This window comes from Aliidongia dinghuensis, from assembly GCF_014643535.1.
In the GTDB taxonomy this organism is placed as follows: Bacteria; Pseudomonadota; Alphaproteobacteria; order ATCC43930; family CGMCC-115725; genus Aliidongia; species Aliidongia dinghuensis.
This window is the reverse complement of sequence record NZ_BMJQ01000010.1, coordinates 168,052-221,781: the sequence shown is the minus strand read 5'-3', so window position 1 is coordinate 221,781 and position 53,730 is coordinate 168,052. Positions and strand designations below refer to the sequence as shown.

Here is a 53,730-nt window from a genome sequence, read left to right as displayed (position 1 = left end):
CAAATACGTCGATGGCGAGCCCGTCATCAAGGAGATCAGCCGCGTGTCGAAGCCCGGCCGCCGGATCTACTCCAAGATTGCGGAGCTGCCGAAGGTCTACAACGGCCTCGGCATCGCCATCCTGTCGACGCCGCGGGGCGTGATGTCGGACAACGAGGCCCGCGCTGCCAATGTCGGCGGCGAAGTCCTCTGCCGCGTGTTCTGAGGAAGCATCATGTCGCGCATCGGCAAATATCCGGTTCCCGTGCCGGCAGGTGTTCAGGTCACGATTGCTGACCAGATCCTGACGGCGAAGGGCAAGCTCGGCACCTTGACGCTCCCGATCGCGGAGGAGATCTCCGCGACGCTCGAGGACGGCAAGGTCGTCGTCAAGCCCGTCAACGACTCCAAGCGTGCGTTCACGCTCTGGGGCACGACGCGGGCGCTCATCAACAACCTGGTGACGGGCGTTTCGAATGGCTTCAGCGTCAACCTCGAGATCAACGGCGTCGGCTACCGCGCCGCGGTCAACGGCAAGGTGCTGAACCTGCAGCTCGGCTACAGCCACGACATCGACTTTCCGATCCCGGACGACGTCAAGATCTCCTGCGAGAAGCCGACGTCGATCACCGTGACCGGCGCTGACAAGCAGCGCGTGGGCGCGGTCGCCGCGAAGATCCGGTCGTTCCGCAAGCCTGAGCCGTACAAGGGCAAGGGCGTCAAGTACGCGACCGAGACTATCCGCCGCAAGGAAGGCAAGAAGAAGTAAGGATTGGCGCCATGCTGAACTCGAAATCCCTATTTCTGCGCCGCAAGCAGCGGGTGCGGAATCGTTTGCGGGCAGCGGCGGCCGGTCGGCTGCGGCTCTCCGTGTTCCGTTCGTCCAAGCACATCTATGCGCAGGTGATCGACGACGCCGAGGGCAAGACCCTCGTCGCCGCGTCGAGCATCGACAAGACGCTCAAGGACGGGCTCAAGACCGGCGCGGACATCGCGGCGGCGCAGGCGGTCGGCAAGCTGCTGGCCACCCGGGCCGCCGAGAAGGGCATCACCCAGGTGGTGTTCGACCGCGGCGGTTATCTGTTCCATGGCAGGGTGAAGGCCCTCGCCGATGCGGCCCGCGAAGGCGGGCTGGCGTTCTAAAGAAGGGCCGGGACGAACAAAATGGCACGTACTCCAGGTGAAGGCCGCTCGGGCGGCCGGGGCCGTAATGAGGCGGATCGGCAACCGCGCGATCGCGAGGAAAGCGAGCTCGTCGAAAAGCTGGTCGGCATCAATCGCGTCGCCAAGGTCGTGAAGGGCGGCCGGCGCTTCGGTTTCGCGGCGATCGTGGTCGTCGGCGATTCGAAGGGCCGCGTCGGTCACGGCACGGGCAAGGCGCGTGAGGTGCCGGAGGCGATCCGCAAGGCGACCGAGGCCGCGCGCAAGTCGATGGTCCGCGTTCCGCTGCGCGAAGGCCGCACGCTGCATCATGACATGACCGGCCATTACGGCGCCGGCCGCGTCGTGGTGCGCGCCGCACCGCAGGGCACCGGCATCATCGCCGGTGGTCCGATGCGCGCGATCTTCGAGGCGCTGGGCGTTCAGGACGTCGTCGCGAAGTCGGTCGGCACCTCGAACCCGCACAACATGATCAAGGCGGCCTTCGACGCGCTTTCCGGGGCGACCAACCCCCGCGCGGTCGCGGCCCGTCGTGGCAAGAAGGTTTCGGATCTGGTCGGCGGCGGCCGCGGCCAGGCCGAAGCTGCGGCTCGGGAGTGATCTCGATGAGCGAGAAGAAGACCGTGATCGTGACGCAGATCGGCTCGCCGATCGGCCGCACGAAGGACCAGGAGGCCACCTTGAAGGGCCTCGGTCTCAACAAGCTCAACCGGACCCGTGTGCTCGAGGATACCCCCTCGGTGCGCGGCATGCTGACGAAAGTGCACCACCTGGTGCGCGTCGAAGCCGGCGAGTAAGGTAAGAAATTATGACCAAGCTCAATGAGATCTCGGATAATCCGGGAGCCCACTACAAGTTCAAGCGTGTCGGTCGCGGCATCGGCTCGGGCAAGGGCAAGACCTCGGGCCGTGGCGGCAAGGGCCAGACGGCGCGCTCCGGCGTCGCCATCAACGGCTTCGAAGGCGGCCAGACCCCGCTGCATCGTCGTCTGCCGAAGCGCGGCTTCAACAACATTCATCGCCTGAACTACCAGGTGATCAATGTCGGCCGGCTGCAGAAGGCCGTCGAGGCGGGCAAGCTCGCGAAGGGCGACACCGTCACGCCGGAAAGCCTGATCAAGCTCGGCATCCTGGCCAAGCTCGAGGACGGCGTGCGGCTCCTTGCCAAGGGCACGCTCTCGACCGCGCTCACCATCGAGTGCGCGGGTGCGTCCGAGGCGGCGGTCAAGGCGGTGGAAGCCGCCGGCGGCAAGGTCATCGTCAAGGCCGTAGCCAAGGCGGCTGCGACCGAAGCGACGGCTGGCTAAAAAAAGTCCATGCGACGGCGCAGGCGAATATCGCCTGCGCCGTCATCATGTTTATACTGTCGCTCGTCCTCCCCGACGATTCCTGTCCCAAGGAACCGCTTGAATGGCGTCTGCCGCCGAACAACTCGCCGCGAACATCAATTTTGGAGCCTTCGCCAAGGCGACCGAACTGAAGCAGCGGATCTGGTTCACGCTGCTGGCCCTCCTGGTCTATCGACTGGGCACCTACATTCCCATCCCGGGTATCGATCCCCAGGCGCTCTCGCAGATCTTCCAGCAGAGCGCCGGCGGCATCCTCGGCATCTTCGACATGTTCTCGGGCGGCGCGCTCGGCCGCATGTCGATCCTGGCGCTCAACATCACGCCCTATATCTCCGCCTCCATCATCGTCCAGTTGCTGACCGCCGTGTCGCCGACGCTGGAGGCGTTGAAGAAGGAAGGCGAGTCGGGCCGCAAGAAGCTCAACCAGTACACCCGCTATGGCACGGTGGCGCTCGCCATCGTCCAGGCCTACGGCATCGCCGTCGGGCTTGAGAGCATGCGCTCGGGCGCCGTCACCGCCGTCATGGAGCCGGGCATGGCGTTCCGCTTCGTCACCATGACGACGCTGGTCGGCGGCACCGTGTTCCTGATGTGGCTGGGCGAGCAGATCACGGCGCGCGGCGTCGGCAACGGCACGTCGCTCATCATCTTCGCCGGCATCGTCGCGAACCTGCCGCACGCGATCGCCGCCACGCTCGAGCTCGGCCGGACCGGCGCCATCTCGACGCCGATCATCCTCCTGTTCATCGTCATGGCGATCGCGGTCATCGCGTTCATCGTGTTCATGGAGCGCGCCCAGCGCCGCATCCTGGTGCAGTACCCGAAGCGCCAGATGGGCACGAAGATGTTCGGGGGCGAATCCTCGCACCTGCCGCTCAAGATCAACACCTCGGGCGTGATCCCGCCGATCTTCGCCTCGTCGCTCCTGCTGCTGCCGGCCACGGTCGCGGGCTTCCAGGCCCAGTCGGGTGCGACCGGCTGGCTCGCCACGATCGCGGGCTACGTCGGCCACGGCAAGCCCGCCTACATGATCCTCTATGTGGCGCTGATCGTCTTCTTCTCGTTCTTCTACACGGCCGTGGTGTTCAACCCGTCCGAGACGGCGGACAATCTGAAGAAGTATGGCGGCTTCATCCCGGGCATCCGTCCGGGCAAGAACACGGGCGACTATCTCGACTACGTGCTGACGCGATTGACCGTGCTGGGTGCCGCCTATCTCTCGATCGTGTGCATCCTGCCCGAGATCCTGATCTCCGAATATTCGGTTCCGTTCTACTTCGGTGGCACGAGCCTGCTCATCGTGGTCAGCGTGACCATGGACACGGTGGCCCAGATTCATTCGCATCTGCTGGCGCACCAGTACGAGGGACTCATCAAGAGGTCCAAGCTGCGCGGGAGACGCGGATGAACATCATCCTCCTGGGGCCGCCCGGGGCTGGGAAAGGGACGCAAGCCGAACGCCTGGTCGAGTCGCATGGCCTGATTCAGCTATCGACCGGCGACATGCTGCGCGAGGTCGCCAAGACCGACACGGAGTTAGGTCATCACGTCAAACATGTCATGGAGTTGGGCCACTACGTGTCCGACGACGTGATGGTGGAAATGATCCATCAGCGTATCGTCCAGCCTGACTGCGCTAACGGCTTCATTCTGGATGGCTTCCCCCGCACGGTCGTACAGGCCGAGGCGCTGGACGCGATGCTGAAGAAGGAAGGGCTGGAGCTCGATCTCGTGATCGAGATGGCGGTCGATGAAGCTGCACTTGTTGAGCGCATCGTCGGTCGCTTTGCTTGCGCCAAATGCAAGCATGGTTATCACGACAAGTTCCTGCCGACGAAAGTGCCGGGCGTCTGCGACGTGTGTGGTTCCACGGAATTCACGCGCCGCAAGGACGACAAGGCCGAGACGGTACACAAGCGACTGGAAGCCTATCGGGCCCAGACCATGCCGATTCTGCCGTACTACGAGGGCCACGGCGTTCTGAGGCGCGTTGACGGCATGGCTGATATCGACGCTGTGACTCAAGAAATTGAGGCAGAGCTTAGGAAAGTCTGACGAGGCAGACCGCTAACGCGGTTGACTTGTCAATCAAAATTCATACACTGCGCGGCCTCAGTCGATCTGCCTTGGCCGATTGACCGCACAGTATTCTATCTTCGAGGAGTCGACGGCGTGGCACGTATTGCTGGCGTCAACATACCGAACCAAAAGCGTGTGGCCATCGGCCTTACCTACATCCATGGTATCGGTCGGGTAACGGCGGAACAGATTTGCAGCAAGATCGGCATTCCGGCCGAGCGTCGCGTGCACGAACTCACCGACGACGAAGTGCTGCGCATCCGCGAGCTCATCGACCGGGAATACACGGTCGAGGGTGATCTGCGCCGCGTCGTGTCGATGAACATCAAGCGTCTGATGGACCTGGGCTGCTACCGCGGCCTGCGCCATCGCAAGGGGCTGCCCGTCCGCGGTCAGCGCACCCATACCAATGCCCGTACCCGCAAGGGTCCTGCCCGGCCGATCGCCGGCAAGAAGAAGTAAGCGGGTCGGAAGGACATCATGGCCAAAGCTGCAGCCGGCGCTCCGCGCCTTCGTCGTCGCGAACGCAAGAACATCACCTCCGGCGTCGCGCATGTGAACGCGTCGTTCAACAACACGGTGGTCACGATCACCGACGCGCAGGGCAACACGATCGCCTGGTCGTCGTCGGGCGCCCAGGGCTTCAAGGGCTCGCGCAAGTCGACGCCGTACGCCGCCCAGATGGCTGCCGAAGATGCCGGCCGCAAGGCGATGGAGCACGGCATGCGCACGCTCGAAGTCGAGGTGAAGGGGCCAGGTTCGGGCCGCGAGTCGGCGCTGCGCGCGCTGCAGGCGGTGGGCTTTGCCGTGACCTCGATTCGCGACGTCACGTCGATCCCGCACAACGGCTGCCGGCCGCCGAAGCGCCGCCGGGTCTGAGCATCAGGTCGGCCGGCGGCCGGAGCTTGCGAGCTTCGGTTGCGGCCGTGGAAGTTCGGTCGATGGACCGCCGGCGGCGTCAAGCCGCGGCGGTCCGTCCCTTTCAATCGTCCGCCTGCCGATATCCAGGAATTCCGATATCGATCGGGCGGGCTGTTCGGCATGAGGTTTCACTCGTGATTCAGAAAAACTGGCAGACCCTGATCAAGCCGAAGCAGCTCCAAGTCGAGCCGGGTGACGATGCCGCCCGGGTTGCGACCGTGGTCGCGGAACCCCTGGAGCGCGGCTTCGGCCTGACGCTCGGGAACGCGCTGCGCCGGGTCTTGCTGTCGTCGCTGCAGGGTGCCGCCGTCACCTCGGTGCAGATCGAAGGTGTGCTGCACGAGTTCTCGTCGATCCCCGGCGTGCTCGAAGACGTCACCGACATCGTGCTGAACATCAAGGGCCTGGGCCTGCGCATGGGCGGCGACGGCCCGAAGCGCATGCGGCTCCGGGCCACCGGCCCCGGCGAAGTGCGCGCGAGCCAGATCGAGACCGGCCATGACATCGAGGTCATGAACCCGGACCTCGTGATCTGCACGCTCGACCAGGGCGCCAAGATCGTCATGGAGTTCACGGTCGAGACCGGCAAGGGCTACGTCGCGGCGACGCAGAACCGGCCCGAGGACGCGCCGATCGGCCTCATCCCGGTCGACGCCCTGTTCAGCCCGGTGCGCAAGGTCAGCTACAAGGTCGAGAACACCCGCGTCGGCCAGGTGACCGACTATGACCGGCTCGCCATGCTGGTCGAGACCAACGGCGCGGTCACGCCCGAGGACGCGGTGGCGCTCGCCGCCCGCATCCTGCAGGACCAGCTGCAGCTGTTCATCAATTTCGACGAGCCGCGGCTCGCGACCGAGGAGAGCCGGCCGGCCGAGCTGCCGTTCAACAAGAACCTGCTCCGCAAGGTCGACGAGCTCGAGCTGTCGGTCCGTTCGGCCAACTGCCTCAAGAACGACAACATCGTCTACATCGGCGATCTCGTTCAGAAGACCGAGGCGGAGATGCTGCGCACGCCGAATTTCGGCCGCAAGTCGCTGAACGAGATCAAGGAAGTGCTGAGCCACATGGGCCTCCATCTGGGCATGGAGATCCCGAACTGGCCGCCGGAAAATATCGAAGAGTTGGCCAAGCGGCTCGAGGAGCCGTACTGAGGAAGGACGGCCCGCTAGGCCGCGAGGGAGTTAGGAATGCGTCACGGATTGAGCGGCCGGAAGTTCAGCCGCACCTCGTCGCATCGCAAGGCGATGTTCGAGAATATGGCTGCCGCGCTCTTGAAGCACGAGCAGATCACCACGACCCTGCCGAAGGCGAAGGACCTGCGTCCGATCGTCGAGAAGCTGATTACGCTCGGCAAGCGGGGCGGCCTGCATTGCCGGCGCCAGGCCCTGTCGATGCTGCAGGACACGACGGTCACCGAGAAGCTCTTCTCGACGATCGCCGAGCGCTACAAGGAGCGCCAGGGCGGCTACGTCCGCATCGTCAAGGCGGGCTTCCGCTATGGCGACAGTGCGGCGATGGCCGTGATCGAGCTGGTCGATCGCGATCCGGAAGCCAAGGGCAAGGATTCGGGCCCGGTTGCCGAGACCGAGGCCGAAGCCGCCTGATGATGCTCTGACGGGCGATCCCGCCCGTCGAGATCGATAGTCCGACAGGCCCGGGTGCGAAAGCGCCCGGGCCTGTCGTCGTTCATATCGGCTCGCTTCTCCCACCTTGCGGGGATCTATCGCCCGCCGTCGGCCGGCGGCTGATAGCTCGCAGCTTGCTCCAGGACCGTTTCCCCGGCGAGCCAGCGCCGTTCCGCATCCGGATCGGCCCAGGCGGCGACGAGGGCGGCGGTCAGTTCCAGCGACTGGCGCGGGGCGCCGGCATCCTCGAACGCATAGCTGCGCGTGTGCGACACCACGTTGGTCAGCATGTTGGCGGCGGTCGGCTGCGGCACGTCGAGGCCGGTGCCGTCGTGCACCGCCTGGCAACGCTTGACGTCGAGCGACAGATAGCCTTGGCACGGCGTCGGTCGCGCTGCATGGCCGAGGCACTCCATCGTCGCCGGGTCCTGGACCGGGCAGGCGATCTTGAGCCGGTGGCGGGCGAGCGGCTCCATACCGTGGCCGCGGGTGTCGGCCGCAAGCGCGCGCGCCTTGATCGCGGTGACCGTTTCCGCCGGTTGCGTGCGCTCCAGATGCTCGATGAGCGCGAAGGCCTCGTCCGGCGTCACGTCGATGGTGAGCGTGCAGCACACGCCGCAGCCCCTGGCGCAATCGACGTGGCTGCCGGCCTGCTCCAGCGCCGGGAAGATCGGCGCCATCTCCTCGTCGAGCACGGCGAGGCGCTCGACCGCCATAGCGGCCGAGACGCCCGGGCGCATGCCATGGCGCTCGATGACCGCTTCGAGCCGCGCCTTGGCGCGCTCGTAGACGCCAAGCAGGAATTGGCGTGCTTCCTCCGGCAGATCGACAGTCTTGGGCGTTCCGGTCACGAAGCAAGTCTCCCTGGGTTCATCACGCCGGCCACAGTCGGGCTGGTTGCGGCCAAGTATGGCCGAAATCGCGGGTGGAGCGCACTGGAAGATCCGGCCTCGCTACCGGCAAGCCTGGACTTCGAAATGTTACCTTGGTACATATATCACATCATGACAACGATCGAACGTGTCCAGACGGGCGTCCGGCTCGAACGCCGCATGCTCAAGGTGTTGAAGGGGCTGGCCGAGTATCTCGACCTGTCCTTAGGCGATCTGCTCGAGGGCATCGTGCTGCACAGTTTCGAGGGCAAGCCGCCGTTTTCGGACGAGACGCTGCGCCAGATCGCGGCGCTCAAGGCGGTCTATGGCCTGGATCTCTCGGCGGCGGACGCGCACCGGCTGGTGGAAGCATCCGGGGGCGGCGATGCTGCCTGACGACGGCGACGCAGCCATCGCCGCATTCCTCGGCGGCGGAATCGATCCGGCCGGGTTTCGTCATCGCGACCATGTCCGCGTCGCGTTCGAAATGCTGCGCCGGGCCCCGTTTCTCGAGGTGGCGCCGGCCTATGCCGCGGCGCTGCGCGCCCTCGCGGTCAAGGCCGGTAGGCCCGGAGCCTATCACGAGACGATCACTGTCGGTTTCCTGGCGCTGGTCGGCGAACGGCTACTGGCCGGCGACGAGAGCTTTGCCCGTTTCGAGCGCGACAATCCCGATCTCTTCGACAAGGCGGTGCTGCAGCGCTGGTACAGTGCCGAGCGTCTCAGCTCCGCCGCGGCCCGGCGGACCTTCCTGCTGCCGGAGCCGCGATGACTCCCGGCCTCGCAGCCGCTACGCGGATCTACCGGGGCCTGTTCGTGGCTTTCCTGCTGTTCGCAAGCGGCCGCACCGTGCTTTCCGCCGCCACGCAGCAGGCGGGCCATCCGCCGATGATCGTGTTGTCGTTGCCCGGCGGCACATAAGCAACAGTTGGCGGTTGCCGTCGGGCTCGGGGCGGTACTGTGCTGGCGCCGCGCCCGCACTTTGCCTAGATTGGGCGCCAGCCATGATCCGCCCGTCGCTTGTCCTCGTCCTCATCCTCGTCCTGCCGATCGCAGCCCGAGCGGCGGATACCCGCGTCGTGCCGGTGACGGTCCAGCAAGTGCAGCTGTCGTACGCGCCGGTCGTGCGCAAGGCGGCGCCGGCGGTCGTCAATGTCTATACGCGGGCGCTGAGCGATGTCGGCGCCTCGGCCGCGGTCCGGCGCGACCCGGCCTACCGGCGCTTCTTCGCGCCGGGCGAGGACCGGCTTGGCCATTCGCTTGGCTCGGGCGTGCTCGTCGATCCGAACGGCACGATCGTGACCAACCAGCATGTGATCCAGGACGCGGGCTCGATCGTGATCGTGCTGTCCGACCGCCGCGAGTTCGACGCGGACCTGGTGCGCAGCGACGAGCGGACCGACCTGGCCGTGCTCAAGATCAATGCCGGCGGCGAGGCGCTGCCCTATCTGCCGCTCAAGGACTCGGACGATCTCGAGGTCGGCGACATCGTGCTCGCGATCGGCAATCCGTTCGGCGTCGGCCAGACCGTGACCTCGGGCATCGTCTCGGCGCTCGGCCGCGCGGTCGACGGCATCAACGACTATCGCTCCTTCATCCAGACCGACGCGGCGATCAATCCGGGCAATTCCGGCGGCGCGCTCGTGAGCCTCGACGGCAAGCTCGCCGGCATCAATACGGCGCTCTATTCCGAGGGTGGCGGATCGGTCGGCATCGGCTTCGCCATTCCGAGCGATCTCGTGCACTCGGTGCTGGCGCCGAGCGAGGGCTCCGGTCATCGCATCCTCCGCCCATGGCTCGGCGCCAGCGGCCATACGGTCACGGCCGGGGCGGCGCGCAAGCTGGGCTTGAGCCGGCCTTCGGGCATGCTGATCGATGATGTGGTGCGGTCCGGGCCGGCAGCGGAGGCAGGGCTCGTGCCGGGTGACGTCATCCTGTCGATCGACCACAAGCCGGTCGCCGACGAGGACGGCGTGCGCTATCGCTTCGCGACGTTGCCGGTAGGCGCCACCGCCAAGCTTGGCATCTGGCGCGCGGGCGAGGAGCGGGACCTCGACATCCACCTGATCGCGCCGCCCGAGACGCCGCCGCGCAAGGTGACGCAGATCCGCACGACCGGGCCGTTCCTGGGCGTCACCGTCGCGAACCTGTCGCCGGCGCTCGCCGACGAACTGCATACCGACGAGGTCACGGGCGTGATCGTGCTCGATGTGCCGCGCGGCGGCACGCACTTGCGGCTTCTGGCCGGCGACGAGCTGCTCAACCTGAACGGCCAGCCGATCGCAGACGTGGGCCAGCTCCAGACGCTGCTGCCGCGCCTGGCACCGCCCTGGCGGGCGACGATCCGACGCGACGGCCGGACGCTGCGTCTGGCGGGCAACTGAGCGATGTCGCCCAGCCTGTTTGAGGCCCAGGCGCCGCGGCCGCTGGCGGATCGCCTGCGGCCGCAGACGCTCGCCGACGTGGTGGGCCAGGACCATATCCTGGCGCCGACCGCGCCGATCGGCCGGATGGTGGCGGCCCACCGGCTCGCGTCCATGGTGCTGTGGGGGCCGCCCGGCTGCGGCAAGACCACAATTGCGCGGTTGCTCGCCGATCAGACCGATCTCGAGTTCGAGCCGCTGTCGGCCGTGTTCTCGGGTGTCGCCGATCTCCGGAAAGTGTTCGAGACGGCGAAGGCGCGGCGCCGGGCCGGGCGCGGCACGCTTTTGTTCATCGACGAGATCCACCGCTTCAACCGGGCCCAGCAGGACAGTTTCCTGCCCTATGTCGAGGACGGCACCGTCGTGCTCATCGGCGCCACGACCGAGAATCCGTCGTTCGAACTGAACGGGGCGCTCCTGTCGCGTGCCCAGGTCTTCATTCTGAAGCGGCTCGACGAGCAGGCGCTCAGCATCCTGGTCGCCCGGGCCGAGGCGCTTCTGGGCCATGCGCTGCCGCTCGACGACGACGCGCGCCAGAGCCTGCTCGCCATGGCCGATGGCGACGGCCGCTATCTCCTGAACCTGGTCGAGGAGGTGGCGCTGCTGCCGGCGGACACGCCGCCGCTCGATCCGAAGCGGCTCGCGGCCCAGGTCCAGCATCGCGCCCCGCTCTACGACAAGGCGCAGGAAAGCCACTACAACCTGATCTCGGCGCTGCACAAGTCGCTGCGCGGCTCCGATCCCGATGCGGCGCTCTATTGGCTGGCGCGCATCCTGGTGGGCGGTGAGGACCCGCTCTACGTCGTCCGCCGCCTCGTACGCTTCGCGAGCGAGGACATCGGCATGGCAGATCCGAACGCGCTCGTGCAGGCGATGATGGCCTGGGATGCGTATGAGCGCCTCGGTTCGCCCGAGGGCGAGCTGGCAATTGCCCAAGCCGTCGTGTATCTCGGCACCGCGCCGAAGTCGGTCGGCATCTATCGCGCGTTCGGTGCGGCGATGCGCGCGGCCAAGCAGACCGGCTCGCTGATGCCGCCGATGCATATCCTGAACGCGCCGACCAAGATGATGCGCGAGCACGGCTACGGCGCCGGCTACAACTATGACCCGGACACGGCCGACGGCTTTTCCGGGCAGAATTATTTCCCCGACGGCATGGCCCGCGAGGAATTCTATCAACCGGTCGATCGCGGCTTCGAGCGGGAAATCCGCAAGCGGCTCGACTATTGGGACAAGCTGCGCCGGCGTCTCGCCGCGGGCGGTCCCGTGAAGGGAGATGACGAGCGATGAGCGGTGTCCGCCTCATCCAGGTGTCCGAGGACGATGCCGACATCCGGCTCGACCGCTGGTTCAAGCGGCAATATCCGGGCCTGAGCCATATCCGGCTCGAGAAGCTCTTGCGCACGGGCCAGGTCCGCGTCGATGGCGGCCGGGTCAAGGCGGCGACCCGGCTTGCCGCCGGGGCGACCATCCGCGTGCCGCCGTTGGACGAATGGGCGGAGGCGCCGCTGCCGCCGGACGATCGGCCGAAGGCGGCGCCGAAGCCGCCCTCGGAGGCGGAGCAGGAGACGCTTAGGCAACTCGTGCTCTATCGCGACAAGGACGTGATCGCGATCAACAAGCCGCACGGGCTCGCGGTCCAGGGCGGGACCAATACGTCGAAGCATCTCGACGGCATGCTGGACGCGCTCAAGTTCGACGCGGCGGAGCGGCCGCGCCTGGTTCACCGGCTCGACAAGGACACGAGCGGCGTGCTGCTGCTCGCCCGCTCGGCCAAGGCCGCTGCCTGGCTGGCGCAGGCCTTCCGCGAGAAGAGTGCGCGCAAGACCTATTGGGCGGTCGTCGCGGGCGTGCCCCGGCCCCATCGCGGCAAGATCGACCTGCCGGTCGGCAAGGGTGCCGACGGTGGGCGCGAGAAGATGATGGCCGACGAGGACGAGGGCCGTTGGGCGGTCACGTACTATGCCGTCGTCGAGCAGGCGGCGCAGAAGGTCGCCTGGCTCGCCATGATGCCGATCACCGGCCGCACCCACCAGCTGCGCGTCCATTGCGCCGAGATCGGCACGCCGATCCTGGGCGACGGCAAGTACGGCGGCGGCAAGGCGGTGCTCGACGGCATCGATCATGCGCGCAAGCTGCACCTGCATGCCCGCTCGATCCGGCTCGACCGGCCGGATGGCAGCGTGCTCGAGGTGACGGCGCCCTTGCCGGCGCATATGCAGGCGACCTGGAAATTCTTCGGCTTCGAGCCGAAGCCGGAGAGCGATCCGTTCGAAGACCTTGAGCTCGAGTGAACGGGCTCATGGTGGGTGAACCTTGCCTGGTCGTGTTCGACTGCGACGGGACATTGGTCGATGCCCAGGCCGGCATCATCCAGGCGATCCACGAGGCCTTTGCGGCCGCGGGCCTGCCGGCGCCCGGCGCCGAGGCGATCCGGCGCGGCGTCGGCCTGTCCCTTGAAGTCGCGATCCGGCGCCTGGCACCCGAGGCCGGGCCCGACCTGGTGCTGCGGCTCGCCGATCTCTATCGCGAGGCGTTCGTGGCGCTGCGCCAGCGTCCGGAATATACCGAGCCGCTCTATCCCGGCGCGCGTGAGGCGCTGGACCAGCTCAACGCCTGGGGTGTCGTGCTGGGTGTCGCGACCGGCAAGGGCCGGCGCGGGCTCGGCCTGTCGCTCGAGCGCCACGGGCTCGTCGACCGCTTCACCGTGCTGCAGACGGCGGACGATGCCGCGGGCAAGCCGGCACCGGACATGCTCATCAATGCCATGGCTGAGACCGGCATCGGCCGGGAGCGAACGCTCATGATCGGCGACACGACCTTCGATATGCTGATGGCGCAGGCGGCGCGCGTTGCCGCGGTCGGCGTCTCGTGGGGCTATCACGCGCCCGGCGAGCTCATCGCGGCCGGAGCCGCCCGCGTGCTCGACCGGTTCGCCGACCTGCCGCCCCATGTGGCGGCACTCTTCGCGCTCGAGGGTTAGATGAAGCGTTTCTACAAGCAGGTCGCGGCCGCCCCGGTCGACGGCGGCTTCGGCGTGGAGCTGGACGGCAAGGCGCTCCGGACGCCGGCCAAGGCGCCGCTCTTGCTGCCGACCGCGCCGCTCGCCGCCGCCGTCGCCGACGAATGGGCGGCCCAGGACGAGACGGTCAAGCCCGACACGATGCGCCTCATGCAGCTCGCCTCGACCGCGATCGACCGGGTGGCGCGTCACCGCCTGGCTGTGGTCGACGAGGCGGCCGGCTACGCCGCGAGCGACCTCCTGTGCTATCGCGCCGAGGCGCCCGACAGCCTGATCGCGCGCGAGGCGGCGCTGTGGCAGCCGCTGCTCGACTGGGCCATGGTGCGGTTCGACGCGCCGCTCGCCGTCACGCGCGGCATCGTCCATGTCGACCAGCCCGAGGCGAGCCTCAAGGCGCTCAAAGCCATACTGCTCGATCTCGACGTGCTGACGCTGACCGCGGTCGCCGACCTGACTGCCGCCACCGGTTCGCTCGTGATCGCGCTCGCGGTCTGGGACGGGCATCTCGACGCGGCCGGTGCCGCAGAGGCGACGCTCATCGACGAGACCGTGCAGAACGAGCGATGGGGCGAGGATGCCGAGGCCAAGGCGCGGCGCGACCGCCTCGTCGCCGACATCCACGCGGCGGCGCGGTTCCTCCAGCTGCTCAAGGCCTGAAAGAAAGAAAAGCCCGCCGGCGCCTTGCGGCGCGGGCGGGCCCAGTTCCAAGGATGATGAGAGGGGATTGACCCGCTCATTGGGAAAACCCGGCGGAGGCCGCCGGGTTCCCTCGTCTCGGAATTTACTGCAGGACGATCTCGGCGCGGCGGTTCTGCGGCTCGCGCACGCTGTCGGCGGTCGGGACCAGCAGGTTCGACTTGCCGACGCCGCTCGTCGAGATCTCGCTGTCCGGCACGCCGTCGGCGATGAGCTGGGCCTTGACCGCGGCGGCGCGCTTCTCGGAGAGCGCCTGGTTGTACTTGGCCGAGCCCACCGTGTCGGTATGGCCGGTCACGTTGATCCGCGTCAGGTTGCCGGCCCTCACGCTGTCCGACGCCTGCTGGATCACCTTGGAGGCGGCAGCGCTGATGTCCGACTTGTTGAAGTCGAAGAACACCTGGAACGCGCGCTGCACCTCCGGCGCCTTGGCCGGCGGGGCGGGCGGCGGCGGGGCAACGGCCGGCAGCGGTGCCTGCGCCACCTGCGGTGCCCAGAACTCGTAGCGGATGCCGAGCGTCACGGTCTGGTCGCCGATCGAGGTCTTCGTCGGGCTGCCGATGCCGGAGAGGCCCGGCGAGCTCGCGAACGTGCCGCTCTGCGTGCCGAAATAACGATAATCGAGATCGACCTTGATCTGCGGCGCGACGGCATAGGACACGCCGGCGATGCCCTGGTAGGCCAGCACGTCGTCCTTACCGCTCACGACATTGCCGTTATAGACATGCGCATTGTCGAAGCGCGGGCGGGCCCAGCCCACGCCGACGCCGACATGGGGCATGAAGCCGTAGGACTCGATGCCGAACAACGCGGTCGGATCGATGTCGTAGAGGCCGTTCACCATGACCGCCGTGGTGCCGAGCGCGCCGCCATTCGGGGCACCGGCCGAGCCGCGCACGCTGCGCACGTCGTTGCGGCGATAGCTACCCTCGAGCTCGGCGCGGAAGCCGTTGCCGAAGCCCCAGCCGACGGTGCCGAGGCCGACCCAGCCATTGTCGAACTCGCTCTTCGTGTCGGCGCCGCCGCCGTTCGGGCTGATGTCGTTCAGAAAGCTGCCGCCGCCGGCCGCGCCAACATAGGGGCCGTAGGTGTAATTCGGGTTCACCACAGTCTGCGCCTGGGCAGCGCCGACGCCATAGCCGGCCAAGACCGCGGCAGTGCCAAGCAGCATGGCAAGAGTACGTTGCTTCGTCATTACAGTCTCCAAAACTAACGGTGCGATGTAGCCGCGTTCACGCTCCAGTCAACTCCATACGGCCTCGACTGTTGCGTGTCATTAGCGTCATTGTTTCGATGTGTTGCGCAGAAAACACGCGACGATATGGCTCATCGCCCACGAACGTGGACTAGGGGCGGGGAGCACAATTTGGGAAGTGTCTCTGTTCGAACAAGGGCAATATTGCGGCGAATATGTGGCATGTCTCGCTTAGATGGAACGCTACCCTCCGTTGAGGCGGCTGCCCGGGCGGTATCGAAGCTACGCAAGCCCGGTTACGATATGGCCATCGTCTTAGGCGCCGCGATCTGCTAGGTTCTCGGCAAGAGCGCACAAGCGCTCGCCGCGTGCCGCGACCACGCGGTATGCGGGAGGCGAGCACGAGGGCTGCGCCGGCGATTATTGCGTCCAATCGCCGCATCCTGCACAAAATTTATGCAATCATGGGGTGGCCGGCGATGCGGCGCGCGGTGTTTTCTCTACTGGGTGTAGCAATTTTTCTGGCCGGTGGTGCGGCGTTCTGGCGCACCTACTATGCCGGGAACCTTTCGGCCCATGCGGTGTCCGCCCCGCCGGCGCCGACGGTGCATGTCGCCACGGTGGTCCAGCGCGACGTGCCGATCTACGTGCGCGGCATCGGCCAGGCGCAGCCGTTCAACATCATTCAGTTGAAGAGCCGGGTCGACGGCCAGATCGAGCGGATCCTGTTCACGGAGGGCCAGCAGGTGAATGCGGGCGATCCGTTGATCGAGATCGACCCGCGTCCCTATCAGGCCGCGGTCGGCCAGGCGGAGGGCGCGCTCGCCAAGGACCAGGCGCAGCTCGCCTCGGCCAAGGCAGACCTCGAGCGCTCGACGAGCCTGCTGCAGCACGGCTATGCGTCGCGCCAGGTGTTCGACCAGCAGTCGGCCGCGGTGGGCCAGCTCACGGCCGCCATCAAGATTGACCAGGCGACGCTCGATGCCGCCCGGCTCAATCTGCAATTCTCGATGATTCGCGCGCCGATCTCGGGCCGCATCGGCAAGCGGCTGGTCGATGCCGGCAACGTCATCCACACCGCCGACGATACAGATCTCGCGGAAATCGTGCAGACGAAGCCGATCACGGTGCTGTTCACCGTGCCGCAGGACGCGCTGCCCGACATCCAGGCCGGCCAGCGCACGGGGCCGCTCGTCGTCGAGGCGCGTTCCGGCAACGACCAGAAGCGAATCGCCGAGGGGCATCTGACACTGATCGGCAACCAGATCGATCCGCAGACCGGCACGATCGAGCTCAAGGCCCAGTTCGAGAATCCGGACGAGGCGCTCTGGCCGGGGCAGTTCCTGAACGCCCGAGTCGTGATCGGCACGCGCAAGGACGCGGTGACCGTGCCGATGGAGGCCGTCCAGACCGGCCTCAAGGGCAAGTTCGTCTATGTGGTCGAGCCTACTGCCTCGACCGTGGCGCCGCGTGACGTCGGCGTGCTGCAAAGCGTGCATGGGCTCGCCGTCGTCGAAGGGCTGAAGCCGGGTGAGGTGGTCGTCGTCGACAACCACGACCAGCTGGCCCCGGGCATGACGGTCAGGATCGACTCGACGACGGCTGACCCGGTGGCGCTCCGCACCCGGGCCGAGGCGACAGCGTCATGAGCGCCGAAAGCACGCGTGCAGAGGGCTTCGACACCCGGGAGCTCAATGCCGGGGGCCTCAATCCCTGCCGCCCCTTCATCCTCCGGCCGGTGGCGACCATGCTGCTGGCGCTCGGCGTCATGATTTTCGGCATCGCCGCCTGGGCCATGCTGCCGGTCGCAGCCCTGCCGCAGGTCGAATATCCGGTCATGAACGTGCTCGCGACCTATCCGGGTGCCAGTGCCGAGACCATGGCGACCTCGATCGCAGCGCCGCTCGAGCGCCAGTTCGCCTTCGTGAGCGGCATCGTCTCGATCAATTCGACCTCTTCGCTCGGCCAGACCTTCGTGCGCCTGCAGTTCGATCTGGGCCGTAGCGTCGACCTGGCAGCGATCGACGTGCAGTCGGCGATCTCGAACGCGGCGGGCGACCTGCCGAGCGACATGCCGAACCCACCGTTCTTCTTCAAGGAGAACCCGGCCGAGCGCGCCATGGTCGTGATGGCCTTCACGTCGGACCTGATGCCGCTCACCAAAGTCGATCGCTTCGCCGACACGGCGGTCGTGCGCCGCATCTCGAACCTGCCGGGCATCTCGCGCGCCTTCATCGCCGACGAGCAGAAATTCGCCATCCGGGTCCGCATCAACCCGGCCTCGCTCGCGGCGCGCGGGCTCTCGCCCGAGGATGTGCGCAACGCCGTGCAGCGCGCAACGGTCAACCGGCCGAAGGGCCGGCTCGAAGGCGGCGACTTGGTGACGACGGTCGAATCGAACGACCAGATCTTCGATGCCGACGGCCTGCGCGATGTCGTCGTCGCCTACCGCAACGGCGCGCCCGTCCGGCTCTCGGACGTGGCGTCGATCACCGACAGCGTCGAGAACGACAAGGCGACCGGCTGGTACAACGGCCATCCGGCCATCGTCATCGCCGTGCAGAAGCGGCCGGGCGCCAACACGGTGCAGGCGGTCGATGGCTTGCGGGCCTCGCTCGCGAGCCTGCGCGCCTCGCTGCCGCCGTCGATCAGCCTCAACATCGTGACCGATCGGGCGGAGACGATCCGCGCTTCGCTCGCCGACGTCGAGGTGACGCTTGCGATCACCATCGCGCTCGTCATCCTCGTGATCTTCCTGTTCCTCCGGCACTTCTGGGCGACAGTGATCCCGTCGATCACGATCCCGCTGTCGCTGCTGGCGACCTTGATCCTGATGTACGGCCTGGGCTTCACGCTCGACAACCTGTCGCTGATGGCGCTCACCATCGCCGTCGGCTTCGTCGTCGACGACGCGATCGTCGTGATCGAGAATATCGTGCGCCACATGGAGGAGGGCGAGGGGCCGATCGAGGCGGCGATCAAGGGCGGCGGCCAGGTCGCCTTCACCATCATCTCGATCACGCTGTCGCTGGTGGCGGTGTTCATCCCGGTCTTCTTCATGGGCGGTATCGTCGGCCGGCTGTTCCTTGAGTTCGCGGCGACCGTGTCGGTTGCGATCCTGGCTTCCGCCGTGATCTCGCTCACCCTTTCGCCCATGCTGTGCTCGCGGCTGTTGAAGCCGGCCAAACACGCGGCCAAGGCGGCGCCGACCGCGTTCCAGCGCTGGGTTGCCCATGCCAACGACGCGGTAATCGAGGCCTATCACCGGAGCCTCCTCTGGGTGCTGCATCACCGCAAGCTCACCATGCTCAGCTTCGCGCTGACCCTGGGGCTCACCGGCTATCTCTATGCGGTCGTGCCCAAGGGCTTCTTCCCGCCGCAGGACAATGGCCGCATCTTCGGCTTCGCCGAGGCGCCGACCGGCACGCCGTTCGTGCAGACATCGCACCTGGTTGAGCAGATGACGGCGGTCATCCGGTCCGATCCGGATGTGTTTTCGGTCACGAGCTACGTCGGCGGCGACGGCGACGAGAACACCGGCGAGTTCGTCATCAACCTGAAGCCGCGCGAGGAGCGCGCGAACGACGTCTATCAGGTGCTGGGCCATCTGCGCGAGCGCGCGGCGAAGCTCCAGGGCTTGCGCTTCTTCATGCAGCCGGAGCCGGAGATCGTTACCGGCACCGACGTCGGGCGGACCGAGTACCAATACACGCTGATCGACGCCGACCGGGACGAGCTCGAGAAATGGACGCCGATCGTGCTCGATCACCTGAAGAAGGTGCCCGGCCTGCTCGACGTGTCGAAGGATCTCAACACCGCGTCCAGCGTGCGCGTCGTGGTCAACCGCGATCTCGCGGCCCGCATGGGCGTCGATCCCAAGGCGATCGACGACACGCTCTATGATTCCTTCGGTGCCCGGCGGGTGGCGGAGATCTTCACCGACGCGAACCAGTACTACATCCTGCTCGAGGTCGATCCCGCGTTCCAGGCGGATCCGGCGGCGCTGCAGCTCATCCATGTCGCCTCGGCCACGGGCAAGCAGATCCCGCTCTCGACCTTCGCCTCGTTCGAGAGCTCGGTGGCGCCGATCACCATCAACCATCGCGGCCAGTTCCCGGACGAGAGCCTGACCTTCAACCTGGCGCCCGGCGTGTCGATCGGCGAGGCGGTCGACCGCATCCACCGCATGGAGGCGGAGCTCGGCAAGCCCATTACGCTGCAGACCACCTTCGAGGGTGCCGCGCAGGAGTTCGAGAAGTCGCTCGCGAGCCAGCCCTGGCTCATCGCCGCGGCGACGCTCGTCGTCTATATCGTGCTGGGCGTGCTCTACGAGAGCTTCGTCCATCCGCTGACGATCCTGTCGTCGCTGCCCTCGGCCGGCGTCGGCGCGCTCCTGGCGCTGATCGCCTGCGGCTACAATCTCGACGTCATGGGGCTGATCGGCATCATCCTCTTGATCGGCATCGTCAAGAAGAACGCCATCATGATGATCGACTTCGCGATCCAGGCGGAGAAGGAGGGGCTGGGGCCGGAAGAGGCGATCGTGCAGGCCTGCTACGTGCGTTTCCGCCCGATCATGATGACGACGATCGCCGCGATCTTCGGCTCGCTGCCGCTGGCCTTGGGCCAGGGCGCCGGCTCCGAGCTCCGGCGGCCGCTCGGCATCGCCATCGTCGGCGGGCTTATGGTCTCGCAGCTGCTGACGCTCTATACGACGCCAGTTATCCATCTGGCGCTCCGGACGATCTCGCTCAAGCTGCAGGCGCTCTGGCGGCAGGTCCGACGTCACCGGCCGGCGCCCGCGCCCGCGGAGTAGACCCCATGACCGAACCGCAGCCGATCCAGGCGATCGAGAGCTATCACGCGCACATCTATTTCGACGGGCCCGAGGCGCGCGAGCGGGCGGCGCAACTCCGCGAACAGATCGCGGCGCGCTTCCGCGTGCAGATGGGCCGCTGGCGCGACCAACCGGTGGGTCCCCATCCGCTGCCGATGTACCAGGTCGCGTTCGAGGTGGCGCTGTTCCCCGCGATCGTGCCCTGGCTCATGCTGAACCGGCAGGGCCTGACCGTCGTCGTCCATCCCAACACCGATCGGCCGCGCGACGATCATCTGATCCATGCGCTCTGGCTCGGCCAAGTCCTGCCGCTCGACGGCAGCGGGCTCGAGGAATCGCTCTCAGCCCTGGGCCGCACGCAGGACCCGGTCGTGCCGAATACCGAGCCGTCGGTGTGATCCTCGTTCGTCGTCCCCGCGCAGGCGGGGACCCAGGGCGAGCGAAGGCCATCTCCTCAGACATATTGCGTGGGCCACCCTGGATTCCTGCCTCTCGCGGAATGACGGGGAGGGGCGGCGCTGGCGTCGCCCGATCGTTGGTGCTATGCGAAATGACGCGCCCGCTCGGGACGTCCTTCGAGGCAGCAGCACGGGAACCATGCAGGAAATCTTCCGCCGGCTACAGGAGAAGCGCGACGCTGCCCGCATCGGCGGTGGTGTGAAGCGCATCGAGGCCCAGCACAAGAAGGGCAAGCTCACCGCGCGCGAACGGCTGGACGTGCTGCTCGACGAGGGCTCGTTCGAGGAATGGGGCATGTTCGTCGAGCACCGCTCGACCGACTTCGGCATGGACGAGCAAAAGATCCCGGGCGACGGCGTCGTCACCGGCTACGGCACGATCAACGGCCGCCTCGTCTTCGTGTTCAGCCAGGATTTCACCGTGTTCGGCGGCTCGCTCTCCGAGGCGCATGCCGAGAAGATCTGCCGGATCATGGACCAGGCCATGAAGGTCGGCGCCCCGGTCATCGGTCTCAATGATTCGGGCGGCGCCCGCATCCAGGAGGGTGTGGCGAGCCTCGGCGGCTATGCCGAGGTGTTCCAGCGCAACGTGACCGCGTCCGGCGTCATCCCGCAGATCTCGCTCATCATGGGCCCGTGCGCCGGCGGGGCGGTCTATTCGCCGGCCATGACCGACTTCATCTTCATGGTGAAGGACTCGTCATACATGTTCGTGACCGGTCCGGACGTGGTGAAGACCGTGACCCACGAGAGCGTCACCCAGGAGGAACTGGGCGGCGCCGTCACGCACACGACCAAGTCCGGCGTCGCCGACCTGGCGTTCGAGGATGATCTCGAGGCACTGCTGGAGCTCCGGCGCTTCATGGGCTTCCTGCCGTCGTCGAACCGCGAGCGGGCACCACGCTACGACACGACCGATCCGATCGACCGGGTCGAGCTGTCGCTCGACACGCTGATCCCGGCCAATCCGAACAAGCCCTACGACATGATGGAGCTCATCCTGAAGGTCGTGGACGAGGGCGACTTCTTCGAGATCCAGCCGGGCTTCGCCCGGAACATCATCACGGGCTTCGGGCGCTTGGACGGCCAGACCGTAGGTTTCGTCGCCAACCAGCCGATGGTGCTGGCCGGCTGCCTCGACATCGAATCGTCGAAGAAGGCGGCGCGCTTCGTGCGCTTCTGCGACTGTTTCGAGATCCCGATCGTGACCTTCGTCGACGTGCCGGGCTTCCTGCCGGGCACGGCGCAGGAATTCGGCGGCATCATCAAGCACGGTGCGAAGCTGCTCTATGCCTATGCCGAGGCGACGGTGCCGAAGGTGACCGTCATCACGCGCAAGGCCTATGGCGGCGCCTATGACGTCATGGCGTCCAAGCATTTGAGGGGCGACGTCAACTATGCCTGGCCCACGGCCGAGATCGCGGTCATGGGCCCGAAGGGCGCCGTCGAGATCATCTTCCGCGCGGACATGGACGATCCGGCGAAGATCGAGGCGCGCACGGAGGAATATCGCGAGAAGTTCGCGAACCCGTTCGTGGCGGCCTCGCGCGGCTATATCGACGAGGTGATCCAGCCGCGCTCGACCCGCCGCCGCATCATCCGCTCGCTCGCCATGCTGAAGGACAAGCAGCTCGTGAACCCGCCGAAGAAGCACGACAACATTCCGCTGTGAGCGACCCACTGTGAACGATGAGGAGGGACGCCGGCGGCTCAAGCGCTTCCTCATCCACCTCGGCATCTATTTCGCCGCGACGGTGCTTCTGGTGTTCGTCAATCTGTGGGTCATGCCCCGGGACCTGGCGGTGATCTGGCCGCTGCTGTTCTGGGGTGTGATCCTCGCTCTTCACGCCGCTCGCCTTATGGGGCTCTGGCCTGAGCGCCGCCCCAAGCCATAACCGGGACCGGAACCGACATGTTCAAGAAGATCCTGATCGCCAATCGTGGAGAGATCGCCTGCCGGGTGATGCGCACGGCCAAGCGCATGGGCATCAAGACCGTGGCGGTCCATTCCGACGCCGACGCCATGGCGCTCCATGTGCGCGAGGCGGACGAGGCGGTCGCGATCGGCGGCTCGGCCGCGGCCGAGAGCTATCTCAAGATCGAGCGCATCGTCGAGGCCTGCAAGCAGACCGGCGCCGAGGCGGTCCACCCGGGCTACGGCTTCCTCTCCGAGAACCGCGCGTTTGCGGCAGCACTCGAAGAGGCCGGCATCGCCTTCATCGGCCCGGGCACCCACGCCATTGCCGCCATGGGCGACAAGATCGAGTCGAAGAAGCTCGCCAAGGCCGCCGGCGTCTCGACCGTGCCGGGCTATATGGGTGTCATCGCCGACGGCGACGAGGCGGTGAAGATCGCGCGCGAGATCGGCTATCCGGTCATGATCAAGGCGTCGGCTGGCGGCGGCGGCAAGGGCATGCGCCTCGCCAAGAACGACGCCGAAGCCAAGGAAGGCTTCCGCTCGGCCACGAACGAGGCGCGCTCGTCCTTCGGCGACGACCGGGTGTTCATCGAGAAATACATCGAGGAGCCGCGCCATATCGAGATCCAGGTGCTGGGCGACGCCCACGGCAACGTCATCTATCTGGGCGAGCGCGAATGCTCGATCCAGCGCCGGCACCAGAAGGTGATCGAGGAGGCGCCGTCGCCGTTCCTGGACGCGGCGACGCGCGCCGCCATGGGCGCCCAAGCGGTGGCGCTCGCCAAGGCCGTCGAGTACAAGTCGGCCGGCACGGTCGAGTTCATCGTCGACCGCGACCGCAATTTCTACTTCCTCGAAATGAACACGCGGCTCCAGGTCGAGCATCCGGTGACCGAGGAGGTGACCGGCCTCGACCTGGTCGAGCTGATGATCCGGGTCGCCTATGGCGAGAAGCTGCCGATCACCCAGGCCGACGTGAAGCTGAAGGGCCACGCGATCGAGGCGCGTGTCTATGCCGAGGACCCGCTCAGGGGCTTCGTGCCGTCGATCGGGCGCCTGACCCGCTACCGTCCGCCCGAAGGGCAGGGCGTGCGCGTCGACACCGGCGTCTACGAGGGCGCCGAAATTACCATGTTCTATGACCCGATGATCGCGAAGCTCGTGACCTACGGCGCCGACCGCAAGGATGCGACCCACCGCATGGCCCAGGCGCTCGACGCCTTCGCGATCCGCGGCGTCAACCACAACATCGGCTTCCTGGCCGCGATCATGGGGCGCGAGCGCTTCACCTCGGGCCGGCTCTCGACCGACTTCATCGCGACCGAGTTCCCGGATGGGTTCCAGGGGGCCGCCCTGTCGCGCGACGAGGCGGATCAGCTGGTGTCGATCGCGGCCGTGGCCCAGCACCGGATCACGACCCGCGACTTGGGTGCGGCGTCAGGGCCGCACAAGCCGGCCGTGCCGGCCGACTGGACCGTGCTGGTCGGCCCGCCGCCGCGTGCACGCCGCGAGGTCCATGTCGTGCCCGGCGCCGACGGCACCTATGCCGTGACGCTCGACGGCCATACGCGCCAGATCCTGACCCAGTGGGCGCCGGGCGTGGGCCTGTTCGAGGCGAAGATCGACGGCGTCGGCATCACGCTGCAGATTGACCGGGCCGGCGCGGTCCTGACGCTGTTCCGTTCGGGGGCGGCGACCGAGATGCGCGTGGTCAGCCATGCGGTGGGTGCGCTCACCGGCCTCATGCCGGTCAAGACGCCGCCCGATCTCTCGAAGTTCCTGCTGTCGCCGATGCCGGGCCTCCTGGTCTCGGTCGCCGTTGCCGAAGGTCAAGACGTCAAGGCGGGCGAGGAACTGGCCGTGGTCGAGGCCATGAAGATGGAGAACGTGCTCCGGGCCGAGCGCGACGGCAAGGTGAAGAAGATCGCGGCATCCCCGCGCGAGAGCCTGGCGGTCGACCAGGTCATCATCGAGTTCGAGTAGGCCTCGTGAGCCGCACCGCCCTGCATCTCACCATCCGCGGCCGGGTGCAGGGGGTGGGATATCGCTGGTGGACGGCGAGCACGGCGGAGGCCCTGGGCCTTGCCGGCTGGGTCAGGAACCGGCGCGACGGCACGGTCGAGGTTCTGGCGATCGGTGCGGCCCATGCCCTCGAAAGCCTGGCAGAGGCCTGCTGGCACGGCCCGTCCACGGCGGCCGTGACCGCGGTCGAACGCACCGCCGCGGACGACGACGGCTCGATCTCGTTCGAGCAGCGGCAGACGGTCTGAAGCAAGTTGCCGTCATCCCCGCCTTCGCGGGGAATGACGGATTTAATCAGGTCGGCAAGACCGTCCGATCACGCTGCGCGCTGGGCTGTCCAGGTCTGGAGCAGGCCGGTGAAGAAGCCGTCCCACAGGCGCCACATCTCCTCGGCGTTGGCCACGATCTCGGCCATGTCGTCGGCCGAGAAATCGAGCCGCACGGCATGGCGCGCCTTGCGCACATGCTCCGGCTCCTGCTCGACATGGATATCGACCCAGGGCAGTTGTTCCTTGCCCGAGGCGGCCGTCACGGCGGCGCCGAGGCCGGAGACGATGCGCATGTCGATGATCTCGGTGCCGTAGACGAAGCCGAGGGCCGACTGGAAGCGAGCAGACGAACGGCGATAGCCGTCCATCAGGCGCCGCGTCGCCTCGGTCATCGGGGCCGCGATGACGTCGGCCTCGGCGAAGCCCGCGTCGACCATCGTGTCGCGATAGAGGTTCTCGTGCGCGCGCTCGATCTCGCCTTCGCCCAGCTCTTGGTAGAGGATCTTGGAGATCTGGGTCTTGAGCTCCGTCGTCGGCAGCACGGCCACGGCCCGCGCCAGGAACTCCGGGAAGTAGCTGATCGGGTACCAATACTGGCCGAGAAACACCGCGACCTGCGTGCGGTTAAGCGGCTCGTTCGCGACATGGTCGAAGAACGGATGGCGCAGCACCGATTGGCGGAGCGGGTTCTGGCCGAGGGCGGTCAGGAAGGCTTCGCGGTCCATAAGCTTGTCTCCTCTCATCGGGTCTAAGGTGCTTACGGCGCGGTCGAAGCCGGAGAGCTCATGACCAAGGTCGCATCGCGAGTTGCCGTAGGCAAGCGCCGATCTGTGGCGGTCGAACGCTATCAAACGGTCAAACGAAGCGACTATGATTTGGTTCACCGGAAGTTGGGAATTTATGCATGATTGATCGCCGCCAGGTTGTTCTTGGGATGCTCTTGGGCTTCCTTGCCCCGCGGGCGCGGGCCGCCGAGGCGGCTCTGCTCAAGTTCACCGAGCTCTACGAGCCGGCCGGGGCCGCTGGGCTGGTTACCACGCCCAAGACCAACGGCCTCGCCGGCCGGCCGGTGGTGATGAAGGGCTTCATGGCGCCGCCGTTGAAGCCCGACGCCGATTTCTTCGTGCTGACGCGCGAGCCGATGTCGGTCTGCCCGTTCTGCGACAGTGCCGCCAACTGGCCGGCCGACATCGTCGTCGTGCATCTCGCGGGTCCTAATGACTATGCCGACAATGCCGTGCCGATCGCGGTCACCGGCACGCTCGATCTCGGGCCCAAGATGGACCCGAAGACCGGTTTCGTGAGCCTCATCCGGCTCGAGCGCGCGACCTACGAGCGGCTCTAGATCACGCCCGCCTTGCGCAGCCGGTCGAGGTCGGCGGCGACACCGTCCAGGCCCTTGTTGGCATAGACGATCTGCACATGCTCGGCGCCGAGATAGCTTAAGGCGGGATTGCGGAACTTGGTGTTGAAGCGCGCGATGTCGGCAGCGTCGTAGCCGTATTTCTGGGCGAGCACGGTGAGGACGACCTGCGCCTGCGCCACCGCCGGGCCGGTGTAGGTGTAGTCGGCGTCCGACAGGTTGTGCAGGACATATTCCACCAGCAGGTTGGGCTGGTTCGGCAGCGTGTTCATGAGGTCGGTCGAGCCGAGCTCGCGCACGGCCGGCAGGCGCAGGCGGCCGGCCTTGTCCTGGGTCAGGTAGCCCTTCGCGACCGGGTCGATGCCGGCGACGATGGCGGCGGCGCGCAGCCAGTTGACCACGCGATATTCGAAGCCGCCGGTCGGTGCCGAGTGGGCCGAGGCTTGGGTTACGACGAAGGCCGGCGGGAAGCCGCGCTTCATGGTCTCGGCGACGGCCAGGATGTGATGGGCGCCGGTCTTGCTGTCGCCGTCGGCGCCGTAGTTGTCGGTCTTGCCGTTGCCGCCGAAATTAAGCTCGGCGAACTCGCCGCCCTCGGCGGTCCATTGGAACACGATGGTCTTGGTCCAGTCGTGCCACATGGGCGCCAGGCGGATGATGTCGTCGTCGATGAGCACGGTCGCCGCGGCCGGCGCCGGCACCTTGCCGCGGACCGGCGTCACCTCGGCGAGGCCGCTCTTGCCTACGGTGCCGTAGATGCGCCGATAGTTCTCGGCCAGGCTCAGGTCGCTCGACAGGTTGAAGGACGTGTGGATGGCGAGCCCGCCCGGCTCCGAATGATGGCCGCCGAACACGCTGCCGGGCGCCGCCCAGAACGGCTGCGGCAGGTTGGGGCACGAGCCCGCCTCGGCAATGACCGGCGGAAACACGCCGGCCTTGAGCCCGCCCGGGAATTTCGTCTCGTCGGCCGGGTCGATCAGGCCCTCGGCCTTGAGCTTGTCCAGGATCGCCTGCTTCTTCGCGTCGTCGACGCCGACGCGGTGCTCGATGCAGGTCTTGGGATTGGCGAGCGCGTCCTCGGTCTTCTGCCGCAGCTCGGCGTTCTTGACCTGCTTCAGCTGGGTCAGCACGAGGCGATAGGCGCTTTGCACCAGCGGCGACTTGGCCGCGATCGCTGCAGCCGCCGCGTTGCCTTCGCCGGGCTTGGTCTGGTCGGCGGGCTTGAGCGCTGCCGTGCCCTGGTCGGCGAATGCCGGGGCGGCGAGGGTGAGGCCGAGGCCGGCGACGAGGGCGAGGCGGGCAGGGGAGAGCGGCATCGTCAGGGGCTCCGGAGGGGGAATTCGGTCGGAAAGGACAGTAGATTGAGGCGGTTGCAGCTTCGTGACGGTATCGGGCGGCGCCTGTTTCAGCCTCTGAGCGCCGTCGAGACCGGCGTGCGATAGGCGCCGAGCGCCGGGAGCAGCGACAGGGCGGCGCCGGCCAGGGTCAGGCCAGCGACCAGCACGACTTCCGGCCCGCCGATCTCGACCAGCAGCACGACGCCGGTCCGCGCCGCGAAGGTGCCAGCGAGGGCGGCGGCACCGGCCCAGCCGAGCCCCAGGCCCAGGAGCCCGCTCGTCAGCACCAACCCCTCGACCTCGAGCCAGATCAGCAGGAACAGGAAGGCGCGGGAGGCGCCGAGCGCGCGCAGCACGGCCAATTGCTTACGCCGCGTCGCGAGCGTCGCCAGCACGGCCAGCAGCACGGCGGCCACCACCAGTACCTGGGTCCCGAGTGCGATGGCGGCGATGAGCGCCCGGGCGTCGCCCAGGGTCTGGTAGAGCCCGATCAGCACCTCGGCCGGAAACAGCGCCATGGTGCCGCCGCGACGATACTGGTCGCGCAGGCGATAGGCGTCGGCGATGCCCTTGGGCTTGACCACGATGGTCGGAATGCCGGCGAGCGACTCCCGGTCCCACGGCGGGCCGAGCCGGGTCTCGGGCGTGCCCAGCGGATGGCCGTCCGGCAGGCCATGGACCCACCAGACCGATTCGATCGACGCCAGGATCGCCCGGTCCCACGGCGTGCCCTGCGGCGCCAGGCGGCCGACGACGGTATAGGTCAGCTCCTGATGCTGATGCGCCGCCTCGTCATCGTCATCCTCGACCGCATGATGCTGCCCATGGCTCGGGTGGAAGCGCGTGCCGAGCGGCCAGTCGATGCCGGCGCCGAGCACGACCTCGTCGCGCCGGGCGAACATCCGGCCCTCGGCAATCGGCACCGCGCCCCAGCGCTGGGCGAAGGCGGCGTCGGTGCCGACGATCGGGTAGCCCCGATGGAAATCGCCGAAGCCGATCGGCGCCGCGGCGGCGACGCCGGGGTCGGCGGCGAGATCGGCCAGGAGGCGGCCATCGATGAGCGGCAGGGCGGCCGGCTGCAGATAGACGCCGGTCAGCACGAGCTGGGTCTGGCTGCCCGGCGCGCCGATGAGGAGATCGAACGACCGGGCGGCGTCGGCGCTGCCCTGGCGCAGTGCCCGGGCGGTGGCGCTGACCGAGACGCCCAGGGCCACCGCGACCGCGATCAGCAGCACGATGGCGAGCGCGCCGCCCCAGTGGCGCTTCAGGTCTGCGAGCAGCAGGGGCAGCGGGTTCATGCCGCGAGCCCGGCGGCTTCGAGCCGGAGTTCGCGGCCGAGCCGCTGCCTCAGCCACGGGTCGTGCGTCGCGACGACAAGCGTGCTGCCGAGCTCGCGGGCGACCTCGATGAGCAGGGCGCCGATCGCGTTGCCGGTCTCGGCATCGAGGCTGGCGGTCGGCTCGTCGGCGAGCAGGATCATGGGCGAGAGCAACAGGGCACGTGCGACCGCGACCCTTTGCATCTCGCCGCGCGACAGGCGCTCGACCGGCTGATGCGGCCGGGTGAGCCCGACGCGGGCGGCGAGCGCCATTGCCCGTGGCTTCAGGGCCCGGGCGCAGGTACCGCCGAACCGGGCCGGCAGCAGGATGTTGCCGAGCACGTCGAGCCCGCTCACCAGATGGAAATCCTGGAACACGAGGCCGATCCGTGCGCGACGCCAACGATCGCGCGCCGGTTCGGTCAGCCGGGCGAGGTCGGTGTCGCCCCAGAGGACCCGCCCGTCCGACGGCCGGTCGAGCCCGGCGAGCGCCGACAGGAGCGAGCTTTTGCCCGAACCGGACGCGCCGGTCAGCGCCAGATGCCCGCCCGGCTCGAGCGCCAGCCGGTCGAGGGCAACGGCCGTCATCCAGTCGCCGGACGGCAGCCGGTGGCGGATGCGGAGCGCTTCGACCAGCAGCGTCGGTGGCAGCAGGGGTGGGGGTGAGGGCATGCAATGCTCGTGAAAGGGCGGAAGTCGCGCGCGGCCAGGACCGCGCACGACTATCCGGCTTTCATTGCAATCGCATGACGCCGGCTCCAGGGAAAGGCCGGATCCGGGCTGCCGCTACGGGCCTAGTCGAGCGGCAGGCTGAAGCGGAAGGCGCCGACGGTCAGCCGCTGACGGAAGTAGAACCGGTGGGCCGCACTGTTCGTGACGCCGGAATCGAGCGCCAGACGACGGCAGCCGGCGGCCCGCGCTTGCGCCGCGAGGGCCTCGATCAGGCACTCGCCCAGTCCCTCGCCGCGCCGGTCGGGCAGGGTCACCAGATCGTCGACATAGAGAAAGCGGCCATAGACCGTGTTCTCCTGGAAGCGCCAGCCGGCGAGCGCCAGGACCTTGTCCTCGGAGTCGACGGCGGCGAGCAGCCGATAGCCCTCGGCCGCCTGGCGGGCGAGTTGCGCCAGGACCGCCTCGTCGGCACCCAGATGCGGACGCAGCACCCGCAGGACGGGCAGGCAGGGTGCCGTGGCACGGGCGTCGTCGGGTGCCACGGCGACGAGGCGGACCGGTCCTGCCATTACGGTTGACCGGGATGCACGAAGCGATAGGCGATCGCGATCCGGTTCCAGGCGTTGATCGTGATGACCGTCGAGGTCAGCTGCGCCAGCTCGGCCTCGTCGAACTGTGCGCTCGCCTCGGCGAACACCTCGTCCGGCACATGGCCCTGGTCGAGCCGGGTCAGCGCGTCGGTCCAGGCGAGGGCCGCCCGCTCGCGTGGCGTGAAGAATGGCGATTCGTGCCAGGCCGAGAGCAGATGCAGACGGTCGTCGCGCTCGCCGATCGCCCGGGCCTCGGCGACATGCATGTGCAGGCAGAACGCGCAGCCATTGATCTGCGACGCGCGGACCTTGACGAGCTCGATGATCTTCGGGTCGAGGCCGCTTTCCTTGACGGCGGCGGAGATCGAGACGAGTGCCGCCGCCGTACGCTCGGTCAGGGAACGGAAGCGGGCGTAGTCGATACGGGCCTTCACGATGGCGATCCTCTTCTTCCCGAGGGACGGGCCCGGCGCCCGTCCGACACTCAGGGGAAATACGCGTCGGACGTCCTAGTCAGAAGAGCCAATTCATGCTCGAATGGCTGGGCCATGTTCGATCATCTGCTCGACCGCGGCGCCGACGAGCCGGCCTATCGCCAGCTCTACCGCCGCATCTCGGCCGCCGTGCTGGACGGCACGCTGCACGAAGGCACGCGGCTGCCGTCCGCCCGCAGCCTCGCAAGCCAGCTCGGCATCGCGCGCGGCACGGTCGAGGCGGCCTACGGCCAGCTCGCGGGCGAGGGCTATATCCAGGGCCACGGCGCCGCCGGGACCTTCGTCGCGGCCGCCGCCGAGGTGGCGCCCGCACCACCCGTTGCCACATCGGTACCGTCCGCGGCCCGGGTGCTGCTGGAAGCGCCGGTGCCGTTCCGCATGGGGCTGCCGGCGCTCGACCTGTTTCCGCGCAAGCTCTGGTCGCGGCTGGCGGCGCGCCGGGCGCGCGGGCTCGCGACGGCGGCCCTCCTGCCACCGGATCCCGTCGGCATCCTGCCGCTGCGCCGGGCCGTCGCGCGCTATCTGGCCGTGGCGCGCGGCATCGCCGTGCCGCCGGAGCAGGTCATCGTGACCGCCGGCTTCCAAGGCGCACTCGGGCTCATTGCCCGTGTGCTCGACCTCGCGAGCCGGCCGGTCTGGGTCGAGGAGCCCGGCTATTTCCTCGCCCGCAATGGCTTAGCCGCGGCAGGCGCCCGGCTCGTGTCCGTGCCGGTCGATGGCGAGGGGCTCGACGTCGCGGCCGGCCGGGCGCTGGCGCCGGAGGCGCGGCTGGCGCTCGTCTCGCCGTCGCATCAGGCACCGCTCGGCATGGCGCTGTCGCTGCCGCGCCGGCTGCAGCTGCTCGACTGGGCGGCGACGCAGGGTACCTGGATCGTCGAGGACGATTACGACAGCGAGTTCCGCTATGTCGGCCGGCCGCTGCCGGCTTTGAAGAGCCTCGACCGGGCCGATCGCGTGTTCTATGTCGGCACCTTCAGCAAGACGCTGTTTCCGGGCCTCAGGCTCGGCTATCTGGTGGCGCCGGCCGGATTGACCGCGCAGGTCGCCGAGGCGGCGGCGCTGCTGGCGCCGCTGGCGGCGACGGACAGCCAGGCGACGCTTGCGGACTTCCTCGCCGAGGGACATTTCGGCCGCCATATTCGGCGCATGCGGCAACATTATGCCGCGCGGCGCGCCGCCGTCGTCCGGGCGCTCGAGCGGCAGTTCGGCGCCGCTGCGGTGGCGCTCGGCGCCGGCGGCATGCACGTGCTGCTGCGGCTCGCGGATACGGTGGACGACGCGGCGGCGGCCGAGGCATGCCTCGCGGCCGGGCTCGGGCCGAGCCCGCTGTCCGAGGCCTATGCCGGGCCGGAGAAGCGCCGGGGCCTGCTCTTGAACTTCACCAACGTGCCGCCGGATCAGGCGCCCCAGACGGTTCAGCGGCTGGCGCGCGCGCTTACGATGGCGCTGCGGCCGTAGAGCATGCCGAGGAAGCCGACGAAGACGCCGGCGCTGACCGCGTTAAGCCGCAACATGGCGGTGAATTCAGCCTCCGTGAAGGGAACGAGCGGCTCGCCCAACCGGCCGAGGGTCGCGAGGAACATTGCGACCGGCAGCCAGACCAGCGGCAGCATGACCCAGCGCTCGTTCGCGCGAAACGACAGGGCGGCCGCGACCACGCAGGGCACCAGATAGAGGGCGTTGCCCGATGCCTCGCCCAGGAGCTTCACGCAGATGAGCGCATTCGCGACACCGATCACGGGCAGGGCGGTCCGGCCCAGCAGGCTCGAATGGCGTACGATCCAGGGGATGGCAAAGAAGGCGAGTGCCGCCGGCAGGTCCAGCAGCGAGGGCCAGGCGCTCCAGCCGATCAGCGCCAGATAGTAGACAGGATAGAAGGGGATGTTGCCGGCGACGACGAGCGCCACCAGGTTGGTGGTGGCGACGAGCGGATCGTCATGGGCAGCATAGGCGCGAAGCTTAGCCAGAATGTTCCGGGGCGGCATGGCGATGATCATGCACGTGCCCCGGCCCATTGTCGAACGGCCCGCAAAAGCGGAAAGTGGCGACGGATAAACTTTCAGGATGATATCGATGAGTTCTCCCGAAACCGTCCGCAGCCGGACCATCCGCTGGGAACTGCCGGTCCTGGACCCGGCCGAGCTTGCGGGCTTGAGCGGGCTCGAGTATCTGCGGCGCGGCCTCGACACCGATACGTTCCGGGCGCCGATCGGCGCGTTGATGGATTTCCGCCCGGTGCGCTTCGACGAGGGTGTTGCCGTGTTCGAAGCCCTGCCGGCCGAATTTCATTACAACCCGATCGGCTCGGTCCATGGCGGCTTCGCCGCGACCCTCCTGGACTCGGCGCTCGGCTGCTCGATCCACACGACGCTCAAGCCCGGCTTCGGCTATACGACGGTCGAGCTCAAGGTGAACTATGTCCGACCGCTCAAGCTTTCGACCGGCCCGGTCAGGGCGGAGGGCAAGGTCATTCATGTCGGCGGCCGCATCGCGACGTCGGAGGCACGGTTGACCGATCCGGACGGCAGGCTTTATGCCCATGGCACGACGACCTGCCTGATCTTCCCCCTCGACGACAAGCGAACGGAGGACAAGCGATGAGCGATGCGAAGCCACTGAAGGCTGTCGTGGTCGGGGTCGGCGCCGAGGCCGGCCTGGGTGCGGCACTCTGCCGGCGCTTCGCCGCCGGCGGTTACGAAGTGCTGGTCGCCGGCACCACGCCGGCCAAGATCGAGCGGGTCGCCGAGACAATCCGCAACAGCGGCGGGCAGGCGATCGCCGTCCCGACCGACACGACGCGCGAGGCCGATGTGGTGGCGCTGTTCGACCGGGCCATGGCGGACGATGCGACCGGCCCGGCCGACCTGGTCGTCTACAATGCCGGCAACAACCGGCCGCATGATTTCCGCACCATGTCCATCGAGTGGTTCGAGGAGACCTGGCGTGTCGGCTGCCTGGGCGGCTTCCTGGTCGGGCGCGAGGCGGCGCGGCGCTTGGCGCCCTTGGGCCGCGGCACGATCCTCTTTACCGGTGCCAGCGCCTCGCTGCGCGGCCGGCCGAGCTTCGCCGCCTTCAGCGCCGCCAAGGCGGGGCTGCGCATGGTCGCGCAAGCGATGGCGCGGGAATTCGGGCCGATGGGCCTGCACGTCGCCCATGTCGTGATCGACGGCGGCATCGACGGCGAGCGCTTGAACAGCCGCGTGCCGCAGCGCCGAGCCGAGAAAGGGCCGGACGGAATGCTGCAGCTCGACCCGATCGCGGACGCCTATTGGCAGCTCCATCGCCAGCACCGCTCGGCCTGGAGCCACGAGGTCGACTTGAGGCCGTTCGTCGAGCCGTTCTGAGATCCCATCCCGCACCTCCCGTAAGGGGAATGCATCGGGTTGGCCGATGCTCGAAAGAACCGGTTGCCACTCCACCGGCGGTCGAGCAGGATCGTGACCCCGACAGGCATCTTCCCCCGGCGCCGCCTCGTCCGCGTGGCCGTGATCCGTTGAACGACCGTGAGGCCAAGCCACATGTTCCGCAGGCGCTCGGCGAAGGCCGGCCGACCAGGGATGACCCGGGTGGCGTTCGGATGCCTCTTGGTCGGCCTTTTGCTCTCGGCACTCGCCCATTCGGCCGAAGCCGGCGACCGGTGGGTCGGGACCTGGGGCGCCAGTCCGTCCGATCCGCTCCTAACCGCCGACAAGCCGTCGCCCAGCTACAAGGACCAGACCGTCAGGCTCGTCGCCCATGTCAGCATCGGCGGGTCCAGGATCCGACTGCGCCTGTCCAACGGCCTGGGCCGGGCGCCGCTCATCGTCGGTGCGGTGCATGTTTGTCTGTCGGGTAGGGATGCGCCGGATCATGTCGTGACATTCGCCGGCCAGGGCCGGTTCGCGATCCCGAAAGGGGCCGACTATCTGAGCGATCCGATCGACCTTGCCGTGCCCTCCGGGGCGGACGTGACCGTCAGCCTCTATTTCCCGGCCGACACCGGCCCGATTACCCAGCATTCGCTGGGCGTGCAGACAGGTTATGTGGCGCCGGGCGACCAGACCGCGGCGGCGAGTCTCGCTGGTGCTGCGCCCATTCTGGCGCGTCCGGTGCTGAGCGGCATCGAGGTTGAGGGCCAAGCTGGCGACGCCGCCGTCGTCACCCTCGGCGACTCGATTACCGACGGACAGCATTCGACGGTCGACGCCGATCGGCGCTGGCCCGATCTTCTGGCCGCCCGGCTCGAAGCCCGCTATGGCGGGCACGTCAGCGTGGTCAATGCAGGCATCGACGGCAACCGGCTGCTGAGCGAGTCGAGGTTCGGCCCGAACGCGCTCGCCCGCTTCGACCGGGACGTGCTGGCCCAGGCCGGCGTGCGCTACGTGACCGTGCTGCTCGGCATCAACGATATCGGGCACGCGCCCGACACGCCGGTCGATGTGTCCCAGATCATCGCGGCACTCAGGCAACTGGCCGACCGGGCGCACGATCATGGGCTGAAGATCTATGGCGCGACCCTGCTGCCGTTCGAGGATTCGCCCTACTGGGCGACCCAGGGCGAGACGATGCGGCAGGCGGTCAATCGCTGGATCCGCGAGAGCGGCGCTTTCGATGCCGTGCTCGATTTCGACCAGATCATGCGCGATCCGGCCCGACCGGTCCACCTGGCGCCCGGCTACGACAGCGGCGACCATCTGCATCCGAACGACGCCGGCTATGCCGCGATGGCCGCCTCGATCGACCTTGGGCTATTCAAGCCCCATTGACCGACCTCTTAGGGAGAACCCGCCATGCTGCTGGGACTGGACCCGCTGCTCACGCCCGACCTGCTCCATGCGCTCGCCTCGATGGGCCATGGTGACGAGATCGCGCTCGTCGACGCCAACTTCCCGGCGGCGGCGTTCGCGCGCCGGCTGATCCGGCTCGACGGCGTCGACGGCAATGCGCTGCTCTCCGCCGTGCTGTCGGTGCTGCCGCTCGATAATTTCGTCGAGCGGCCGGTCTCGACCATGCAGGTCGTGGGCGAGCCGGACGCCATTCCGCCGACCGTGGCCGACTATCTCGAGATCCTGGGCGCCGCCGGCAGCACCACGCCGATCGATCCGCTCGACCGGTTCGACTTCTACGACCGGGCGCAGAATGCCTACGCGATCGTGATCACCGGCGAGCGCCGGCCCTATGGCAACATCCTCTTGCGCAAGGGCGTCGTCTTCGACTGACGGCGGTCCGGTGGCGGGCCGTCAGCCCTTGTGCTCGGTCCGCCATTTCTCGACCGCGGCGATCGTGCTGGCGACATGGCCGTCGGGGTCGAGCGAGCTGTAGGTCGACAGGATCTTGCCGTCGGGCGAGATCACGTAGGACGTGCGGTCGGCGTAGCTCGGGTTCTTCGCCATGACGGCGTCATAGGATTTCGCGACCGTGAGCTCAGGGTCGGCCGCGACGGCGAACTTGCTCTGGCAGTCGGCGGTCGAGAACTTGTCGAGCACGGCAATCTTGTCGGCCGAGATGCCGACGACCATGGCGCCCAGCGCTTTGAACCGTTCGGTCGCCTCGGCGAAATCATGCGCTTCGGCCGAGCAGCCCTTGGTAAAGGCGGCCGGATAGAAATAGAGCACGACCGGCCCGTGCTTCAGCGCGTCGGCGAGCTTGAAGGTGAATTCCTTGCCGGCGAGCGTCGCCGGCGCCGTGAATTTGGGCGCTGCATCGCCCGGCTTGAGGGCTGCCAGCGCGGGGGAGGCCGTGAGGCCGGCGAGCAGTGTTGCGGCCAGGACGCGTTTCATGAGGATGCTCCGCAACCGTTGGTTCCCGGCGCGCAGTATAAATCGACGCAGGCTGCCGGCAAGCCGGCGTGGCGATTTGAGGCACCGGTTTGACAGGGGCGGCGGATGACGCTTTGATCACCGCCTCTCGCCCCGTTCTGGAGACACCCGATGGCCGCCGATCTCACCGAGCTGCGCAGGCTGATCGACGACATCGACGACCGCCTGCTCGATCTCTTGGCAGAGCGCATCGCCGTCGCCGAACGGGTTGCCGACTACAAGCGGGCGACCGGCATCCCCGTCCGCCTGCCGGACCGGATCGAGGCGGTCAAGGCGCGTTGCGCCGAGCGCGGGGCGGCACGCGGGCTCGATCCCGTCTATGTCCGCGACCTCTGGGGCCGGATCATCGAAGAGACCTGCCGGCTCGAGGAACGGCTGATCGGCACGCCGGCCTGAGGCCTCTCTCAATCGTCATCCCGGGGCTTGACCCGGGGATCCACGCATTGCGGTCAGGTGTGAAGCCGGCAGGATCGCGCATTGCTCAAGCGCGTGGATGTCTCCGGTCTTTACATCAAGCCCGGCCATGACGATGAAAAGGGTGCGAGGGCATTATCACCATCGATCACCATCCGCGATGGGCTCGATCTTTTCTTTCGCAGCAGCCATGCGCCAATTGCCGTTTATTGCGGTTGCGGCGTATCTTCCGGTCTTCGATGGTAAGCCCGAACAAGTGAGACCCGAGGAAGCGCGATGCCAGCCTATCGTTCTCGAACCAGCACCCACGGCCGCAACATGGCGGGCGCGCGCGGCCTGTGGCGCGCGACGGGCATGACCGATCAAGATTTCGGCAAGCCGATCATCGCCATCGCCAACTCCTTCACCCAGTTCGTGCCGGGCCACGTGCACCTGAAGGACCTGGGCCAGCTGGTCGCACGCGAGATCGAGAAGGCGGGCGGCGTCGCCAAGGAATTCAACACGATCGCCATCGACGACGGTATCGCCATGGGCCATGGCGGCATGCTCTACAGCCTGCCGTCGCGCGAGCTCATCGCCGACAGCGTCGAATACATGGTGAACGGCCATTGTGCCGACGCGCTCGTCTGCATCTCGAACTGCGACAAGATCACGCCCGGCATGCTGATGGCGACGATGCGGCTCAACATCCCGACCGTGTTCGTCTCCGGCGGGCCGATGGAGGCCGGCAAGATCATCCATCACGGCAAGAGCAAGGCGGTCGACCTGATTACCGCCATGGTCGCGGCCGCCGACCCCAAGGTCTCCGACGAGGAGGCGATGGTGATGGAGCGCTCGGCGTGTCCGACCTGCGGCTCCTGCTCCGGCATGTTCACGGCAAACTCCATGAACTGCCTGACTGAGGCGCTGGGCCTGGCGCTGCCCGGCAACGGCACGGTCGTCGCGACCCACGCCGACCGCAAGCGCCTGTTCGTCGAGGCCGGCTGGACCATCGTCGATCTCGCGCGCCGCTGGTACGAGCAGGACGACGAGACGGCGCTGCCGCGCGGCATCGCGAATTTCGCCTCGTTCGAGAATGCCATGACGCTCGACATCGCCATGGGCGGCTCGACCAACACGGTGCTGCATCTCCTGGCGGCAGCGAACGAGGGCCAGGTGCCCTTCACCATGGCCGACATCGACCGGCTGTCGCGCCGCGTGCCGAACCTGTGCAAGGTGGCGCCGTCGGCCGCGGACGTGCATGTCGAGGACGTGCATCGCGCCGGCGGCATCCTCGGCATCCTGGCCGAGCTTGACCGCGCGGGGCTCATCCATCGCGACCGGCCGACCGTGCATTCGGTCACGATCGGCACGGCACTCGACAAGTGGGACGTGACGAAGTCCGCCGACACGAGCGTCGAGCATTTCTACCGCGCGGCCCCGGGCGGCGTGCGCACGACCGAGGCGTTCAGCCAGGACAACCGCTATCCCTCGCTCGACCTCGACCGCGAGAAGGGCGTCATCCGTGACAAGGCGCATGCGTTCAGCCAGGACGGCGGCTTGGCCGTACTCTACGGCAATATCGCCGAGGAGGGCTGTATCGTGAAGACGGCCGGCGTCGACGCGGAAATCCTGAAGTTCACCGGCAAGGCGCGCATCTTCGAGAGCCAGGACGCGGCCGTCGACGGCATCCTCGGCGACAAGATCCAGCCGGGCGATGTGGTGCTGATCCGCTACGAGGGCCCGAAGGGCGGCCCCGGCATGCAGGAGATGCTCTATCCCACGAGCTACTTGAAGTCGAAGGGCCTGGGCAAGGCCTGCGCGCTCGTGACCGACGGCCGCTTCTCCGGCGGCTCCTCGGGCCTCTCGATCGGCCATGTCTCGCCCGAGGCGGCGGAGGGCGGCGCCATCGGCCTGGTCGAGGAGGGCGATACGATCGTCATCGACATCCCGAACCGCACGATCCGTGTCGATGTGTCGGACGAGGTGCTGGCGCACCGCCGCGCCGCCATGGTGGCCCGCGGCAAGGCGGCCTGGCACCCCGAGCAGCGTGACCGCGTCGTCTCCCCGGCACTCCAGGCCTATGCCGCGCTCACGACGAGCGCTTCGCGCGGCGCCGTCCGCGACGTGACCCAGGTACAGCGGCAGTAAAACGCCCACATCCGTCTGCGCGCGTTCCGCGCCCTCTCTCCTTCGGGTGAGAGGGCGCATGCCCTCCTGAAAATCCCCAGCGCCGACGCGGCACGCTTCAAAGCCCTGCGGCGAGCAGACACCGCCGAATGGAAATTGACGGTTGAAAGCAGGGGATGCTTATGTGAGGCATTGAGGGCTCAGATGTCGCATCAAGGAGGACGGGCATGCATCCGACAAAGGTTCACGTCGGGCGCAAACATGTCGTCACGAAATCCGCGCATGCGCATCCGTCCAAACAGCATTGGACGCGCTATGTGCCGGACGCGGCCCTGGTTTTGCGGCAGGCCTCGACCGATACGGTCGTCATGGGCAAATTGCGGGCGCTGTGCGCGGACCAGAGGCCGGTGCACAACCTGACGGACCAGGAGGTTCTCGATTGTGCCGCAGACATGATCCACAAAGGGATCCTGCACATCGAGATGAAAGATCACTTCGTCGCCACTGCCAGCAATTTCGACCCGGCTTCGCAGCAAAGCGAAGATGACTTCAAGCAGAACGAGGGCTGCGTCGAGTACATGTATCTCGACAGCAAGTGCAAGGTCACGGTCGGGATCGGCGTCTTACTGCCGAACGCTGCGGCGGCAAAGGCCTTGAAATTCGTGCATCAGGCGGATGGCAAGCCCGCGACGGATGCCGAGAAGGAAGCGGCCTTCAACGCGGTTCAAAAGCTGGCGACGCCCCTCAAGAAGGGCGAGTCGAACAAGTTCGGCGCCGCCCATTACAAGAAGACAACGACGATCATCCTGCCGGACGATGAGATTCTGCGCCTGTTTAAGGCGATGATCCCGCAATACGAGGCCATGGCGAAAAAAATCTTTTTCGAATTCGACGCATTTCCCGTGCCGGTGAAGCGGGCGATCCTGGATCTGGTCTACAACATGGGCCAGACAGGCCTTGACCGTTATCAGAAACATGGGCTGGTGAAGGCGATCGAGGACTGGGACTGGGACCAGGCGTCGAAGCTTTGCGCGCGAAGCTGGGTCAACGACGATCGGAACGACTGGACGAAAGAGCGTTTCCTCGAAGCCGCGAAGAACAAGTGAGGGGCAGATTGCGCAACATGGCGTCTCTGAAGAATGTCGCGCTTGGAATTCTGGCCGGCGTCTGGGCGATGGGGGCGGAAGCTCAGGAAATCCCGCTCTATGCTGCGCCGGATCTCGGCATCAAGACTTCGGGGGGCGCCGGGGCAGAGCTGGCAAAGCCGTTCGAAGATCCGCTGCCCATCGTGACCAAGTCCGGGGACGCACGGCACAAGGCAGAGCTCTCGTCGTGCCAGGATTGGCTCGATCTGAAGGAACGTATCGTCGGATCCGACAGTGATTCCGACTACAAGGTGGTCAAGTACCAGGCCGTGCTGTGCGCGGGCCTGGCCCTGCTGGCGCGGGCAACACCGGCCAAGGAAACGGCGCTTCCGCCCGATTTTCTGAACGCGAGGGACCTCAAGGACTACCCCGGCTCGCTATGGCCGGATCTTCTGGCCGAAGGCACGCCCGCGGCCGGGAATTCTACGCCGACGTTGAAGACGGCAACCGGGATCGCGGCATTCAAAGTCGAAGACCATCGCAGGCTCGCGGTCGTCAAAGCCTCGCAGAAACTGACGCTGACGCTGCTCGCCCGGGGAGATTTCGATCACAGCGGCTGGGAATCTGCCGTTTTTTCGCTGGAGGGGCAGGTGTCGGGCAGCCGGATCTCGACGACCCGGCTCGTCGTCCTGACGCGCCATGCGCCGGATGCGCCGTTCGTCGAAGTCCCCCTCGGTACGCTGCTGCCCGGCAAATAGGCGGCCGAAAGAACCGGTAGATCTGATCGAGCACCTGGACACGGGTGCGCGCCTCTACCCCCGGTTTGTTGTGCCGAATTCGACGGGCTGATAGCATCTCTACTCCGCAATTACTTTAGCGGATCAGAAGATGAAGTACGCTCTGTGGGGCGCTGCTTTCGCGGCGGCAACTTCTCTTGGCACGGCTGCGTTTGCTGATGACGGGCAGTTCGGCTGTCCGGCACAGGGCACGACGCTGACCCTATCGGTGGGACCGCCGCTCACCTTCGGGCCGGCGAGCGGGTTTGACTGCCCTCATGGCGGCGGGTTTCAACATGCCGGCTTCAGCAATCAAACGAGTTCCGCTGGGGTAAAGGAAGCCCTGGAGAAGCTCTGGCCGCTCAAGGTCGGAAACAAGGCCAGCGCTGACGTTTCTGCCCAGGGCGCCAGGTCCACCCACGGGACCTATTCCTGCGAGGTTCTGGGGCGCGAATCTGTGACCGTGCATGCCGGAAAGTTCGATGCGTTCAAGGTAAAATGCGCCGCTGAATTCCCGCAGGAACGGTACCAGGACGAGCGAGTCTACTGGTGGTCGCCAGAGGTGAAGTATTCCGTCAAATTCGACTATCAGCTGATCCAAGGCTCCGCGTTTGGGACGACTCCCTTGAAAAGCTGGGAGTTGGTCTCGATAGCCCATTGAGCGGTCATGTCGCCATAGCCGGCTGGAAGCTGTCCGGCCGGGCCATGCGCCAGGCGTCCTTGAAGATCGGGTCGTCGGTGCCCGCCAGAAGCTCGCCGGGCGCGAGGAACCGGTAGATCTGGTCGAGCGTCTGCACGCGGGCAGCACCCAGCCGTTTCGAGAAGTGCCAGGGCTGCAGCTCGCTCGGGTGTTCGAGCCCGGCGGCGGCCACGACTTCGGCCAAGGCCTTCACGGTCGAGCGGTGGAAGTGGAACACGCGCTCCGCCTTGTCGGGCACGACGAGCGCCCGCTGGCGGATCGCATCCTGGGTCGCGACCCCCGTGGGGCAGCGGTCGGTGTGGCAGCTCTGCGACTGCACGCAGCCCAGGGCAAACATGAAGCCGCGCGCGGCGTTGCACCAGTCGGCGCCGATCGCGAGCGTACGGGCGAGGTCAAAGGCCGCGGTGATCTTGCCGCTGGCGCCGAGCTTGATCCGCTCGCGGATATTCAGGCCCACCAGCGTGTTGTGCACGAACATCAGGCCTTCGCGCAGCGGCATGCCGATATGGTCGACGAACTCGAGCGGTGCGGCACCCGTGCCGCCCTCCGAACCATCGATCACGATGAAGTCCGGATAAATGCCGGTCTCGAGCATCGCCTTGGCGATGGCGAGGAACTCCCACGGGTGGCCGAGGCAGAGCTTGAAGCCCACCGGCTTGCCTTGGCCAAGCCCACGCAGCTGCCCCACGAACCGCATCATCTCGAGCGGCGTCGAGAAGGCCGAGTGGCTGGGCGGCGAGATGCAGTCGACACCCTCGGGCACGCCGCGGGTCAACGCGATCTCGGCCGAGACCTTGGCGCCCGGCAGCACGCCGCCGTGGCCGGGCTTCGCACCCTGGGAGAGCTTGATCTCGAGCATCCTGACCTGCGGCTCGGCCGCCTGCTTGGCGAAGCGCTCGGGCGAGAAATGGCCGGTCTCGTCGCGGCAGCCGAAATAGCCGGAGCCGATCTCCCAGATGATGTCGCCGCCCTCGGCCTTGTGGTACGGGCTGAAGCCGCCTTCGCCCGTGTCATGGGCGAAGCCGCCCATCCGGGCGCCGCGGTTCAAGGCGCGGATGGCATTGGCGCTCAAGGCACCGAAGCTCATGGCCGAGATGTTGAAGACCGAGGAGGAATAGGGCTGGGTGCAGTCCGGCCCGCCGATCGTGATGCGGAACGGTTCGATCACCGGTTCCTTCGGTGCCACCGAATGATTGAGCCACTCGAACGACGAGGAATAGACGTCGAGCTCCGTGCCGAACGGCCTTTTATCGAGCTGGCCCTTGGCGCGCTGGTAGACGAGCGAGCGCGCGTTGCGGTTGAACGGCATGCCGTCCGTGTCGCTCTCGAGGAAATATTGCCGGATCTCCGGCCGGATCTCCTCGAGCAGATAGCGGATATGGGCCGCGATCGGATAGTTGCGCCGGAGCGAATGATGGGTCTGGCGCAGGTCGTAGGTGCCGAGTGCCGAGAGCGCCAGGGCCACGAGAAAGGCCGGCAGGAAGGCGCCGTGCCAGAGGCTGAGCACGAACAGCACGAATGTCGCGACCAGTACGGCGGCATAGGTGCCGTAGCGTCGGGTGAACGCGAGCCTGAGGATCTGCGGCATGGGGCGGCTTCCGTCGGGGCGGGAGAGGAGGGGGCTTTGCGAGCGCTTGGGAGATGCCGGCGCCGGGCGCTCAGCGGTGTGGCACCCAGATCGGCGCGCAATTGGTCCGGCCGCTCAGGAGGCAGTCTTCGAGCCGGCTCTGCGCCGCCAATTTCTGTTCGAGAAAGACGCCGAGAACGATGAACAGCAGGGTTAGAGCCAGCGCGCCGAGGCTCGCCGTCACCCTATTCTCCTCCTGGTCGCGGTCCGGATCGTACATGGCGAGACCGGCATCGTTGACGTCGGATAGAAGAATATCATGGCACCGACGTTCCGCGAGGCGGAAAAGCGCCGGTCAGACCATCAGATGGTGTCAGGCCATCAGGCGGCGCAGCGCGGCCGAAATCTGTTCCGCGCCGATGACCAGCAGGAACGTCACGATCAGCAGCATCGAGACGGTGCGGTACTGGAACAGGTTCATGGCGGTCAGCATCTGGAAGCCGAGGCCGCCGCCGCCGACGAAGCCCAGCACCAGCGACGAGCGCAGGTTCTCGTCGAACCGATAGAGCGCGATGCCGGAGAGCGACGGCAGGAGCGAGGGCACCACCGCGTGGGTGAAGACCCGGACACGGCCGGCACCGGTGAGCGTCAGGGCTTCGACCGGCCCCATGTCCATGTCCTCGATCCTCTCGGCGAAGAGCCGTCCCAGCATGCCGATCGAATGAACCGAGAGTGCTAGCGCCCCCGGGAACGGGCCGAGGCCAACCGCGGTCACGAACAAGAGCGCCCAGACGAGGTCGGGCACGGCGCGCGTGAGCGAGATGACCGAGCGGGCGGCGGCGTAGACCACGGGCGAGGGCGTCACGTTGCGCGCGGCCAGCAGGGCGAACGGCACCGCCATGATGACGCCGCACACCGTGCCGAACAGCGCGATGTCGAGCGTCTCGATCGCCGGCCAGACGAGGTTCGGAATGCTGGTAACGTCGGGCGGCGAGGCGCGGGTCAGGATGTCCGCCATGCCGCGGATGCCGGTGATGAGTTCCGACAGCCGGGCGTCGATCGCCCAGAGCGACTGGCCGAAGAGGCCGATCCCGATCAGCAGGATCAGCGGCAGCAGATAGTGGCGGGCCGCGCGGTGCAGCGCTGATGGAGTTGGTCGACTATAGAGTTGGTCGATCATCGCGGCCGAAATGCAGTCGGGCGAGCCTTCGAACACGATCTCGCCGTCCTTCATGCCGATGATGCGGTCGGCAAAGGCGAGCGCCAGGTCCGGCTGATGCAGCACAGTCACGACGGCGAGCCCATCCTCGGTCGCGAGCCGGCGCAGGAGCGCCATGATCTCGCGCGCCGATTCTGGGTCGAGGCTCGCGACCGGCTCGTCGGCCAGGAGCACGCGCGGCCGCTGGGCGAGCGCACGCGCGATCGCGACGCGCTGCTGCTGCCCGCCCGAGAGCGTACCGGCGCGCTGATGGCCGAATTCGACCAGGCCCACCTCGCTCAAGAAGCCGCGGGCGGCGTCAAGCTCCGTACGCGGCAACAGGCCTACGGCCGTGCCCACGGTCCGGTGCTGGCCGAGCGCGCCGGTCGCCACATTGGCGAGCACGTTGCGCCGGCGAACCAGGTTCGCGTGCTGGAAGATCATGCCGCAGGGGATGCGGGCCTGGCGCAGGCCTTCGCCGCTCAGGCTCGCGACATCGCAGCCGTCGATCAGAACCTCGCCCCCCGTCGGCTCGATCAGTCGGACGATCGAGCGCAACAGGGTCGATTTGCCGCAACCGTTGCTGCCCAGGATGACGACCAGCTCACCGTCATGGACCGTGAGGTCGACGCCTTTCAGCGCTACCCGACCGTTCGGGTAGCGCTTGGCAAGACGTCGGACGACGAGGCGGGGTGCCGCCTCGACCGCCCCGGGCACCATCTCGGACAGCATGGCCGGCATCAGAGCTTCGCCAGGTCGATGTTGAGCGTCTTCACCAGGTCGCGGATGCCGCTATAGGCCGCATCCGTGGTCGGCACGAGGGTCTTGCCGCTGCCGGCGAGGATGTCGAGATCCTTCGGCGGCAGGGAGTGCAGGTCGAGCGTCTGCAGGATCTTGGTGACACGCGCCTTGAAGGCGGGGGCCAAGTCGCCGCGCACGGCGATCGGATCCTGCGGGATCGGGTCCGACTGCCACAGCGTCGTGAACATGCCGTCCTGCCACATGCCTTGGCTCTTCGCCGAATGGATCTGGTCGCTGTTGAGCTCGCCCGCCTCGACCTTGTGGTTGCGCAGCGCCTCGAACGAGGCGGTATGGCTGCCGGCATAGACCGGCTTCACGTCCTTGTCCGGATCGATCGCGGCCTTGCGCAGCCCGTAGGCCGGGAACAAGTGGCCCGAGGTCGAAGCCGGGTCGGAGAAGGCGAAGGAATGGCCGGCCACATCCTTGAGCGCGGTGATGCCCGAGCCCGGCCAGGTCACGATGCTGGCGGTATAAGTGTCGGGCTTGCCTTCCTTGTCGGAGAAGCTCGCGACCGCCTCGGCCTTGGCGACCTGATGAGCCAGCACGTAGCCGAGCGGGCCGAACTCGCCGATCTCGAGCTTGCCGGCGCGCATCGCCTCAATCTCGGCGTTGTAGCTGGTCGTCACCTGGATCTCGACCTTGCAGCCGAGCTTGTCGGCAATCAGCTTGCCCAGGTTCTCGTAGACGGGCACGAGACGGGCCGCGGCCTCATAGGGCTCGACGCCGAAACGGACGGTGCCGCCGTTCGGGCAATCGTCGGCGGCCATGGCAGGGCCGGCCAGGGCGAGGAGGGCGGCGGGGGCGACGGCGAGAGCGCCGAGGCGGGCGGCGAAAGGAGTCCGGACGCGCATATTCGATCTCCGAAAGCGTGGGGCCGCGCCGCCGAAAGAGCCTCCGGCGGATCGCGCTGCCGGTGGGCACGCTACGGCCGCCTCGTGTCAGTCCGATTGCAGTTCGGTGCTCAATCCGTGTCCGGGGCGAATTCGCCTGGACAAGCCGAGGATTCGTCGGCTCTGGCGCCGGCGCTCGGGTTCGTCATCGTTTAGGCTTTTGGCCCGGCTTCAACGGGATGACGTTGTCGGCAGGGTCGCGGCCCTTCCGCTGGGGCTGTGCCCCGAGAATCTCCGCCACCTTGCGGGCGAGTTGGTCGCGCTTGAAGGGCTTGCTCAAAAGCTGCACGCCCTCGTCGAGCTTGCCGTGATGCAGGATCGCATCCTCCGCATAGCCCGATATGAACAGCGCCTTGAGGCCAGGCCTCCCTTCCGTGAGCTGCTCGACCAGCTCCTTGCCGCGCATGGCGCCGGGCAACACGACGTCGGTCAGCACGAGGTCGATCCGGTCGATCTCGCGGGCGAGCGCCAGCGCTTCGACCGCGTCGCCCGCTTCGATCACCCGATGGCCCAGGTCGCGCAGATGCAGCACGACGATGCTGCGCACCGCCTCGTCATCCTCGACCACCAGGATGGTCGCGGCCGACCGTGCCGGTTCGACCGGCGTTTGAGGACGCTCGTAGTCGGCCGCACTGCTCATGACTCGCGGCAGGTAGAGCTTGACGCTCGTGCCATGGCCGGGCTCGCTGAAGATCTTGACGTGGCCCGCAGATTGTTTGGCGAACCCGAACACCATCGAGAGGCCGAGGCCCGTGCCCCGGCCGGCCGGCTTGGTCGTGAAGAACGGCTCGAACGCCCGCTCGAGCACTTCCGGCGCCATGCCGGTTCCGCTGTCGCTGACGGCGATCATGACATAGTCGCCGGCCGCGATTTCGGCATGATCGCAGGCGTAAGCTTCGTCCAGCACGACGTTGGCCGTCTCGATCGTGAGCCGCCCGCCCGTCGGCATGGCGTCGCGCGCGTTCAAGGCGAGGTTCAGGACCGCGCTCTCGAGTTGGGCCGGATCGGCCAGCACGTCCCACAGCCCGGCCGTTTCGACCATGCGCACGTCGATATGCTCGCCGAGCGTCCGGTGCAGCATGCCGCTCATGTCGGCGAGTAGCCGGCGCACGTTGAGCGGCCGCGGCTCGAGCGGCTGTCGGCGGGCGAACGCGAGCAGGTGCCGCGTCAGGCTCGCCCCCCGCTCGGCGCCCCGTACGGCGCTTTCGATCCGCCCCGCCACCGGGTGATCCCGGCCCAGCACGCTCTGCAGCGCTTCGAGATTGCCGAGGATGACGGTCAGGAGATTGTTGAAGTCGTGGGCGATGCCGCCGGTCAGTTGCCCGATCGCCTGCATCTTCTGGGCTTCGCGCAATGCCCGCTCGCCGGTGACCCGCTCGGTGAGGTCGGTGCAGGTGACGACGAAGCCACCGTCCGGCATCGGCGTGCGCCGGATCTCAAAGGTCCGCGGGCCGAGCGTCCGCTCGTAGACGGCCGGCGCCTGTTGCCATCGTCCCGCCTCGCCGCGCGCGATCTGCTCCTCGGTCTCGAGGAACGGCGGGCGGCTGCCGCCGGCGAGATAATGGCCGAGCGTGAGGTAGCCGGTGCCATGGACCTGGAGCGACGGCGGTAGGTCGAGCAGCTGGACGAACCGGTCGTTCCAGTGCACCAGCCGCCGGTCGGGGTCGAAGACCGCAATGCCTTGGCTCAGGCTGTCGAGCGAGGATTGCAGGTGCAGGGCGAGCGCGCGCGCCGCAGCCTGGGTCGTGCGCAGATCGGCGATTGCGCGCCGCAACATCCAGGAGCCGAGGCCGAGCACCAGGAGTGCCGCGGCGATGCCGCCGAAGCTCCAGAGGCGGCTCGATGCCTCGGCCGCGTCGGCTGCGGCGATACCCTGTTCCAGGCGGGCGCTCTCCTCGGCCAGCATCACGCGCAGCAGCGCGGCGATGCGTCCCGTCTGCACGAGGCCGACGTCGGTGTCGACCTCGCGTGTCGTTGTGGGGGTGGTCGTCCTTAACTCGATCGCGCGGGCGAGCCCTGCCAGCTTGTCCTGGACCGCCTGGGCCAGCGCCTCCGAGCGCTGCTGCTGGCTGGCGACGTCGCCAACCAGTTGCGCGAGGTGTCCTTGCTGGGCTGTGATCTGGCCGAGCGCGCGGCGATAAGATGCGAGATATTCGTCGCGGCCGGTCAAGAGATAGCCGCGCTCGCCGGACTCGGCGGCCTCGACCGCAGCGCGCAGGTCCTGGATCGCGTCGAGCGTCATGCGGCTATGGCGTGCACCGTCCCGCGCGAGGTCGAACCGTCGCGCATGGTCGAAGCTGACGAGGGCGACGATGGCGACCAGAGCCACGAGGCCCGCCAGCACGACTGCGTTCGCCTTGGCGATGACGGCAGCCAATTCGTTTCCCTCTCGACCGACGGCCTCTCGACCGACCGCCCCCAAATCGAGGGTGGGGGACCGGCGGTATCAGGACGCGCCTGAAATCTTGGCGCCGATCCGCCACCCTGTCCAGGCGACAAGGTTGAGCAAGGCAGAGTGGGGGGAAACGGGGCGAGGGAAACGGGGCGAGGGAAATGCGGTCGGCGGGAGGAGAGGGCTCGCTCGATCAGGCGGCGCGGTCGGCGATCGCCCTGCCGCGGGGCCCCTCGTCGACCATGCGGCTCCAGAAGCGATCGAAGCGCCGGAGCGTCGTGAGCGTGGTCTCGACCGGGGTCGCATTGGTTGGGGCGGCATCGGCCGGTGCGCCGTTGGCCAATGCGGACGCGAGCTCGGCCAGGTGCCGCTCGTGCATGGCGTCGATCCGTGCACATAGCGCCAGCCCCTTGGGCGACAGGCGGACGCGCACCGTGCGCCGGTCCTCGGCCGCGCGCCGCTGGATGAGATAGCCCATCTCGGCGAGTTTCTTCGCGTTGTAGGAAACGTTCGAGCCGAGATAGCAGCCGCGCAGCATGAGCTCGCTCACGGTCATGTCGGCGGTCCCGATGTTGAACAGCAGAATGGCCTGGACGCTGTTGATCTCCATGATGCGGAGGCGATCGAGCTCGATCGCAACCAGATCGAGGAAGCGGCGATGCAGCTGATCGATGATGGAAATCAGGTCCAGATAGGTGCGTTTCATTTAATGAAACCCTTCGTCGGTCCGGGCTCCGGCGTTCCGGCGCCCCAATCGGCGGGATCTTTGATCGCCGCCTCATGGACGAGAATTTAACCCGGAATTCGATAATTTATGTTGAAGATCGACGGCCGCGCCAAGCGGTCGCGTCAGATGGCGGGCAGGCCCAGGAACATCGCCTTCATGCGCGCCCGGCTCATGGTGACCAGCACCAGCCGGTCCGTCTCGGTCGTGTAGCCCCAGGCCGGATCGACGTAGCGCAGGCCGTGGTGGAAGCGGCGGAAATGCTCCTTGTCGTAGCCCAGCCACTCGACCGTCTCGCCGGCGATGATGCCGGCGGCGAAGTTCGGCTTGTGCAGCTTGAGGCCGTGGAGGATGGCGAGCGCGAAGATATGATCGCCGATCTCCGTGCTGCCGGCCTGCTTCAGGTCCGGGTCGCGCCACAGCGTGCCCAGCATCATGATCTTGCCGCGGATGTCGTTCAGGTCGTCGGCGTCGACCTCGCACCAGGCGTCGGTCGCCTCGGCCAGCGCCGGCGGATCGTAGAGCAGGCTCAGATCCTCGAGCGCGTCCTGCAGGCCGACCGCGACGTGGCGGATGACCGCCGCGATCGTGCAGACCGGCATGCCGTCGCGCCGGCCGATGAGCGCGAACGCGTTGTCGGCGCCAAGCGTCGTGCGGTCCGGGTTCAGGAGCGGCAGCAGCGGCACGCCGCCGCGGCGGCACGCGACGGCGTTCGCTGCCTGCAGCTGGCGGAAATCCGCCGTCAGCTCGAGATGGATGCCGAGCTTCAAGAGCGCATGTGCGTGCTCGTACAGCTTGGCTTCGACGCTCGCCCGCTCCGTCGGAGACAGAGCGGCCCGCGGGAACAGACTCATCGCACCTCGATCGTCTTGCACGCAGCGACGATGAATTGGCCGACTCGGACGGTAACGCAGTCCCATTCATGGAACTGGGGTCCGATCTCCGCCCGCACATGGCGGACGGTGAAAGGGGCCTCCCGATCGCGCACGCGGGCAAGGTCGGTCACCAGGCGCGAGATGAGCGACTGCGGCGCGCAGAGATCGCGCGCCGGGCGGCCGTGCTGCCACAGGCGCTGGGTTGTCGGCACATGGTCGAGCCCGGTTGCGAGATGCCGCACGGTCAGGTCCGCATCGGCGCAATAGATCGAGGTGCGCGACCAGGAACCGTCGTCGATCAGCGGCTGCAGCACGCCGTCGGTCAGGTCGCCGCCGCACGTGAGCGCCCGGCCGAGGAATTGCTGCTGCGCCACCGCCAGGCGATCGGGCGAGAGCCGGTCCTGCCATTCGATCAGCCGGCCGCTGTAGGCGAGCAGCGAGCGTGACGAGGTTTCGGGTGTCAGCTTGTCCAGCAGCCGCTCGACGACGCGGGCTGCCAGCGCCGGCTCGTTGGCCCTGAGCAGGCCCAAGGCGGCCATGGCGAGATGCTCGGCTTCGCTCAAGTCGGTCGCCACCGGATCGAGGCGGAGCGGCAGGGCGAAGTCGCCACCGGCGAGATTGAGGCTGTTGACCACGCGACGGACGTTCGTGGACGGGGCCGGGTCGAGCAGGTCGCGCTCGTCGCAGTCGAGCACGCGGGCGACAGTGGCGCGCAACCGGTTGCCGAGTGGTTTCTCGCCGCGGACCGCACGCGACAGGGTTGATGGGCTGCACAGTGCCAGCTTGGCAACTTGCGACGGCTTTAAGGCACGCAAACGGAGCATTCTCGCCAACGCCGTCGGTGGGCGGCTGCTATCTGAACGCGTATCGGGCTTGGGTGCTTCGACGGATACGATCGATGTCACTGTGCCCATACCCTCGTAAACACGGCGCTTCGGCGATGCTTCTCCAATCCATAAGACCATTCACAACCGGAGCGATCAAGCCTAGCACTCCGGTTAGTTCGCCTTTTAGGTGTCGGTGTCCTTTTAGTGTCTTTAAGGCAAATGGGTGTGCAAAAGGGGCACGCACCATCTTGATCCTTGTCTGACAAATCCGATATGTTCGCGTCATGCGGGTAGAATTCGGAGTCGGTTGAGCTTTATGGTCGCTGCCATGGGGTGCGGCGAAGCAAGGAGGGGATGGTGGGGAAGGCGACTCCGACGGATGGGCAGTTTCTGACCCTCGCGGCCAGCCGGTTCGCCACCGCCGGGCACCGGACCGACGGCGGGGTCCGCAAGCTCTATGCCCGTGTCGATCTGTCGGACGACCGCTCGTTCCTGTCCAGCAACCATCGCGATCTCGTTGATATCGTCCCCGGCCTGTCGATCCACCGTGATGCGGCGGGGCAGGGCTGGGTCTGGATCGGCGCCAACCAATCCTGCTGCGAGATCCATGTGGTGCTTGAGCGGCTGCCGCCGTCGATCGACCTTATCCTCGGCCGCTGCGCGCTCGAGCTGATCCAGGCCGCAGCCGACGACGGTCGCTCGCCGGGGCTGGCCGCCGTCGACGAGCCAGGCGGCAACGTCATCGACCTGGACGCGGCCCGCGAGGCGCGCGCCGGCGTCTCGGGTTAGGCGTCACGGGTTAGGCGTCTCCGGTTAGGGTGGGGGGCTAGGCGGCGCCCGACGCGGCCGCCAGCATCGCATCGATCGTCGTGAGCTTGTTGCGGCAGCGGTTCGGTGCCGTCGCCGCCCGTTCGGCCGCGTCGATCCGGCTCCAGCCGCCCTGGTCGATCCAGCGGATGCCACGCGCGTCGAGCAGGCTGCGCAGACCGGCGCCACCTGGCCGCTCGTCGCTGCCGAGGCTGCTTGCAATGCGCTGCGCTACGGTCTGGGCCTCGACCCGGTTGGTCGGGATCGTACCGGTCGGGCCGCGTTTCGCCCAGCCGACGGCATAGAGCCGGTCACGGACATGGCCGTCGTCATTGGCGAAACGGCCATCCTCGGGCGTCGCTGTGCAGCAGGCGCGAGTTCGATAGCCGATGCAGGTCACGACCAGGTCGGCCGCGAGATCGAGCACAGCGCCGGCGCTGTTGCGGAAGCGGGCGCTTGCGACCCGGCCGTTGCCGAGGAACGCCTCCGGTGTCCAGCCGAAATGAAATGCGATCGTGACCGGTTTCGGCAGCAGCCCGGCGAAGCCCCGCAGCACCGCGCAGCAGGATGTGTCCTCGATCGGCACGGGCGGGTCGGCGAGCATGGGGCGGGCGCGCGCCAGCGTCGCCAGTTCCTCGAGCTCGTGCTCGGTGAATTTCGCGTCGCCGGGGCCGCGCCGCCCCACGACGTGGACTGCCTCGAGCGGTGCTGCCGCCAGGAACCGGGCAGCATCGGCGCCGAGATCGGAGCCGTCGAATTCCTCAGGCGTCTTCGCGAGCACACGGGCGACGTCGAGTGCCACGTTGCCATTGCCGATCACCACGGCCGCGCGCGGCGGTGCCAGGCCCGGGTCCGGATGGTCGGGGTGGCCGTTCACCCAGCCGACGAAGCGGCCGGAGCCGATGACGCCCGGCAGATCCTCGCCGGGAAGCCCAAGCCGGCGATCGTCGGGTGCGCCGGTCGCGAGCACGACCGCATGATAGAGCGTCTCGAGCTCGGCCAGGCGCACGTCGCGGCCGGCCTCGACATGGCCGAAGAATCCCACCCGGTCGCGCGCCAGCATGCGGTCGAACACGCGGGCGACGGCCTTCGTCCCCTGATGATCCGGCGCCACGCCGTAGCGTACCAGGCCGAACGGCGCCGGCAGCCGCTCGATCACGTCGACGCGGCAATCCGGCACCAGGCGCAGGAGATGGTCGGCGAGATAGCAGCCCGACGGGCCGCTGCCGATGACGGCGATGTGGCGCATGAAGCCCGTTCCGCGGCGGCTAGTTCAGCCGCACATACTCATAGTCGACCGGCAGGTTGTTGATGCCGCGGTCGGGCGGTGCGATCCAGGCCGCCATCTTGCCGGGCTCGGTCACCGGCTGCATCAAGCTGTAGATGAAGGCGCGGTCGTCATCGCTCGGCAGCCATCCGCCAAGGCGCTGCTCATACTCGGCCTGGCCGATCGGCCGGCCGGCCGTGTCGGTCGGCACGTTCGCCCAGCTGCCGTTGCCGCGCCGGAAGCGCGGGCTCGGCAAGGCCAGGCGCGCGTCGAACCCGGCCTTCTGGATGAGCCGGTTCCAGCGGGTGAGGCCAATCTCGCAATCCCTGACGTAGGACAGGCGCGAGACCTCGTTCATGGCGTTCCTGAGCGGCACCGGCTCGACCTTGATGCTGCCCTGGCCGTCCGGCATTTCGAGCGCGTAGGTCTGGTCGAGCGCCAGATGGTCCTCGTACTGCGCCTCGTCCGGCCGGCCCTTGAGCCCGTTCGCGAAATAGGACGCCGCGTTCGACGACTGGTCGGCGCCGAACAGGTCGAGCGCCGAGGAGAACCAGAAATTGATGTATTTCTGGATGGTCGCGAGGTCGATGGCGCCGGCGCGCCGCACCGCGGCCGGATCGTCGGTGTTGAGCTCCTTCATGACCTCGAGCGTCCGGCGCACGATGCGGGCGATGCCGGTGTCGCCCACGAACATGTGGTGCGCCTCCTCGGTCAGCATGAACTGGCAGGTGCGCGCCAGCGGGTCGAAGCTCGATTCGGCGAGCGACTTCAGCTGGTACTTGCCGTCGCGGTCGGTGAAGTAAGTGAACATGAAGAAGCTCAGCCAGTCCGAGATCGGCTCGTTGAAGGTCGAGAGGATCCGGGGCTTGTCGCCGTCGCCGGAGTGGCGGCTCAAGAGCTC

The 53,730-nt window shown here is 67.4% G+C and carries 60 protein-coding genes (2 of these 60 cut by a window edge); 40 read left to right on the top strand and 20 right to left on the bottom strand.

Annotation, left to right across the window (positions count from 1 at the left end; all coding sequences use genetic code 11):
- The 12 genes from rpsH to rplQ form a co-directional block, all read left to right on the top strand.
- Nucleotides 1–205 carry the 3' portion of a 30S ribosomal protein S8 gene (rpsH, locus tag IEY58_RS19815; RefSeq protein ID WP_189048940.1) on the top strand. The gene continues 194 nt to the left of window position 1, outside the view, so the window shows 205 of its 399 coding nt (coding positions 195–399); its start codon lies beyond the left edge, outside the window; it ends in the stop codon at nucleotides 203–205.
- 9 nt (nucleotides 206–214) lie between these two features.
- Entirely contained in the window at nucleotides 215–748 is a 534-nt protein-coding gene (gene rplF, locus IEY58_RS19810; RefSeq protein WP_189048938.1) for a 50S ribosomal protein L6, read from the top strand.
- An 11-nt stretch (nucleotides 749–759) separates the two neighbouring features.
- A complete protein-coding gene (rplR, locus tag IEY58_RS19805; protein WP_189048936.1) occupies nucleotides 760–1,122 on the top strand; it encodes a 50S ribosomal protein L18 in 363 nt (120 codons plus the stop codon).
- Between the two features lie 21 nt (nucleotides 1,123–1,143).
- Nucleotides 1,144–1,740 carry a 30S ribosomal protein S5 gene (gene rpsE, locus IEY58_RS19800; protein WP_189048934.1) on the top strand — a complete coding sequence of 199 codons (597 nt, stop codon included), beginning with the start codon at nucleotides 1,144–1,146 and terminating at the stop codon, nucleotides 1,738–1,740.
- 5 nt (nucleotides 1,741–1,745) lie between these two features.
- Nucleotides 1,746–1,937 (top strand): 50S ribosomal protein L30, encoded by a 192-nt coding sequence (gene rpmD, locus IEY58_RS19795; RefSeq protein WP_189048933.1) that lies wholly within the window; start codon nucleotides 1,746–1,748, stop codon nucleotides 1,935–1,937.
- An 11-nt stretch (nucleotides 1,938–1,948) separates the two neighbouring features.
- A complete protein-coding gene (gene rplO / locus IEY58_RS19790) occupies nucleotides 1,949–2,446 on the top strand; it encodes a 50S ribosomal protein L15 (RefSeq protein WP_189048931.1) in 498 nt (165 codons plus the stop codon).
- A 103-nt stretch (nucleotides 2,447–2,549) separates the two neighbouring features.
- Nucleotides 2,550–3,896 carry a preprotein translocase subunit SecY gene (secY, locus tag IEY58_RS19785; RefSeq protein WP_189048929.1) on the top strand — a complete coding sequence of 449 codons (1,347 nt, stop codon included), beginning with the start codon at nucleotides 2,550–2,552 and terminating at the stop codon, nucleotides 3,894–3,896.
- On the top strand, nucleotides 3,893–4,543 hold the full coding sequence (locus IEY58_RS19780) for an adenylate kinase (protein WP_189048927.1): 651 nt from the start codon (nucleotides 3,893–3,895) through the stop codon (nucleotides 4,541–4,543). The genes secY and IEY58_RS19780 overlap by 4 nt, the downstream gene beginning before the upstream one ends.
- Before the next feature lie 117 nt (nucleotides 4,544–4,660).
- Complete coding sequence (rpsM, locus tag IEY58_RS19775) at nucleotides 4,661–5,029, top strand: 30S ribosomal protein S13 (protein ID WP_189048925.1); 369 nt, start codon at nucleotides 4,661–4,663, stop codon at nucleotides 5,027–5,029.
- 18 nt (nucleotides 5,030–5,047) lie between these two features.
- Nucleotides 5,048–5,446, top strand: coding sequence for a 30S ribosomal protein S11 (gene rpsK, locus IEY58_RS19770; RefSeq protein WP_189048923.1), 399 nt, complete (start codon nucleotides 5,048–5,050; stop codon nucleotides 5,444–5,446).
- A 176-nt stretch (nucleotides 5,447–5,622) separates the two neighbouring features.
- Nucleotides 5,623–6,639, top strand: a complete 1,017-nt coding sequence (locus IEY58_RS19765) for a DNA-directed RNA polymerase subunit alpha (RefSeq protein ID WP_229743833.1) — start codon at nucleotides 5,623–5,625, stop codon at nucleotides 6,637–6,639.
- 36 nt (nucleotides 6,640–6,675) lie between these two features.
- A complete protein-coding gene (gene rplQ / locus IEY58_RS19760; RefSeq protein WP_189048919.1) occupies nucleotides 6,676–7,092 on the top strand; it encodes a 50S ribosomal protein L17 in 417 nt (138 codons plus the stop codon).
- Nucleotides 7,093–7,208: 116 nt separating this feature from the next.
- On the opposite strand, the gene IEY58_RS19755 is transcribed toward rplQ, so the two are convergent.
- Complete coding sequence (locus tag IEY58_RS19755) at nucleotides 7,209–7,964, bottom strand: YkgJ family cysteine cluster protein (protein ID WP_189048917.1); 756 nt, start codon at nucleotides 7,962–7,964, stop codon at nucleotides 7,209–7,211.
- 153 nt (nucleotides 7,965–8,117) lie between these two features.
- On the opposite strand from IEY58_RS19755, the gene IEY58_RS19750 reads away from it, so the two are divergent.
- The 8 genes from IEY58_RS19750 (at nucleotide 8,118) to IEY58_RS19715 (ending at nucleotide 14,087) form a co-directional block, all read left to right on the top strand.
- A complete protein-coding gene (locus IEY58_RS19750; protein WP_189048915.1) occupies nucleotides 8,118–8,381 on the top strand; it encodes a hypothetical protein in 264 nt (87 codons plus the stop codon).
- On the top strand, nucleotides 8,371–8,757 hold the full coding sequence (locus IEY58_RS19745; protein WP_189048913.1) for a hypothetical protein: 387 nt from the start codon (nucleotides 8,371–8,373) through the stop codon (nucleotides 8,755–8,757). Before IEY58_RS19750 ends, IEY58_RS19745 begins: the two co-directional genes overlap by 11 nt.
- Complete coding sequence (locus tag IEY58_RS19740) at nucleotides 8,754–8,906, top strand: hypothetical protein (protein WP_189048911.1); 153 nt, start codon at nucleotides 8,754–8,756, stop codon at nucleotides 8,904–8,906. Before IEY58_RS19745 ends, IEY58_RS19740 begins: the two co-directional genes overlap by 4 nt.
- Nucleotides 8,907–8,989: 83 nt before the next feature.
- Nucleotides 8,990–10,369, top strand: coding sequence for a trypsin-like peptidase domain-containing protein (locus tag IEY58_RS19735; protein WP_189048909.1), 1,380 nt, complete (start codon nucleotides 8,990–8,992; stop codon nucleotides 10,367–10,369).
- Nucleotides 10,370–10,372: 3 nt separating this feature from the next.
- On the top strand, nucleotides 10,373–11,698 hold the full coding sequence (locus IEY58_RS19730; protein WP_189048907.1) for a replication-associated recombination protein A: 1,326 nt from the start codon (nucleotides 10,373–10,375) through the stop codon (nucleotides 11,696–11,698).
- The gene (locus tag IEY58_RS19725; RefSeq protein WP_189048905.1) at nucleotides 11,695–12,702 is read left to right on the top strand and encodes an RluA family pseudouridine synthase; all 1,008 of its coding nucleotides are present in this window, start codon (nucleotides 11,695–11,697) and stop codon (nucleotides 12,700–12,702) included. The genes IEY58_RS19730 and IEY58_RS19725 overlap by 4 nt, the downstream gene beginning before the upstream one ends.
- A gap of 8 nt (nucleotides 12,703–12,710) precedes the next feature.
- Nucleotides 12,711–13,391: an HAD-IA family hydrolase gene (locus IEY58_RS19720; protein ID WP_189048903.1), complete on the top strand. Its 681-nt coding sequence runs from the start codon at nucleotides 12,711–12,713 to the stop codon at nucleotides 13,389–13,391.
- A complete protein-coding gene (locus IEY58_RS19715) occupies nucleotides 13,392–14,087 on the top strand; it encodes an ATP12 family chaperone protein (protein WP_189048901.1) in 696 nt (231 codons plus the stop codon).
- Nucleotides 14,088–14,211: 124 nt separating this feature from the next.
- On the opposite strand, the gene IEY58_RS19710 is transcribed toward IEY58_RS19715, so the two are convergent.
- Nucleotides 14,212–15,321, bottom strand: coding sequence for an OmpA family protein (locus IEY58_RS19710; protein WP_189048899.1), 1,110 nt, complete (start codon nucleotides 15,319–15,321; stop codon nucleotides 14,212–14,214).
- A 479-nt stretch (nucleotides 15,322–15,800) separates the two neighbouring features.
- Between IEY58_RS19710 and IEY58_RS19705 the strand changes: the two genes are divergently transcribed.
- The 7 genes from IEY58_RS19705 to IEY58_RS19675 all read left to right on the top strand — a co-directional run bounded on the left by IEY58_RS19705 (nucleotide 15,801) and on the right by IEY58_RS19675 (nucleotide 24,804).
- The gene (locus IEY58_RS19705; protein WP_189048897.1) at nucleotides 15,801–16,970 is read left to right on the top strand and encodes an efflux RND transporter periplasmic adaptor subunit; all 1,170 of its coding nucleotides are present in this window, start codon (nucleotides 15,801–15,803) and stop codon (nucleotides 16,968–16,970) included.
- Nucleotides 16,967–20,137, top strand: a complete 3,171-nt coding sequence (locus IEY58_RS19700; RefSeq protein WP_189048895.1) for an efflux RND transporter permease subunit — start codon at nucleotides 16,967–16,969, stop codon at nucleotides 20,135–20,137. The genes IEY58_RS19705 and IEY58_RS19700 overlap by 4 nt, the downstream gene beginning before the upstream one ends.
- Nucleotides 20,138–20,142: 5 nt before the next feature.
- On the top strand, nucleotides 20,143–20,556 hold the full coding sequence (locus IEY58_RS19695) for a DOPA 4,5-dioxygenase family protein (RefSeq protein ID WP_189048893.1): 414 nt from the start codon (nucleotides 20,143–20,145) through the stop codon (nucleotides 20,554–20,556).
- A gap of 199 nt (nucleotides 20,557–20,755) precedes the next feature.
- Entirely contained in the window at nucleotides 20,756–22,288 is a 1,533-nt protein-coding gene (locus IEY58_RS19690; protein ID WP_189048891.1) for an acyl-CoA carboxylase subunit beta, read from the top strand.
- A 10-nt stretch (nucleotides 22,289–22,298) separates the two neighbouring features.
- Nucleotides 22,299–22,511 (top strand): 2TM domain-containing protein, encoded by a 213-nt coding sequence (locus IEY58_RS19685; RefSeq protein ID WP_189048890.1) that lies wholly within the window; start codon nucleotides 22,299–22,301, stop codon nucleotides 22,509–22,511.
- Between the two features lie 17 nt (nucleotides 22,512–22,528).
- Entirely contained in the window at nucleotides 22,529–24,517 is a 1,989-nt protein-coding gene (locus IEY58_RS19680; protein ID WP_189048888.1) for an acetyl-CoA carboxylase biotin carboxylase subunit, read from the top strand.
- Between the two features lie 5 nt (nucleotides 24,518–24,522).
- Nucleotides 24,523–24,804, top strand: coding sequence for an acylphosphatase (locus tag IEY58_RS19675; RefSeq protein WP_189048886.1), 282 nt, complete (start codon nucleotides 24,523–24,525; stop codon nucleotides 24,802–24,804).
- 68 nt (nucleotides 24,805–24,872) lie between these two features.
- On the opposite strand, the gene IEY58_RS19670 is transcribed toward IEY58_RS19675, so the two are convergent.
- Nucleotides 24,873–25,550 (bottom strand): TenA family transcriptional regulator, encoded by a 678-nt coding sequence (locus IEY58_RS19670; protein ID WP_189048884.1) that lies wholly within the window; start codon nucleotides 25,548–25,550, stop codon nucleotides 24,873–24,875.
- Between the two features lie 179 nt (nucleotides 25,551–25,729).
- Between IEY58_RS19670 and IEY58_RS19665 the strand changes: the two genes are divergently transcribed.
- Nucleotides 25,730–26,170, top strand: coding sequence for a hypothetical protein (locus IEY58_RS19665; protein WP_189048882.1), 441 nt, complete (start codon nucleotides 25,730–25,732; stop codon nucleotides 26,168–26,170).
- On the opposite strand, the gene IEY58_RS19660 is transcribed toward IEY58_RS19665, so the two are convergent.
- The 5 genes from IEY58_RS19660 to IEY58_RS19640 all read right to left on the bottom strand — a co-directional run bounded on the left by IEY58_RS19660 (nucleotide 26,167) and on the right by IEY58_RS19640 (nucleotide 30,539).
- The gene (locus tag IEY58_RS19660) at nucleotides 26,167–27,504 is read right to left on the bottom strand and encodes a hypothetical protein (protein ID WP_189048880.1); all 1,338 of its coding nucleotides are present in this window, start codon (nucleotides 27,502–27,504) and stop codon (nucleotides 26,167–26,169) included. The genes IEY58_RS19665 and IEY58_RS19660 overlap by 4 nt on opposite strands.
- Nucleotides 27,505–27,593: 89 nt before the next feature.
- Nucleotides 27,594–28,823: an FtsX-like permease family protein gene (locus tag IEY58_RS19655; protein WP_189048878.1), complete on the bottom strand. Its 1,230-nt coding sequence runs from the start codon at nucleotides 28,821–28,823 to the stop codon at nucleotides 27,594–27,596.
- Entirely contained in the window at nucleotides 28,820–29,515 is a 696-nt protein-coding gene (locus tag IEY58_RS19650; protein WP_229743832.1) for an ABC transporter ATP-binding protein, read from the bottom strand. Before IEY58_RS19650 ends, IEY58_RS19655 begins: the two co-directional genes overlap by 4 nt.
- Before the next feature lie 122 nt (nucleotides 29,516–29,637).
- Nucleotides 29,638–30,084 (bottom strand): GNAT family N-acetyltransferase, encoded by a 447-nt coding sequence (locus tag IEY58_RS19645; RefSeq protein WP_189048876.1) that lies wholly within the window; start codon nucleotides 30,082–30,084, stop codon nucleotides 29,638–29,640.
- On the bottom strand, nucleotides 30,084–30,539 hold the full coding sequence (locus tag IEY58_RS19640) for a carboxymuconolactone decarboxylase family protein (protein ID WP_229743831.1): 456 nt from the start codon (nucleotides 30,537–30,539) through the stop codon (nucleotides 30,084–30,086). Before IEY58_RS19640 ends, IEY58_RS19645 begins: the two co-directional genes overlap by 1 nt.
- Before the next feature lie 114 nt (nucleotides 30,540–30,653).
- Here IEY58_RS19640 and pdxR point away from each other — a divergent pair, with 114 nt between their 5' ends.
- On the top strand, nucleotides 30,654–32,057 hold the full coding sequence (gene pdxR / locus IEY58_RS19635) for a MocR-like pyridoxine biosynthesis transcription factor PdxR (protein ID WP_189048874.1): 1,404 nt from the start codon (nucleotides 30,654–30,656) through the stop codon (nucleotides 32,055–32,057).
- On the opposite strand, the gene IEY58_RS19630 is transcribed toward pdxR, so the two are convergent.
- Nucleotides 32,015–32,596 carry a hypothetical protein gene (locus tag IEY58_RS19630; RefSeq protein WP_189048872.1) on the bottom strand — a complete coding sequence of 194 codons (582 nt, stop codon included), beginning with the start codon at nucleotides 32,594–32,596 and terminating at the stop codon, nucleotides 32,015–32,017. The two genes, pdxR and IEY58_RS19630, sit on opposite strands and share 43 nt — an antisense overlap.
- Before the next feature lie 76 nt (nucleotides 32,597–32,672).
- Here IEY58_RS19630 and IEY58_RS19625 point away from each other — a divergent pair, with 76 nt between their 5' ends.
- The 4 genes from IEY58_RS19625 (at nucleotide 32,673) to IEY58_RS19610 (ending at nucleotide 35,797) form a co-directional block, all read left to right on the top strand.
- A complete protein-coding gene (locus IEY58_RS19625) occupies nucleotides 32,673–33,200 on the top strand; it encodes a PaaI family thioesterase (protein ID WP_189048870.1) in 528 nt (175 codons plus the stop codon).
- Nucleotides 33,197–33,943 carry an SDR family NAD(P)-dependent oxidoreductase gene (locus tag IEY58_RS19620; RefSeq protein ID WP_189048868.1) on the top strand — a complete coding sequence of 249 codons (747 nt, stop codon included), beginning with the start codon at nucleotides 33,197–33,199 and terminating at the stop codon, nucleotides 33,941–33,943. Before IEY58_RS19625 ends, IEY58_RS19620 begins: the two co-directional genes overlap by 4 nt.
- A 222-nt stretch (nucleotides 33,944–34,165) precedes the next feature.
- Nucleotides 34,166–35,344 carry an SGNH/GDSL hydrolase family protein gene (locus IEY58_RS19615; protein ID WP_229743830.1) on the top strand — a complete coding sequence of 393 codons (1,179 nt, stop codon included), beginning with the start codon at nucleotides 34,166–34,168 and terminating at the stop codon, nucleotides 35,342–35,344.
- Between the two features lie 24 nt (nucleotides 35,345–35,368).
- Entirely contained in the window at nucleotides 35,369–35,797 is a 429-nt protein-coding gene (locus tag IEY58_RS19610) for an RbsD/FucU family protein (RefSeq protein ID WP_189048864.1), read from the top strand.
- Between the two features lie 21 nt (nucleotides 35,798–35,818).
- Here IEY58_RS19610 and IEY58_RS19605 read toward each other — a convergent pair whose 3' ends face one another.
- Nucleotides 35,819–36,358 carry a peroxiredoxin gene (locus IEY58_RS19605; RefSeq protein ID WP_189048862.1) on the bottom strand — a complete coding sequence of 180 codons (540 nt, stop codon included), beginning with the start codon at nucleotides 36,356–36,358 and terminating at the stop codon, nucleotides 35,819–35,821.
- A gap of 150 nt (nucleotides 36,359–36,508) precedes the next feature.
- Here IEY58_RS19605 and IEY58_RS19600 point away from each other — a divergent pair, with 150 nt between their 5' ends.
- From IEY58_RS19600 to IEY58_RS19575, 6 genes are all read left to right on the top strand, one after another.
- Complete coding sequence (locus IEY58_RS19600; RefSeq protein WP_189048861.1) at nucleotides 36,509–36,793, top strand: chorismate mutase; 285 nt, start codon at nucleotides 36,509–36,511, stop codon at nucleotides 36,791–36,793.
- 81 nt (nucleotides 36,794–36,874) lie between these two features.
- Entirely contained in the window at nucleotides 36,875–37,057 is a 183-nt protein-coding gene (locus IEY58_RS19595; RefSeq protein WP_189048859.1) for a hypothetical protein, read from the top strand.
- A gap of 30 nt (nucleotides 37,058–37,087) precedes the next feature.
- Nucleotides 37,088–38,941, top strand: coding sequence for a dihydroxy-acid dehydratase (gene ilvD, locus IEY58_RS19590; RefSeq protein ID WP_189048856.1), 1,854 nt, complete (start codon nucleotides 37,088–37,090; stop codon nucleotides 38,939–38,941).
- Nucleotides 38,942–39,147: 206 nt separating this feature from the next.
- Nucleotides 39,148–40,026 (top strand): hypothetical protein, encoded by an 879-nt coding sequence (locus tag IEY58_RS19585; protein WP_189048854.1) that lies wholly within the window; start codon nucleotides 39,148–39,150, stop codon nucleotides 40,024–40,026.
- Between the two features lie 17 nt (nucleotides 40,027–40,043).
- A complete protein-coding gene (locus IEY58_RS19580; RefSeq protein WP_189048852.1) occupies nucleotides 40,044–40,763 on the top strand; it encodes a hypothetical protein in 720 nt (239 codons plus the stop codon).
- 130 nt (nucleotides 40,764–40,893) lie between these two features.
- Complete coding sequence (locus IEY58_RS19575) at nucleotides 40,894–41,442, top strand: DUF3108 domain-containing protein (RefSeq protein ID WP_189048851.1); 549 nt, start codon at nucleotides 40,894–40,896, stop codon at nucleotides 41,440–41,442.
- Nucleotides 41,443–41,446: 4 nt separating this feature from the next.
- Here IEY58_RS19575 and IEY58_RS19570 read toward each other — a convergent pair whose 3' ends face one another.
- The 8 genes from IEY58_RS19570 to IEY58_RS19530 form a co-directional block, all read right to left on the bottom strand.
- Nucleotides 41,447–43,069: an FMN-binding glutamate synthase family protein gene (locus IEY58_RS19570; protein ID WP_189048849.1), complete on the bottom strand. Its 1,623-nt coding sequence runs from the start codon at nucleotides 43,067–43,069 to the stop codon at nucleotides 41,447–41,449.
- Nucleotides 43,070–43,139: 70 nt separating this feature from the next.
- The gene (locus IEY58_RS19565) at nucleotides 43,140–43,328 is read right to left on the bottom strand and encodes a hypothetical protein (RefSeq protein ID WP_189048847.1); all 189 of its coding nucleotides are present in this window, start codon (nucleotides 43,326–43,328) and stop codon (nucleotides 43,140–43,142) included.
- A gap of 93 nt (nucleotides 43,329–43,421) precedes the next feature.
- Nucleotides 43,422–44,987, bottom strand: a complete 1,566-nt coding sequence (gene phnC, locus IEY58_RS34415) for a phosphonate ABC transporter ATP-binding protein (protein WP_229743829.1) — start codon at nucleotides 44,985–44,987, stop codon at nucleotides 43,422–43,424.
- Nucleotides 44,987–45,898 (bottom strand): phosphate/phosphite/phosphonate ABC transporter substrate-binding protein, encoded by a 912-nt coding sequence (locus IEY58_RS19550; protein ID WP_189048845.1) that lies wholly within the window; start codon nucleotides 45,896–45,898, stop codon nucleotides 44,987–44,989. Before IEY58_RS19550 ends, phnC begins: the two co-directional genes overlap by 1 nt.
- Nucleotides 45,899–46,082: 184 nt before the next feature.
- On the bottom strand, nucleotides 46,083–48,314 hold the full coding sequence (locus tag IEY58_RS19545) for a CHASE3 domain-containing protein (RefSeq protein WP_189048843.1): 2,232 nt from the start codon (nucleotides 48,312–48,314) through the stop codon (nucleotides 46,083–46,085).
- Between the two features lie 208 nt (nucleotides 48,315–48,522).
- Complete coding sequence (locus IEY58_RS19540) at nucleotides 48,523–49,035, bottom strand: MarR family winged helix-turn-helix transcriptional regulator (protein ID WP_189048842.1); 513 nt, start codon at nucleotides 49,033–49,035, stop codon at nucleotides 48,523–48,525.
- A gap of 143 nt (nucleotides 49,036–49,178) precedes the next feature.
- Nucleotides 49,179–49,907, bottom strand: a complete 729-nt coding sequence (locus IEY58_RS19535) for a hypothetical protein (protein ID WP_189048840.1) — start codon at nucleotides 49,905–49,907, stop codon at nucleotides 49,179–49,181.
- Nucleotides 49,904–50,743: a hypothetical protein gene (locus IEY58_RS19530; protein WP_189048838.1), complete on the bottom strand. Its 840-nt coding sequence runs from the start codon at nucleotides 50,741–50,743 to the stop codon at nucleotides 49,904–49,906. Before IEY58_RS19530 ends, IEY58_RS19535 begins: the two co-directional genes overlap by 4 nt.
- Nucleotides 50,744–51,112: 369 nt before the next feature.
- Between IEY58_RS19530 and IEY58_RS19525 the strand changes: the two genes are divergently transcribed.
- A complete protein-coding gene (locus tag IEY58_RS19525; RefSeq protein ID WP_189048836.1) occupies nucleotides 51,113–51,544 on the top strand; it encodes a hypothetical protein in 432 nt (143 codons plus the stop codon).
- A gap of 37 nt (nucleotides 51,545–51,581) precedes the next feature.
- Here IEY58_RS19525 and IEY58_RS19520 read toward each other — a convergent pair whose 3' ends face one another.
- Nucleotides 51,582–52,811 carry an FAD-dependent oxidoreductase gene (locus tag IEY58_RS19520; RefSeq protein WP_189048834.1) on the bottom strand — a complete coding sequence of 410 codons (1,230 nt, stop codon included), beginning with the start codon at nucleotides 52,809–52,811 and terminating at the stop codon, nucleotides 51,582–51,584.
- Nucleotides 52,812–52,830: 19 nt separating this feature from the next.
- Nucleotides 52,831–53,730 carry the 3' portion of a benzoyl-CoA 2,3-epoxidase subunit BoxB gene (boxB, locus tag IEY58_RS19515; protein WP_229743828.1) on the bottom strand. Its footprint extends 525 nt past the window's final position, so only the last 900 of its 1,425 coding nucleotides appear in the window; its start codon lies off the right edge, out of view; its stop codon occupies nucleotides 52,831–52,833.

Coding starts and splice junctions, on each gene's coding strand:
- rpsE (WP_189048934.1), top strand. CDS start 1,144: ATGGCACGTACTCCAGGTGAAGGCCGCTCGGGCGGCCGGGGCCGTAAT.
- IEY58_RS19655 (WP_189048878.1), bottom strand. CDS start 28,823: ATGAACCCGCTGCCCCTGCTGCTCGCAGACCTGAAGCGCCACTGGGGC.
- IEY58_RS19550 (WP_189048845.1), bottom strand. CDS start 45,898: ATGCGCGTCCGGACTCCTTTCGCCGCCCGCCTCGGCGCTCTCGCCGTC.
- IEY58_RS19680 (WP_189048888.1), top strand. CDS start 22,529: ATGTTCAAGAAGATCCTGATCGCCAATCGTGGAGAGATCGCCTGCCGG.
- IEY58_RS19580 (WP_189048852.1), top strand. CDS start 40,044: ATGGCGTCTCTGAAGAATGTCGCGCTTGGAATTCTGGCCGGCGTCTGG.
- IEY58_RS19665 (WP_189048882.1), top strand. CDS start 25,730: ATGATTGATCGCCGCCAGGTTGTTCTTGGGATGCTCTTGGGCTTCCTT.
- IEY58_RS19520 (WP_189048834.1), bottom strand. CDS start 52,811: ATGCGCCACATCGCCGTCATCGGCAGCGGCCCGTCGGGCTGCTATCTC.
- IEY58_RS19600 (WP_189048861.1), top strand. CDS start 36,509: ATGGCCGCCGATCTCACCGAGCTGCGCAGGCTGATCGACGACATCGAC.
- IEY58_RS19645 (WP_189048876.1), bottom strand. CDS start 30,084: ATGGCAGGACCGGTCCGCCTCGTCGCCGTGGCACCCGACGACGCCCGT.
- IEY58_RS19745 (WP_189048913.1), top strand. CDS start 8,371: ATGCTGCCTGACGACGGCGACGCAGCCATCGCCGCATTCCTCGGCGGC.
- IEY58_RS19690 (WP_189048891.1), top strand. CDS start 20,756: ATGCAGGAAATCTTCCGCCGGCTACAGGAGAAGCGCGACGCTGCCCGC.
- IEY58_RS19700 (WP_189048895.1), top strand. CDS start 16,967: ATGAGCGCCGAAAGCACGCGTGCAGAGGGCTTCGACACCCGGGAGCTC.
- IEY58_RS19625 (WP_189048870.1), top strand. CDS start 32,673: ATGAGTTCTCCCGAAACCGTCCGCAGCCGGACCATCCGCTGGGAACTG.
- IEY58_RS19720 (WP_189048903.1), top strand. CDS start 12,711: ATGGTGGGTGAACCTTGCCTGGTCGTGTTCGACTGCGACGGGACATTG.
- IEY58_RS19605 (WP_189048862.1), bottom strand. CDS start 36,358: ATGAAACGCGTCCTGGCCGCAACACTGCTCGCCGGCCTCACGGCCTCC.
- rplF (WP_189048938.1), top strand. CDS start 215: ATGTCGCGCATCGGCAAATATCCGGTTCCCGTGCCGGCAGGTGTTCAG.
- IEY58_RS19630 (WP_189048872.1), bottom strand. CDS start 32,596: ATGATCATCGCCATGCCGCCCCGGAACATTCTGGCTAAGCTTCGCGCC.
- secY (WP_189048929.1), top strand. CDS start 2,550: ATGGCGTCTGCCGCCGAACAACTCGCCGCGAACATCAATTTTGGAGCC.
- rplO (WP_189048931.1), top strand. CDS start 1,949: ATGACCAAGCTCAATGAGATCTCGGATAATCCGGGAGCCCACTACAAG.
- IEY58_RS19695 (WP_189048893.1), top strand. CDS start 20,143: ATGACCGAACCGCAGCCGATCCAGGCGATCGAGAGCTATCACGCGCAC.
- IEY58_RS19715 (WP_189048901.1), top strand. CDS start 13,392: ATGAAGCGTTTCTACAAGCAGGTCGCGGCCGCCCCGGTCGACGGCGGC.
- rplQ (WP_189048919.1), top strand. CDS start 6,676: ATGCGTCACGGATTGAGCGGCCGGAAGTTCAGCCGCACCTCGTCGCAT.
- IEY58_RS19565 (WP_189048847.1), bottom strand. CDS start 43,328: ATGTACGATCCGGACCGCGACCAGGAGGAGAATAGGGTGACGGCGAGC.
- IEY58_RS19650 (WP_229743832.1), bottom strand. CDS start 29,515: ATGCCCTCACCCCCACCCCTGCTGCCACCGACGCTGCTGGTCGAAGCG.
- phnC (WP_229743829.1), bottom strand. CDS start 44,987: ATGCCGGCCATGCTGTCCGAGATGGTGCCCGGGGCGGTCGAGGCGGCA.
- IEY58_RS19780 (WP_189048927.1), top strand. CDS start 3,893: ATGAACATCATCCTCCTGGGGCCGCCCGGGGCTGGGAAAGGGACGCAA.
- IEY58_RS19585 (WP_189048854.1), top strand. CDS start 39,148: ATGCATCCGACAAAGGTTCACGTCGGGCGCAAACATGTCGTCACGAAA.
- ilvD (WP_189048856.1), top strand. CDS start 37,088: ATGCCAGCCTATCGTTCTCGAACCAGCACCCACGGCCGCAACATGGCG.
- IEY58_RS19750 (WP_189048915.1), top strand. CDS start 8,118: ATGACAACGATCGAACGTGTCCAGACGGGCGTCCGGCTCGAACGCCGC.
- IEY58_RS19620 (WP_189048868.1), top strand. CDS start 33,197: ATGAGCGATGCGAAGCCACTGAAGGCTGTCGTGGTCGGGGTCGGCGCC.
- IEY58_RS19710 (WP_189048899.1), bottom strand. CDS start 15,321: ATGACGAAGCAACGTACTCTTGCCATGCTGCTTGGCACTGCCGCGGTC.
- rpmD (WP_189048933.1), top strand. CDS start 1,746: ATGAGCGAGAAGAAGACCGTGATCGTGACGCAGATCGGCTCGCCGATC.
- IEY58_RS19660 (WP_189048880.1), bottom strand. CDS start 27,504: ATGCCGCTCTCCCCTGCCCGCCTCGCCCTCGTCGCCGGCCTCGGCCTC.
- rpsK (WP_189048923.1), top strand. CDS start 5,048: ATGGCCAAAGCTGCAGCCGGCGCTCCGCGCCTTCGTCGTCGCGAACGC.
- IEY58_RS19705 (WP_189048897.1), top strand. CDS start 15,801: ATGCGGCGCGCGGTGTTTTCTCTACTGGGTGTAGCAATTTTTCTGGCC.
- IEY58_RS19540 (WP_189048842.1), bottom strand. CDS start 49,035: ATGAAACGCACCTATCTGGACCTGATTTCCATCATCGATCAGCTGCAT.
- IEY58_RS19575 (WP_189048851.1), top strand. CDS start 40,894: ATGAAGTACGCTCTGTGGGGCGCTGCTTTCGCGGCGGCAACTTCTCTT.
- IEY58_RS19730 (WP_189048907.1), top strand. CDS start 10,373: ATGTCGCCCAGCCTGTTTGAGGCCCAGGCGCCGCGGCCGCTGGCGGAT.
- pdxR (WP_189048874.1), top strand. CDS start 30,654: ATGTTCGATCATCTGCTCGACCGCGGCGCCGACGAGCCGGCCTATCGC.
- IEY58_RS19735 (WP_189048909.1), top strand. CDS start 8,990: ATGATCCGCCCGTCGCTTGTCCTCGTCCTCATCCTCGTCCTGCCGATC.
- IEY58_RS19610 (WP_189048864.1), top strand. CDS start 35,369: ATGCTGCTGGGACTGGACCCGCTGCTCACGCCCGACCTGCTCCATGCG.
- IEY58_RS19740 (WP_189048911.1), top strand. CDS start 8,754: ATGACTCCCGGCCTCGCAGCCGCTACGCGGATCTACCGGGGCCTGTTC.
- IEY58_RS19670 (WP_189048884.1), bottom strand. CDS start 25,550: ATGGACCGCGAAGCCTTCCTGACCGCCCTCGGCCAGAACCCGCTCCGC.
- IEY58_RS19570 (WP_189048849.1), bottom strand. CDS start 43,069: ATGCCGCAGATCCTCAGGCTCGCGTTCACCCGACGCTACGGCACCTAT.
- rplR (WP_189048936.1), top strand. CDS start 760: ATGCTGAACTCGAAATCCCTATTTCTGCGCCGCAAGCAGCGGGTGCGG.
- IEY58_RS19725 (WP_189048905.1), top strand. CDS start 11,695: ATGAGCGGTGTCCGCCTCATCCAGGTGTCCGAGGACGATGCCGACATC.
- IEY58_RS19535 (WP_189048840.1), bottom strand. CDS start 49,907: ATGAGTCTGTTCCCGCGGGCCGCTCTGTCTCCGACGGAGCGGGCGAGC.